At 68.3% G+C, this 42081-nt stretch carries 48 protein-coding genes; 14 read left to right on the top strand and 34 right to left on the bottom strand.

What is annotated here, in order from left to right:
• Positions 1-50 precede the first annotated feature (50 nt).
• The 4 genes from WDU99_RS16535 (at position 51) to WDU99_RS16520 (ending at position 2279) form a co-directional block, all read left to right on the top strand.
• Positions 51-710 (top strand): SIMPL domain-containing protein, encoded by a 660-nt coding sequence (locus tag WDU99_RS16535; protein WP_337333570.1) that lies wholly within the window; start codon positions 51-53, stop codon positions 708-710.
• Between the two features lie 65 nt (positions 711-775).
• Positions 776-1231: an OsmC family protein gene (locus tag WDU99_RS16530; RefSeq protein ID WP_337333569.1), complete on the top strand. Its 456-nt coding sequence runs from the start codon at positions 776-778 to the stop codon at positions 1229-1231.
• Positions 1228-1587, top strand: a complete 360-nt coding sequence (locus WDU99_RS16525; protein WP_337333568.1) for a hypothetical protein — start codon at positions 1228-1230, stop codon at positions 1585-1587. The genes WDU99_RS16530 and WDU99_RS16525 overlap by 4 nt, the downstream gene beginning before the upstream one ends.
• Positions 1584-2279, top strand: coding sequence for an ArsR/SmtB family transcription factor (locus WDU99_RS16520; protein ID WP_337333567.1), 696 nt, complete (start codon positions 1584-1586; stop codon positions 2277-2279). The genes WDU99_RS16525 and WDU99_RS16520 overlap by 4 nt, the downstream gene beginning before the upstream one ends.
• A 14-nt stretch (positions 2280-2293) precedes the next feature.
• On the opposite strand, the gene hflX is transcribed toward WDU99_RS16520, so the two are convergent.
• Positions 2294-3799 (bottom strand): GTPase HflX, encoded by a 1506-nt coding sequence (gene hflX / locus WDU99_RS16515; protein ID WP_337333566.1) that lies wholly within the window; start codon positions 3797-3799, stop codon positions 2294-2296.
• A gap of 71 nt (positions 3800-3870) precedes the next feature.
• Here hflX and WDU99_RS16510 point away from each other — a divergent pair, with 71 nt between their 5' ends.
• Positions 3871-4515 carry a class I SAM-dependent methyltransferase gene (locus WDU99_RS16510; RefSeq protein WP_337333565.1) on the top strand — a complete coding sequence of 215 codons (645 nt, stop codon included), beginning with the start codon at positions 3871-3873 and terminating at the stop codon, positions 4513-4515.
• Between the two features lie 18 nt (positions 4516-4533).
• On the opposite strand, the gene dapF is transcribed toward WDU99_RS16510, so the two are convergent.
• The 17 genes from dapF to WDU99_RS16425 all read right to left on the bottom strand — a co-directional run bounded on the left by dapF (position 4534) and on the right by WDU99_RS16425 (position 20587).
• Complete coding sequence (dapF, locus tag WDU99_RS16505) at positions 4534-5406, bottom strand: diaminopimelate epimerase (protein ID WP_337333564.1); 873 nt, start codon at positions 5404-5406, stop codon at positions 4534-4536.
• Positions 5407-5442: 36 nt separating this feature from the next.
• The gene (locus WDU99_RS16500; protein ID WP_337333563.1) at positions 5443-5886 is read right to left on the bottom strand and encodes a GNAT family acetyltransferase; all 444 of its coding nucleotides are present in this window, start codon (positions 5884-5886) and stop codon (positions 5443-5445) included.
• Complete coding sequence (locus tag WDU99_RS16495; protein WP_337333562.1) at positions 5883-6428, bottom strand: dihydrofolate reductase family protein; 546 nt, start codon at positions 6426-6428, stop codon at positions 5883-5885. Before WDU99_RS16495 ends, WDU99_RS16500 begins: the two co-directional genes overlap by 4 nt.
• Before the next feature lie 54 nt (positions 6429-6482).
• On the bottom strand, positions 6483-7391 hold the full coding sequence (gene miaA / locus WDU99_RS16490; RefSeq protein WP_337333561.1) for a tRNA (adenosine(37)-N6)-dimethylallyltransferase MiaA: 909 nt from the start codon (positions 7389-7391) through the stop codon (positions 6483-6485).
• Between the two features lie 28 nt (positions 7392-7419).
• Positions 7420-8970, bottom strand: coding sequence for a tRNA (N6-isopentenyl adenosine(37)-C2)-methylthiotransferase MiaB (gene miaB, locus WDU99_RS16485; RefSeq protein WP_337333560.1), 1551 nt, complete (start codon positions 8968-8970; stop codon positions 7420-7422).
• A 77-nt stretch (positions 8971-9047) separates the two neighbouring features.
• A complete protein-coding gene (locus WDU99_RS16480; RefSeq protein ID WP_337333559.1) occupies positions 9048-9770 on the bottom strand; it encodes a regulatory protein RecX in 723 nt (240 codons plus the stop codon).
• 81 nt (positions 9771-9851) lie between these two features.
• Positions 9852-10895: a recombinase RecA gene (recA, locus tag WDU99_RS16475; protein WP_337333558.1), complete on the bottom strand. Its 1044-nt coding sequence runs from the start codon at positions 10893-10895 to the stop codon at positions 9852-9854.
• A 262-nt stretch (positions 10896-11157) separates the two neighbouring features.
• Entirely contained in the window at positions 11158-11379 is a 222-nt protein-coding gene (locus WDU99_RS16470; RefSeq protein ID WP_337333557.1) for a DUF3046 domain-containing protein, read from the bottom strand.
• Between the two features lie 21 nt (positions 11380-11400).
• Complete coding sequence (locus WDU99_RS16465; protein WP_337333556.1) at positions 11401-11709, bottom strand: helix-turn-helix domain-containing protein; 309 nt, start codon at positions 11707-11709, stop codon at positions 11401-11403.
• A gap of 177 nt (positions 11710-11886) precedes the next feature.
• On the bottom strand, positions 11887-12369 hold the full coding sequence (locus WDU99_RS16460) for a CinA family protein (RefSeq protein ID WP_420064025.1): 483 nt from the start codon (positions 12367-12369) through the stop codon (positions 11887-11889).
• A gap of 2 nt (positions 12370-12371) precedes the next feature.
• The gene (gene pgsA, locus WDU99_RS16455) at positions 12372-12947 is read right to left on the bottom strand and encodes a CDP-diacylglycerol--glycerol-3-phosphate 3-phosphatidyltransferase (protein ID WP_337333554.1); all 576 of its coding nucleotides are present in this window, start codon (positions 12945-12947) and stop codon (positions 12372-12374) included.
• Positions 12947-15691, bottom strand: a complete 2745-nt coding sequence (locus WDU99_RS16450) for a DNA translocase FtsK (RefSeq protein WP_337333553.1) — start codon at positions 15689-15691, stop codon at positions 12947-12949. Before WDU99_RS16450 ends, pgsA begins: the two co-directional genes overlap by 1 nt.
• A 72-nt stretch (positions 15692-15763) precedes the next feature.
• On the bottom strand, positions 15764-17440 hold the full coding sequence (locus tag WDU99_RS16445; protein WP_337333552.1) for a ribonuclease J: 1677 nt from the start codon (positions 17438-17440) through the stop codon (positions 15764-15766).
• 59 nt (positions 17441-17499) lie between these two features.
• Positions 17500-18477, bottom strand: a complete 978-nt coding sequence (dapA, locus tag WDU99_RS16440) for a 4-hydroxy-tetrahydrodipicolinate synthase (protein WP_337333551.1) — start codon at positions 18475-18477, stop codon at positions 17500-17502.
• A 48-nt stretch (positions 18478-18525) separates the two neighbouring features.
• The gene (locus tag WDU99_RS16435) at positions 18526-19287 is read right to left on the bottom strand and encodes an SDR family NAD(P)-dependent oxidoreductase (protein WP_337333550.1); all 762 of its coding nucleotides are present in this window, start codon (positions 19285-19287) and stop codon (positions 18526-18528) included.
• Positions 19287-19784, bottom strand: coding sequence for a dihydrofolate reductase (locus WDU99_RS16430; protein WP_337333549.1), 498 nt, complete (start codon positions 19782-19784; stop codon positions 19287-19289). The genes WDU99_RS16435 and WDU99_RS16430 overlap by 1 nt, the downstream gene beginning before the upstream one ends.
• Positions 19781-20587 (bottom strand): thymidylate synthase, encoded by an 807-nt coding sequence (locus WDU99_RS16425; protein WP_337333548.1) that lies wholly within the window; start codon positions 20585-20587, stop codon positions 19781-19783. Before WDU99_RS16425 ends, WDU99_RS16430 begins: the two co-directional genes overlap by 4 nt.
• Before the next feature lie 92 nt (positions 20588-20679).
• Between WDU99_RS16425 and WDU99_RS16420 the strand changes: the two genes are divergently transcribed.
• The 3 genes from WDU99_RS16420 to WDU99_RS16410 all read left to right on the top strand — a co-directional run bounded on the left by WDU99_RS16420 (position 20680) and on the right by WDU99_RS16410 (position 22198).
• On the top strand, positions 20680-21105 hold the full coding sequence (locus WDU99_RS16420) for a TlpA family protein disulfide reductase (protein ID WP_337333547.1): 426 nt from the start codon (positions 20680-20682) through the stop codon (positions 21103-21105).
• Complete coding sequence (locus WDU99_RS16415) at positions 21105-21692, top strand: DUF4395 domain-containing protein (RefSeq protein WP_337333546.1); 588 nt, start codon at positions 21105-21107, stop codon at positions 21690-21692. The genes WDU99_RS16420 and WDU99_RS16415 overlap by 1 nt, the downstream gene beginning before the upstream one ends.
• Positions 21693-21772: 80 nt before the next feature.
• Positions 21773-22198 (top strand): OsmC family peroxiredoxin, encoded by a 426-nt coding sequence (locus tag WDU99_RS16410; RefSeq protein WP_337333545.1) that lies wholly within the window; start codon positions 21773-21775, stop codon positions 22196-22198.
• A 16-nt stretch (positions 22199-22214) separates the two neighbouring features.
• Here WDU99_RS16410 and WDU99_RS16405 read toward each other — a convergent pair whose 3' ends face one another.
• From WDU99_RS16405 to WDU99_RS16385, 5 genes are all read right to left on the bottom strand, one after another.
• Positions 22215-22658, bottom strand: a complete 444-nt coding sequence (locus tag WDU99_RS16405) for a tetratricopeptide repeat protein (protein ID WP_337333544.1) — start codon at positions 22656-22658, stop codon at positions 22215-22217.
• On the bottom strand, positions 22655-23401 hold the full coding sequence (gene dapB, locus WDU99_RS16400; RefSeq protein ID WP_337333543.1) for a 4-hydroxy-tetrahydrodipicolinate reductase: 747 nt from the start codon (positions 23399-23401) through the stop codon (positions 22655-22657). The genes WDU99_RS16405 and dapB overlap by 4 nt, the downstream gene beginning before the upstream one ends.
• Before the next feature lie 43 nt (positions 23402-23444).
• On the bottom strand, positions 23445-24047 hold the full coding sequence (locus tag WDU99_RS16395) for a histidine phosphatase family protein (RefSeq protein WP_337333542.1): 603 nt from the start codon (positions 24045-24047) through the stop codon (positions 23445-23447).
• 47 nt (positions 24048-24094) lie between these two features.
• Positions 24095-25120 (bottom strand): aldo/keto reductase, encoded by a 1026-nt coding sequence (locus tag WDU99_RS16390; RefSeq protein WP_337333541.1) that lies wholly within the window; start codon positions 25118-25120, stop codon positions 24095-24097.
• A gap of 222 nt (positions 25121-25342) precedes the next feature.
• The gene (locus tag WDU99_RS16385) at positions 25343-27616 is read right to left on the bottom strand and encodes a polyribonucleotide nucleotidyltransferase (RefSeq protein WP_337333540.1); all 2274 of its coding nucleotides are present in this window, start codon (positions 27614-27616) and stop codon (positions 25343-25345) included.
• 154 nt (positions 27617-27770) lie between these two features.
• Here WDU99_RS16385 and WDU99_RS16380 point away from each other — a divergent pair, with 154 nt between their 5' ends.
• Complete coding sequence (locus tag WDU99_RS16380; RefSeq protein WP_337333539.1) at positions 27771-27944, top strand: DUF5302 domain-containing protein; 174 nt, start codon at positions 27771-27773, stop codon at positions 27942-27944.
• A gap of 83 nt (positions 27945-28027) precedes the next feature.
• On the opposite strand, the gene WDU99_RS16375 is transcribed toward WDU99_RS16380, so the two are convergent.
• Both WDU99_RS16375 and WDU99_RS16370 read right to left on the bottom strand, forming a co-directional pair.
• Positions 28028-28672 (bottom strand): FMN reductase, encoded by a 645-nt coding sequence (locus WDU99_RS16375; protein ID WP_337333571.1) that lies wholly within the window; start codon positions 28670-28672, stop codon positions 28028-28030.
• Positions 28673-28674: 2 nt separating this feature from the next.
• On the bottom strand, positions 28675-29898 hold the full coding sequence (locus WDU99_RS16370; protein WP_337333538.1) for an LLM class flavin-dependent oxidoreductase: 1224 nt from the start codon (positions 29896-29898) through the stop codon (positions 28675-28677).
• A gap of 96 nt (positions 29899-29994) precedes the next feature.
• Here WDU99_RS16370 and WDU99_RS16365 point away from each other — a divergent pair, with 96 nt between their 5' ends.
• A complete protein-coding gene (locus tag WDU99_RS16365; RefSeq protein WP_337333537.1) occupies positions 29995-31125 on the top strand; it encodes an acyltransferase family protein in 1131 nt (376 codons plus the stop codon).
• 74 nt (positions 31126-31199) lie between these two features.
• Positions 31200-32204, top strand: a complete 1005-nt coding sequence (locus WDU99_RS16360; RefSeq protein WP_337333536.1) for an isopenicillin N synthase family dioxygenase — start codon at positions 31200-31202, stop codon at positions 32202-32204.
• 32 nt (positions 32205-32236) lie between these two features.
• On the opposite strand, the gene WDU99_RS16355 is transcribed toward WDU99_RS16360, so the two are convergent.
• The 3 genes from WDU99_RS16355 to rpsO all read right to left on the bottom strand — a co-directional run bounded on the left by WDU99_RS16355 (position 32237) and on the right by rpsO (position 33750).
• Positions 32237-32557, bottom strand: coding sequence for a transcriptional regulator (locus tag WDU99_RS16355; protein WP_337333535.1), 321 nt, complete (start codon positions 32555-32557; stop codon positions 32237-32239).
• On the bottom strand, positions 32550-33353 hold the full coding sequence (locus WDU99_RS16350) for a hypothetical protein (RefSeq protein ID WP_337333534.1): 804 nt from the start codon (positions 33351-33353) through the stop codon (positions 32550-32552). The genes WDU99_RS16355 and WDU99_RS16350 overlap by 8 nt, the downstream gene beginning before the upstream one ends.
• A gap of 127 nt (positions 33354-33480) precedes the next feature.
• Positions 33481-33750 (bottom strand): 30S ribosomal protein S15, encoded by a 270-nt coding sequence (gene rpsO / locus WDU99_RS16345; protein WP_241925812.1) that lies wholly within the window; start codon positions 33748-33750, stop codon positions 33481-33483.
• Between the two features lie 141 nt (positions 33751-33891).
• Between rpsO and WDU99_RS16340 the strand changes: the two genes are divergently transcribed.
• Positions 33892-35184: an MFS transporter gene (locus WDU99_RS16340; RefSeq protein ID WP_337333533.1), complete on the top strand. Its 1293-nt coding sequence runs from the start codon at positions 33892-33894 to the stop codon at positions 35182-35184.
• A 29-nt stretch (positions 35185-35213) separates the two neighbouring features.
• On the opposite strand, the gene WDU99_RS16335 is transcribed toward WDU99_RS16340, so the two are convergent.
• The 6 genes from WDU99_RS16335 to WDU99_RS16310 all read right to left on the bottom strand — a co-directional run bounded on the left by WDU99_RS16335 (position 35214) and on the right by WDU99_RS16310 (position 40369).
• Positions 35214-35762 (bottom strand): YceI family protein, encoded by a 549-nt coding sequence (locus WDU99_RS16335; RefSeq protein ID WP_337333532.1) that lies wholly within the window; start codon positions 35760-35762, stop codon positions 35214-35216.
• Between the two features lie 149 nt (positions 35763-35911).
• The gene (locus tag WDU99_RS16330; RefSeq protein ID WP_337333531.1) at positions 35912-36280 is read right to left on the bottom strand and encodes an FKBP-type peptidyl-prolyl cis-trans isomerase; all 369 of its coding nucleotides are present in this window, start codon (positions 36278-36280) and stop codon (positions 35912-35914) included.
• A 66-nt stretch (positions 36281-36346) separates the two neighbouring features.
• A complete protein-coding gene (locus WDU99_RS16325; RefSeq protein WP_337333530.1) occupies positions 36347-37159 on the bottom strand; it encodes an ABC transporter permease in 813 nt (270 codons plus the stop codon).
• A gap of 6 nt (positions 37160-37165) precedes the next feature.
• On the bottom strand, positions 37166-37993 hold the full coding sequence (locus WDU99_RS16320) for an ABC transporter permease (protein WP_337333529.1): 828 nt from the start codon (positions 37991-37993) through the stop codon (positions 37166-37168).
• 79 nt (positions 37994-38072) lie between these two features.
• Positions 38073-39251, bottom strand: coding sequence for an extracellular solute-binding protein (locus WDU99_RS16315; RefSeq protein ID WP_337333528.1), 1179 nt, complete (start codon positions 39249-39251; stop codon positions 38073-38075).
• A gap of 56 nt (positions 39252-39307) precedes the next feature.
• Positions 39308-40369, bottom strand: coding sequence for an ABC transporter ATP-binding protein (locus WDU99_RS16310; protein WP_420064024.1), 1062 nt, complete (start codon positions 40367-40369; stop codon positions 39308-39310).
• Positions 40370-40485: 116 nt separating this feature from the next.
• Between WDU99_RS16310 and WDU99_RS16305 the strand changes: the two genes are divergently transcribed.
• Both WDU99_RS16305 and WDU99_RS16300 read left to right on the top strand, forming a co-directional pair.
• A complete protein-coding gene (locus WDU99_RS16305) occupies positions 40486-41295 on the top strand; it encodes a FadR/GntR family transcriptional regulator (RefSeq protein WP_337333526.1) in 810 nt (269 codons plus the stop codon).
• A gap of 34 nt (positions 41296-41329) precedes the next feature.
• Positions 41330-42046 (top strand): cache domain-containing protein, encoded by a 717-nt coding sequence (locus WDU99_RS16300; protein WP_337333525.1) that lies wholly within the window; start codon positions 41330-41332, stop codon positions 42044-42046.
• The last annotated feature ends 35 nt before the right edge of the window (positions 42047-42081 follow it).

Here is a 42081-nt window from a genome sequence, read left to right as displayed (position 1 = left end):
TTCCGCGCCGCCGCCGCATGACGTCATCCGGGTGACGTACAGTCACAGCCATGAGCGAAGTCATCATCACCGTCCGAGGCGAACATGAACTGCGGATCGCCCCCGAGCGCGCCACGCTGCATCTGTCGGTCGCGCTCGACGGCCCCGATCGCGCGGACGTGGTCGAGCGCGCCCTCGCCGTCGCCGCGCCCGTGCGCGAGGGCATCACGGCCAGGGAGCAGCAGGGCAGCATCACCGAATGGACCAGCCAGCGACTCAGCGTCTACGCCGACCGTCCCTGGAACACCGAGGGCAAGCGCCTCGCCCCCGTGTACCGCGCGAGCGTCGAGTTCACCGCCACCTTCGCAGACATCTCCGAGATGTCGGTCTGGGTCACCGAGCTGTCGGTCATCGAGGGCGTGACGGTGGGACACGTCGACTGGCACCTGACCCCCGAGACCGAGCGCGAGGTCGAGCGCGAGGTGGCCACGCAGGCCGTCGGGGTCGCTGTCTCGCGAGCGCGCGCGTACGCCGAAGCTCTGGGTCTGACCAACGTGGCGCCCCTGGAGATCGCCGATCGCGGTCTCATCTCGGAAGGAAGTGCGCCGATGCCGAAGGCCGCCGCGATGCGCGGCTCCGCGATGATGATGGAGGCAGCTCCGGCCATGGAGTTCCAGGGCGAGGAGATCACCGTGTCGGCCACGGTCGAGGGGCGCTTCTCGGCGAGCTGATGACGGGATGCCCGATGCCGAACATTTCGTCCGGCATCGAAACGATTCCGCTCCACGATGGATGCATGAGCAGACACACATACAGCACCGACCTCGATTGGTCGGGCAGCACCGGGCAGGGTTACCACCACTATGACCGCACCCACACGGTGGGTCTCGGCGCAGCCGGATCGCTCACCGCCAGCGCCGACCCTGCTTTCCGAGGGCAGCCGGAGCTGCCCAACCCCGAGCAGCTGCTGCTCGCCGCAGCCAGCTCGTGCCAGCTGCTCTCGTTCCTCGCGGTCGCCGCTCTCGCGAAGGTCGACATCGTCGGCTATGCAGACTCCGCCGAGGCGGTGATGCCGGCGGATGCTGATCCGATGCGCCTCACCGAGATCACCCTGCGCGTCGATGTCGTTGCTCGCGGCACCGACGAGTGGACCGTGCGCGAACTGCTGGAGGCGGCGCACGAGCAGTGCTACATCGCCAACACGCTCGCCACCCCCGTGCGGGTCGTCGCCGACGTGGAGATCATGTCATGAACGACATCGCCGTGCCCGTACCCGACGGCGCGAGCTCGCTCGCACGGATCGGTGAGATTCTGGGTGAGGCGAAGATCTCGCTTGAGGGAGGCGGCATGTGGGGCGGCGTGGCACACTACCTCGTGGCCGACGGCAGGGCCGCGATGCGCGCGCTGGTGGCGGCCGGCTTCCACGGCGTCGAGGCACGAGAAGCGGTGGTCGTGCCACTCGACGCCGACGTGCCCGGTGCCCTTGGCCGGATCATGGCCCGCCTCGCCGACGCGGGCATCGGCCTGCTCGCCCAGTACAGCGACCACGACAACCGCAAAGTGCTGGTGGTCGACCGTCCGGCGGCTGCGAGAGAGGCACTGGCATGAGTGATCCGGTTCGCCTGCCGCTGGAGGAACTCGGACCTGTGATCGGCGAGCCGGCACGTCTGCGCATCCTGCATGAACTGTCCGGCGGCACGCCGCTTCCGGCCGGGGCCCTGGCGGCACGACTGCGCCTCGCGCCATCGACCGTCAGCGCCCACCTCGCACGGTTGCACGATGCCGGACTCATCAGCATCGAACAGCGCGGACGCACGCGGCTCGCCACTCTGGCGGATGCGGCGGTGGCCGAGGCAGTCGAGTCGCTGCTGCTGCTCTCCGGCGAGGTCCCGGTGAACTCCCTCACCGGGTTCGACCGGCGGGCCGCCATGCGAGAGGCGCGCTCCTGCTACGACCATCTCGCGGGGCGCGCGGGCGTGTTCATCGCACGACTGGCGCTGGATCGCGGCTGGATCGCCGGTTCAGCGGGTGCCTGGAGGCTGCCACACGACGAGGACATCACGGGCATCAGCGATGGGCTCGGACTCACGCTCACCTGGGGCGACTCGAAACGACCTGCCGTCCGCCCGTGCGCCGACTGGACCGAGCGCGAACCGCACATCGCGTGCCGTCTCGGTCACAGCATCCTGGGCGCCATGATCGATGACGGCTGGCTCCGGCGGCGGCGTGATGACCGCGCCCTCACCATCACCCCGCGTGGCAGAGAGCGGCTCGCCGCGCTCGGTCACAGCGGCCTCTGACGCGCAGGTGCGGCTCAGATCGCGAACGGCGCCAACTCGGCCGCCAGACGCTCCGACACGTGCGCGTGCACGGCGGTGCCGGTCTCCCGGTGCTCGGCCGACAGCAGCACGCCGCTCTCGTGCACGGCCGCGACCAGGTCGCCCCGGTCGTACGGCACCAGTGCGCGCACCTCGACGGCGGGCATCGGCAGCATCCGCTCGATCGTCGCCCTCAGCTCGTCGATCCCCTCGCCGCTGCGCGACGACACGAAGTGCGCGTCGGGCGCGAGCCCGCGCAGTACGAGCCGCTCGTCCTCGCCGATCAGGTCCGACTTGTTGAACACGACGATCTCGGGGATCTCCCGTCCGCCGACATCGCCGATCACATCGCGCACGGTCTGCAGCTGGGCAGACGGGTCGGGGTGCGACCCGTCGACGACGTGCACCAGCAGATCGGCCTGGCCGACCTCTTCCAGAGTGGATCGGAAGGCCTCCACCAGCTGGTGGGGCAGATTGCGCACGAAGCCCACGGTGTCGGTCAGGGTGTAGACGCGGCCATCGGCCGTCTCGGAGCGGCGCACAGTCGCGTCCAGCGTTGCGAACAGCGCGTTCTCGACCAGCACACCGGCACTGGTCAGTGCGTTGAGCAGACTCGACTTGCCGGCATTGGTGTACCCGGCGATCGCCACCGATGGGATGGTGTTGCGCTTGCGTTCGGCGCGTTTCGCGTCGCGCGCCGGGGCGAAATCGCGGATCTGCTTGCGAAGCTGCGCCATGCGGGTGCGGATGCGACGGCGGTCGAGCTCGATCTTGGTCTCACCTGGTCCGCGCGAGCCCATGCCCGCACCGCCGGCGCCGACCTGACCACCGGCCTGACGGCTCATCGAATCACCCCAGCCGCGCAGACGCGGCAGCAGGTACTCGAGCTGCGCGAGTTCGACCTGCGCCTTGCCCTCACGGCTCTTCGCATGCTGGCTGAAGATGTCGAGGATCACTGTGGTGCGGTCGATCACCTTCACCTTGACGACGTCCTCCAGCGCACGGCGCTGGCTGGCGGCGAGCTCGGTGTCGGCGATCACGGTGTCGGCTCCGACGGCGGCGACGATGTCCTTCAGCTCCTGCGCCTTGCCGCGACCGAGATAGGTGGCCGGGTCGGGGTGCGGGCGCCGCTGCAGCAGGCCGTCGAGCACCACTGCGCCCGCGGTCTCGGCCAGCGCGGCGAGCTCACGCAGCGAATTCTCGGCGTCATCCTGCGCGCCCTGCGGGTACACGCCGATGAGCACGACGTTCTCCAGTCGCAGCTCGCGGTACTCGACCTCGGTGACATCCTCGAGTTCGGTGGACAACCCACCCACGCGGCGGAGCGCGTGACGGTCATCGAGATCCCATTGCGCGCCGTCGGCGTCGGTGTGCGTAGCGGTGTTCTCATCCTGCAACGCCTGTGCTGCGCCGAACACCCGTGGCTCCACGCGGGTCTCGGCGCGTGCCAGCACTCGGTCGAGCGCGTTGTTCTCGGTGTTCTCGTCGTTGGTGTTCGTCATTCGGTGCTGAACTCTGCCCTCTCTGAAATGGCGCCTTAACCTTAGCCCGGCCTGTCCGGTACGCTCACTGCATGGCGTCCGACCACTACTTCACTGCTGCCCCGGCGAGCGCCGAGAACCTCCGGACGATCCACGTGAGGCTCGCGGGGCGCGACCTCGAGCTCACCACCGCCGGCGGTGTGTTCAGCCCCGACCGGCTGGATGCCGGCACCGCGGTGCTCTTCGCCAACATGCCGCCCCTCCCCCCGGGCGGGGACTTCCTCGATCTCGGCTGCGGCTGGGGCCCGATCAGTCTCACCATGGCCCTGTCCGCCCCGCACGCGACCGTGTGGGCGGTGGATGTCAACGAGCGTGCGCTCGACCTCACCCGGCGCAACGCGGCCGCGCTCGGCCTCACCAATGTCAACGTCGTGCTGCCCGACGATGTTCCCGAAGACGTGCGGTTCCGCACGATCCGGTCGAACCCGCCCATCCGCGTGGGCAAGAGCGAGCTGCACAGCATGCTGCGGCGCTGGATCCCGCGCCTCGACGAGCGCAGCGACGCCTGGCTGGTCGTGCAGCGCAATCTGGGCTCCGATTCGCTGCAGCGCTGGATGGCGACGTCCTTCGGGGCCGGATACAGCGTGCACAGGGCCGCGACCGGCAAGGGATACCGGGTGCTGAAGGTGCGCAGGCACGGCACTCCCCCGACCGAGCCGATCGACGTCGCCGAGTAGTCCGGCCGCTCACGCCGCTCAGGCGAGGTCGATGTCACCTCGATACACGAGCTGCGCGGGTCCGGAAAGGGCGACGTGCTCACCATCCGCGGCCGGGAACATGTTCACGCCCAGCACACCGCCGGGCACCACGACACGCCACTGGCTCGGTGCGCGCTCCCCCGCCCAGTGCCGCACCGCGAGCGCGGCCGCCGCCGCCCCCGTGCCGCAGCTGAGCGTCTCGCCGACGCCCCGCTCGTGCACGCGCATCCGCACGTGCCCGACGCCGTCGCGCACCAGCGGCTCGCCGGGCACAACGAACTCGACGTTCGCGCCGCCGATGGGCGCGGGCTCGAGCAGCGGAGATGGGTTCAGATCGAGATCGTCGAGCTCATCGTCGGATGCCAGCGCCACGACGACATGCGGATTGCCGACGTCCACGCCGAGCCCCGGACGTGCCACCGACAGACCCGCCGCGCGGGCGAGCGGCTCACCGCCGGCGAGCCGCCAGGGTCCGAGATCCACCTGGTATCCGGTGCCGCTGAGTGTGACGTCGCGCACGCCGGCTCGGGTGCCGATCCGCAGTGTCGATCCGGTCTCGAGCGCCGCGAGCCCCGCACGCAGCAGGTAATGCACGAAGACGCGGACACCGTTGCCGCACATCTGAGCCGGCGAGCCGTCGGCATTGCGATAGTCCATGAACCACTCGGCCGCCGGCTCTTCTGCGAGTGCGGCGGCACCCTCGTCGATCGCCGTCGAGCGCACCACGCGCAGCACACCGTCGGCGCCGACACCGAAGTTGCGGTCGCACAGCGCCTGCACCTGCTTCGAGGTGAGCTCCAGCATGCCGTCGACGTCCTCGATGATCACGAAGTCGTTGCCGGTGCCGTGCCCTTTGGTGAATGCGACCATGCGCCCCAGTCTATTCAGCGGATGCGCGGCGCCGGATCAGGCGACGGATTCGGCAGGAGCGTCGGCGATCAGCCGTTTGCCCGTCATGCCGATGTCGAACCGCTCGTAGCCGACTTGGTCGTAGAACGCGAAGACGATCTCGTTTCCCGGTCGCACCATCAACTGGACCTTCGGGCACCCCAGTGCGATCAGCCGGCGCTCCGCCTCCTCGACGAGCATCCGCCCGATCCCCTCACCGCGGCGACCGGCAGCAGTGGCGAGGTAGTACAGCCAGCCTCGGTGCCCGTCGTACCCGCCCATGACCGATCCGACGATGGTGCCGCCGTCTTCTGCCACGATGAGCAGTCCCGGCCAGACCGCCAGCATCCGCTGGATATCGGCGCGTGCGTCGTTCCATGGCCGGATCAGGCCGGCTTCGTCCCAGAGTGCGACGACGGGTTCTGTATCGGCTGCAGTGAAGGTCCTGATCTGCGTGGTCATGCGGTCCCGTCCTGCGCGCCGTTCAACACGCGGTAGCGCGTGCAGGCGAACGCCCGGTTGCGCGCAACGTCGATGAGTTCGAGATCGAGCCTACGGGGCAGCACGGGCGCGCCCGACCCGAGAATGACCGGAGCGTACTGCACCCATACCTCGTCGAGCAGGCCGGCGTCGGCGAACTGACCCGCCAGGTCTCCCCCGCCGACGATCCAGATGTCTCTGCCGTCGGCCGCCGTCACCATCTCGGCATGCACGTCACGCACATCGGCGCGAGTAACTTGCACCGGTGCGCCCTCGGGCAGTTCGAGATCACGATGCGAGAAGACCCACGTGGGCAGGGTGTAGCTCCATCCGCCGACATCGTTCGCCATCACCCATTCGAAGGTGTGCGAGCCCATCGCCATCGCGCCGAGCCCGGCGGCGAAGCCCGCATACGCCATCGGTCCGTTCTCGTCGATGTCCTGCTTCAGCAGCCAGTCCAGCGAGTGATCGGCGGTGGCGATGAAGCCGTCGAGGCTGGAGGCGGTGTAGTAGTGGGTGGTCATGTCCCCATCCTGCGCCTCACCGCCGACATTCGGACGCGCGGGGCTTCGGGCCGATCAGTGCAGCAGCATCCCGGCGTCCGCCGAGCCCGACTCCAGCCATTCGATGTCGGGGTAGCGCTTGAACCACGACACCTGCCGACGGGCATAGCGGCGCGTCAGCGCCTGCGTCTCGGCGATGGCATCCGACTCTGTCTTCTCACCCCGCAGCTGGGCGAGCGCCTGCGCGTACCCGATCGCGCGGGGGGCGGTGGCCCCGTCCTCGATGCCGCGCTCGCGCAGCGTTGCGACCTCATCGAGCATCCCGTCTCGCCACATCCGCTCGACGCGGCGATCGAGGCGCTCGACGAGGACGTCGCGCGGTGCGCCGAGGCCCACGATGCGGAGGGCTGGATGCCACGGCTCAGGCCGCTCGGGCAGCGCGGCGCCGTGGGTCGCTCCGCCCTGTTCCAGCACCTCGAGCGCGCGGATGATCCGGCGGCCGTTCCTGGGGTCGATGCGCGCGGCGGTGGCCGGATCCTGCTCGGTCAGTCTGGCGAGCAGCGCACCGGCACCGCGCTCGTCGAGTTCGGCTTCCAGACGCGCGCGCACGGTGGGGTCCCTGGGCGGGAACCGGAAGTCGAAGATCACGCTCGAGACGTAGAGTCCCGAGCCGCCGACGAGGATCGCGTCACCGCCGCGCGCATGGATCGCCTCGATCGCCGCGCGGGCCAGCGGCTGATACCACGCGACGGCGGCCTCGTCGGTGACGTCGCGGACGTCGAGGAGATGATGGGGGATGCCACGGCGCTCGCCGACCGGCAGCTTGGCCGTGCCGATGTCCATCCCCCGGTACAGCTGCATCGCGTCGGCGTTGACGATCTCGGCGGGGTTGCCGCGAGCCCGCAGCGCGTCGGCCAGGTCGAGCGACAGCTCGCTCTTGCCCGTGCCCGTCGCACCGACGACGGCCCAGACCCGCCCGGTCATCGCCGCCCGCCCGGCGTGTGCAGCGTCGTCACACCCCGACGCGCAGGGTCGGCAGGCCCAGCGACACCGCGCGCGGAGCGCCGTCAGCCGCCGCCGGTGCGGGTACGCCGCAGGTCTCGGCCTGCGCGCGATCCCAGGCGTCGCCCCCGCGGGTGCGGCGGATGCGCAGAGGCGCACCGGTGGGGTCGTCCGCCAGCAGGTGGAACGGCGCACCGTGCGTGATCTTCACGGTCACGACATCGCCCGGGCGAGGGAGCTCCGAACCCGGGGTGAGCTCGAAGTGCACCAGGCGGTTGTCTTCGGCACGGCCGGTGAGGCGGTGCGTCTCCGCATCCTTCTTGCCCTCGCCGACCGAGACCAGCACCTCGACCTCGCGGCCGACCTGCTTCTGATTCTCCTCCAGCGAGATCCGCTCCTGCAGCGCGATCAGGCGGTTGTAGCGCTCCTGCACGACCTCCTTGGGAACCTGGTTCTCCATGGTGGCCGCCGGCGTGCCCTCGCGGATCGAGTACTGGAAGGTGAATGCCCCCGAGAACCGGGACTGCTCGACGACGCGCATGGTGTCTTCGAAGTCCTCATCGGTCTCACCGGGGAACCCGACGATGATGTCGGTGGTGATCGCCGCGTGCGGGATGCGCTCGCGCACCTTCTCGATGATGCCGAGGTAGCGCGAGCTGCGGTACGAGCGACGCATGGCGCGCAGGATGCTGTCGCTGCCGGACTGCAGCGGCATGTGCAGCTGCGGCATGACGTTCGGCGTCTCGGCCATCGCATCGATGACGTCGTCGGTGAAGGCTGCGGGGTGGGGGCTGGTGAAGCGGATGCGCTCGAGACCCTCGATCTCGCCCGCGGCACGCAGCAGCTTGCTGAACGCCTCACGGTCGCCGAACTCGACGCCGTAGGAGTTCACGTTCTGCCCCAGCAGAGTCACCTCGATCGCGCCGTCCTCGACGAGCAGGCGGATCTCGTTGAGGATGTCGCCAGGACGCCGGTCCTTCTCCTTGCCGCGCAGACTCGGCACGATGCAGAACGTGCAGGTGTTGTTGCAGCCGACCGAGATCGACACCCAGCCGCTGTGCGCGGAGTCCCGCTTGGTGGGCAGAGTCGAGGGGAAGACCTCGAGCGACTCGAGGATCTCGAGCTCAGCCTCGCCGTTGTGACGCGCACGCTCGAGCAGCCCGGGCAGCGAGCCCATGTTGTGGGTGCCGAAGACGACGTCGACCCAGGGCGCCTTGTCGAGCACGGCCTGCTGATCCATCTGCGCGAGGCAGCCGCCGACGGCGATCTGCATGCCCTCGTGCTTGTCCTTGACCGACTTGAGGTGGCCGAGTGTGCCGTACAGCTTGCCTGCGGCGTTGTCGCGCACCGCGCAGGTGTTGATGATGACGATGTCTGCGTTCTCGCCAGCATCCGCCCGCACATACCCCGCGCTCTCCAGCGAGCCGGACAGCCGCTCGGAGTCGTGCACGTTCATCTGGCACCCGAAGGTGCGCACTTCGTACGAGCGGCGACGCCCGTCGGCGTGCGTCGCGGCTGCCGAGGGCGCGATGATCGTGGGTTCACTGCGCGGAGTAGTCATGGTGACAGCTATTCTACGAGCCGTCCGGCCCGGGCGCGCCGCCCGGCCGGAGTACCGACGCACCCACGCGTGGCGCATCAGTCGGAATCGACGAAGCGCACTCCCGATCGACCAGCCGATCCGCCGCCCGCCTCGCGCAGCGCGGTGCGTGCCGCGTTCATCGCGACGCCTCCCCCGTAGCCGCGACGGGCCAGCTGCCCGAGCAGGCGCCGCAGAGCCGTGTCGGGCTCGAGGCCGGTCATGCCGCGGGCCTTGCTGCGAGCGAACTCCAGCGCGCGCTCCGCATCGTCATCGGGCAGTTCGGAGAGGACATCGTCGATGATCTCACGCGGGATGCCCCGCTGCGACAGGGAGCGGGCGATCGCCACACGGCCTTGACCCTTGCGCTCCACACCGGAGGTGACGAGCAGCGTTGCGAGGGTGCGATCGTCGATGTAGCCGCGGGCCAGGAAGTCGTCGATCACGTCTTCGATACCGTCACGGTCCAGGTCGTTCTCGCGCAGCACGCTGCGAGCCTCGGCCACCGAGAGCGCCTTGGCGCGCAGTTTGCGCACGAGAGCCTGCTCGGCGCGCTCCCTGACCTGCTCGAGGTCGGGCGACATGCCCTCGTCTCCGCGCGCTTCGCCCTCGTCACCCGCGCGCTGAGCGTGGGCACGGAGCGCGACGGCCTGCTCGGCGTGTGCGAGAGCCGCCGCCGCCCGCGCCGCCGGATGAGTGGCGCTCGGCTCGCGTTCACTCGACGATCCGAAGAGCGGGATGACGGGGGCGAGGTGCTCGCCCCCGTCATCATCACGGTGCACAGGTCACCCCGGTTGTTGAGCGACGCCGAAACACGGTTGTTGAGCGATGCCGAAACACGGTTGTTGAGCGACGCCGAAACATCAGGCCGGGCGGCGCTCGGCCAGTTCGTCGGCGGGCGTCTCGGCCTTCACGCCGATGCCGAGCTTCTGCTTGATCTGCTCTTCGATGGCCAGCGCGATGTCATCGTTGGTGCGCAGGAAGTTGCGGGCGTTCTCCTTGCCCTGACCGAGCTGGTCACCGTCGTACGTGTACCAGGAGCCCGACTTCTTCACGATGCCGTGCTCGACGCCGAAGTCGATCAGGCTGCCCTCGCGGGAGATGCCGACACCGTAGAGGATGTCGAACTCGGCCTGCTTGAACGGCGGAGCCATCTTGTTCTTGACGACCTTGACCCTGGTACGGTTTCCGACCGCCTCGGTGCCGTCCTTCAGCGTCTCGATGCGACGGATGTCGAGGCGCACGGAGGCGTAGAACTTGAGCGCCTTTCCACCGGCCGTAGTCTCGGGAGACCCGAAGAATACGCCGATCTTCTCACGCAGCTGGTTGATGAAGATCGCCGTGGTCTTGGTCTGGTTCAGTCCACCGGTCAGCTTTCGCAGCGCCTGAGACATGAGGCGAGCCTGCAGACCGACGTGCGAGTCGCCCATCTCGCCCTTGATCTCGGCCTCGGGCACGAGGGCGGCGACGGAGTCGATGACGACCAGATCGATCGCCCCGGAGCGGATCAGCATGTCGGCGATCTCGAGCGCCTGCTCACCCGTGTCGGGCTGAGAGACCAGCAGCTGATCGATGTCGACGCCCAGCTTGCGCGCGTACTCGGGGTCGAGCGCGTGCTCCGCGTCGATGAAGGCGGCGATACCGCCGGCACGCTGCGCGTTGGCGATCGCGTGCAGGGTCAGCGTCGTCTTACCCGACGACTCCGGCCCGTAGATCTCGATGATGCGTCCGCGCGGCAGCCCCCCGATCCCGAGGGCGGAGTCCAGCGCGATGGATCCGGTCGAGATGACCTCGACCGGCGCGCGCTCGTCGCTGCCCAGCCGCATGATCGATCCCTTGCCGAACTGGCGCTCAATGTGTGCGAGGGCGGAATCCAGCGCCTTCTCGCGGTCGTCGGTGGATGGCATGACGTGCTCCTTGGTATCTCGAATGCTGCTGCCTGTAGGCTGTCGCGGCCTCCCCGGTGGGGTGACTCTCCGACAAGGCGCATGGCCCGAAGCCACGTCTCTCACGGTACGAGGGGCCACCGACATCGTGTCGGGAATCCCACGTTCTGTGGAGAGAGATCGCATCGAGACCACTTGTGCAGAACGATACGCGCACATCGAACACATTTTCGACGACACGCCGAATGCGATCGACGCAGATTCGATCAGCTCTCGCGTTCGATCAGCTCTCGCGCGGCTCGAGTCTTCCCACACCGTAGCGACGCTGGGCGGGCACGTCGGTCTCGGCGCACAGCGCCAGCCAGATCTCGCGTGGCGGCACGCCCGCATCGAGGGCGTCGCGCGCCGTCATGCCGAGGCCGCCCAGAACCAGGTCATGGGTGAGCGCATTCGCCCGTGCGCCGAACTCGTCGTCGACGGCGCGCAGGAACTCACTGCGTCGCATCAGATGCCCGGCTCCGTGCGATCAGTGCAGCGAGAGCTCAGGCTCGACCGAGGCCACGAGGTCGTCGGGAACGACATCCGGGAAGGAGCTGAGTCCCTCGAGCACCGAGATCCGGTCGCCGACCTCGCGCATGATCGTCGAGATGGGCACGTCGAGTGCTTCAGCAACCGAAGCGAGGATCTCGCTGGACGCTTCCTTCTGACCGCGCTCGACCTCGCTCAGGTAGCCGAGTGCGACCGAGGCCTTGCCTGCGACCTGGCGCAGCGTTCGTCCCTTCTGCAGGCGGAAGTCCCGCAGCACATCGCCGATCTCCTGTCTGACAAGGATCATCGGAACCTCCCCTCCAACACCTTCCCCGGATTCGCATCCGAGTGGATCGCCAGTCTAACCCCACTGGCTGCTGCTGAATCTACTGTTTCTGTCTGTGCCCACGGTGTGAGCGCTGCGGTTCGAGGAGTTCGCTGTCGTGTCATGCGCACATCCAGGTCAACCGCCGTGGAGCTCCCGCTATTCCCGCACCGCCTCGAGAACCGCCAGGATCGCGGCGTCCCGCGCCTGCTCGCGGATCTCGCCGCGGCTGCCCGGGAAGACGAAAGAGCGCACCGCGTGCGCGGTCGGCGTGACGACGCCGATGTGCACGGTTCCCACGGGCTGACCGTCGGGCGAGTCGGGTCCGGCGATTCCCGTGGTGCCGATGCCGACGTCGGCGGGGCGATCGCCGACGGCGACGGCCCGCCGCACACCATCGGCCATCTGCGCGGCGACATTAGGATGCACGGCGCCGGCTGCCTCGAGAAGCTGCGCGTCCACACCGAGCAGCGTGTGCTTGACCTCGCTCGCGTAGGAGACGATGCCGCCGAGCAGCACCTCTGACGCGCCCGGGACCGAGACGATCTCAGACGCGACGGCGCCCCCGGTCAGTGACTCCGCGACGCCCAGCGTCCACCCGCGAGCGCGCAGCGCGGCCACCAGCTCCGCGGCCACTGTCATCGTCATGCGCGTGACCGTGCGCCGCGCACCTGAGCGACCACGTAGTCGATCCCGCTGGCCACGGTGAGCACGAGCGCGGCGATCATCAGCACCTGGGTGACCACGACCCACGGTGTCAGGCCGATCAGCGTGTGCAGCGGCAGCAGGGCCCAACTCAGGGCGACACCCTGCACCACGGTCTTGACCTTGCCCATCCAGGCAGCGGCGACGACCTGCTCATGCACGATCGTGAACCGGTGGATCGTGATGCCCCACTCGCGGATCAGGATGATGATCACGATCCACCAGCCGACCTCGCCGAGGATCGCCAGGCCGAGAAAGCCCGCGCCGGTGAGCAGCTTGTCGGCGATCGGGTCCCAGAGCTTGCCGAAGTCGCTGACGATGTCGTATCTGCGGGCGAGGTACCCGTCGACCCAGTCGGTGGAGATGGCCACCACGAACAGCGCTCCGGCGATCCAGCGGAGGACGATGTCTCCGGCGCCGTAGGTGCCCGCGAAGAGCAGCATCACGAAGAAGACGATCGCCAGCGGGATGCGCGCGATCGTGATCGCGTTGGGGAGCTGCCGTGGGATCGCCATCAGTCGCGCCCCGTCAGGCCCCAGGCGTCCTCGTCGCCATCGTCGTCGCTCTCCACGACGGGAAGTCCTTCGAACTGCTGCTCGACGGGATCGGCGACGGGCGCCTGCGGTGCGGAGGAGGGCGTGCTGGCGGCGGGCGCATCGTCGCCCCGCAGCTTCGCGATCACGCTGGGCAGCTGCTCGGCAGTGACCAGCACATCGCGCGCCTTCGATCCCTCCGACGGACCGACGATCTCACGTGACTCGAGCAGGTCCATCAGACGCCCGGCCTTCGCGAAGCCCACGCGCAGCTTGCGCTGCAGCATCGAGGTCGAGCCGAACTGCGACGACACGATGAGCTCGGCAGCCGCGAGCAGCAGCTCGAGGTCATCCCCGATGTCCTCATCGACTTCCTTCTTCTTCGCTTCGGCGGACTCCTGCACATCGGGCCGGTACTCCGGACGCGCCTGCTGCGTGACGTGCTTGACGACGGCGGAGATCTCGCTCTCGTCGACCCACGCGCCCTGCAGCCGGAACGGCTTCGACGATCCCATCGGGGAGAACAGCGCGTCACCCTGGCCGATGAGCTTGTCGGCGCCGGGGGAGTCGAGGATCACCCGGCTGTCGGTGACGCTGGTGACCGCGAACGCCAGACGCGAGGGCACGTTTGCCTTGATCAGACCGGTGACGACGTCGACGCTGGGTCGCTGGGTGGCGAGCACGAGGTGGATGCCCGATGCGCGCGCCAGCTGGGTGATGCGCACGATCGAGTCCTCGACGTCGCGCGGAGCGACCATCATCAGATCGGCGAGCTCGTCGACGACGACCAGCAGGTAGGGGTACGGCTTGAGCACGCGCTCACTGCCCACGGGCACCTCGACCTCGCCGGCGCGCACGGCCTTGTTGAAGTCGTCGATGTGACGGAAGCCGAACGACGCGAGGTCGTCGTAACGCATGTCCATCTCCTTCACGACCCACTGCAGCGCCTCGGCCGCCTTCTTGGGGTTCGTGATGATCGGCGTAATCAGGTGCGGCACGCCGGCGTAGCTGGTCAGCTCCACGCGCTTCGGGTCGATCAGCACCATGCGCACATCCGCCGGGCGTGCCCGCATCAGCAGGCTCGTGATCATCGAGTTGACGAAGCTCGACTTACCCGACCCTGTGGAACCGGCGACCAGCAGGTGCGGCATCTTGGCGAGGTTGGCCACGACGATGTTGCCGCCGACGTCCTTGCCGACGCCGATGGTGAGCGGGTGCGTGCTCTTCTGCGCCGCAGCTGAGCGAAGCACGTCACCGAGCGCCACAGTCTCCTTGTCGACGTTGGGGATCTCGATGCCGATGGCGCTCTTGCCGGGGATCGGCGAGAGGATGCGCACGTCGTTGGAGGCCACGGCGTAGGCGAAGTTGTTGCTCAGCTGGGTGATCTTCTCGACCTTGACGCCGTGGCCGACCTCGATCTCGTACTGCGTCACGGTGGGACCGCGCGAGAAGCCCGTGACCTTGGCATCCACCTTGAACTGGGTGAGCACGCTGGTGATCTGCTCGATCGTGCGATCGGTGGCATCCGACCTCACCACCGGCGGCGGTCCCGCCTTCAGCACGGCGGACGAGGGCAGCACGTACGGGGCCGCGGGCGGCTGCGGCGCAGCCGAGCCCGGCCCCGCGGTGCCGAACCCGTCAAGCCCCGGCAGCTCTCCGGTGGAGCCGGTGTCGTCCAGCAGCGCCGTCGTGTTCTGCTCACCGAGTCGGTCGGTCAGCGCGCTGAGGTCGGTGAGCACCTCGGTGGCCGCGTCGTGCGGATCGGGCTCGGGTGCCTCGCCCACGATGACGGCCTGATCGTAGGCCGGCTTGGTGCCGGCGGGCTCGTCGAACAGCGCGGTGATGGCCTGTGAGTCGACACCGTCGTCCGGGTCCTCCTCGCGACCGGTCTTGTTGCGGCGCCACCACGGCAGCGCGTCATCCTTGCCGTCGTCGCCGTCGGCCTGCTCGCCGGCGGCGGAGGCATCGCGAATCGGGCGCTCAGCGCCGAACATCCACGCGTACATGTCGCCGAGTCGCTCGCCGATGCGGTTCGGCGGCGTCTTCGTGAGGATCAGGATGCTGAGCGCCGCCAGCAGCGCCAGAACGATGTAGGCCACGATCGGCGTCAGGAACGCGAGCGGTTCACCCAGCATCCATCCGAACAGGCCGCCGGCCGCGCTCAGCGCGGGCATGCCCTCCCTCGGCTGCGGACGATCCAGCGCGCCGAGGTCGTTCGCCACGCCCGAGGCGACGTGGCAGAACCCGGCCAGCGCCAGCACGAACAGTCCGAAGCCGATGCCGATGCGACCGTTGTCGTGCACCGACGACGGGTGGCGGAAGAGCCAGCCGGCCAACAGCAGGAGCAGAACCGGCAGCACGAACGCGGCCCGGCCGATCATCCCGCCCCAGGTGTACGCGCTGATCGTCTGCGCGATCTCGTTGCCGATGAAGAACCACTCGACGACCGCGCCGGCACAGGCAAGCAGGACCAGCAGGAACGGGAAGCCGTCGCGACGCTGATCCTTCTCGAGGTTCTCGGGACCGAAGGCGCGGAACAGTCCGCCGACGCCATGGGCGATGCCGAGCCACATGCGCACCCCGACCGGGGCCTTCTCAGCCTCGTCGACGTACTTCTTGGGTGCGGGCGCCGACTTCGCGCTCGACCGCGGAGACGCTTGCCGCTTCTGGCGCGACGACGAGGCGCTCTCGGAAGCGCGCTCGGACTTCGTGGTACTCCTGGCCATGGCATCCAGGCTACGGCCGAGGGCCGACATCGCGCCGCAGTGACGCGGCTTTCCGCGGATTTCGCGCGGTCGTCAGGCCTCGATCACCAGCGGCACGATCATGGGCCGGCGACGCAGCTTCTGGTTCACCCAGCGTCCGATCGTGCGACGGATGATCTGCGAGAGAGCGTGGTTGTCGCGCACGCCGTTGCCGGCGGCTTCTTTCAGCGCCGCGACGATCTTCGGCGTGATGTCATCGAACACCGCGTCGTCCTCGGCCACGCCGCGAGCGTGGATCTCCGGGCCCGAGATGATGGAACCGGTCGAAGAGTCGACCACGACGATCACCGACACGAAGCCCTCTTCGCCCAGGATGCGCCGGTCCTTGAGATCCGCATCAGTGATGCCGCCGACGGTCGAGCCGTCGACGTACACGAAGCCGATGTCGAGCTGACCGGCAACCCTGGCCTCTCCGTCGCGGAGGTCGATGATCGTGCCGTTGCCGCCGACGAAGGTGCGCTCCTCGGGAATCCCGGTGTCCTGCGCGAGCTTGGCGTTGGCGATCAGATGACGGTACTCACCGTGCACCGGGAGCACGTTCTTGGGGCGCAGGATGTTGTAGCAGTAGATGAGCTCACCCGCCGCGGCGTGCCCCGAGACGTGCACCTTCGCGTTGGCCTTGTGCACGACGTTCGCGCCCAGCTTGGTGAGCCCGTCGATCACGCGGTAGACGGCGTTCTCGTTGCCGGGGATCAGGCTCGAGGCGAGAATGACCGTGTCGCCCTCGCCCGGCTCGATGGCGTGGTCGAGGTTCGCCATGCGACTGAGCACCGCCATCGGCTCACCCTGCGAGCCGGTCGACATGTAGACGATCTTGTCGTCGGGCAGGTCGCGGGCCTTCTTGTAGTCGATGAGCACGCCGTCGGGCACGTGCAGATAGCCCAGCTGCTCGGCGATGGTCATGTTGCGCACCATGCTGCGGCCGAGGAAGGCCACCCGACGACCGTGCGCGTGCGCGGCGTCGATCACCTGCTGCACCCGGTGCACATGGCTCGAGAAGCTGGCGACGATCACACGCCGTGGCGCCTTGCCGATCACCTGGTCGAGCACGGGCCCGATGGAGCGCTCGGTGGGTGTGAAGCCCGGCACGTCGGCGTTGGTCGAGTCGACGAGGAACAGGTCCACGCCCTCTTCGCCGAGGCGCGCGAACGCCCGGAGGTCGGTGATGCGCCCGTCCAGCGGCAGCTGGTCCATCTTGAAGTCGCCGGTGGCGAGCACCATGCCGGCTGGTGTGCGGATCGCGACGGCGAGGGCATCCGGGATCGAGTGGTTGACCGCGACGAACTCGAGGTCGAACGGGCCGACCTTCTCCTGCTGCCCCTCCGTGACGGTGAGCGTGAAGGGCTTGATGCGGTGTTCCTTGAGCTTCGCCTCGACCAGCGCGAGCGTGAGGCCCGATCCGATCAGCGGGATGTCGTTCTTCAGACGAAGCAGGTACGGCACCGCGCCGATGTGGTCTTCGTGTCCGTGCGTGAGCACCACCCCGACGATGTCATCGAGGCGGTCCTTGATGGGCTCGAAGTCGGGCAGGATCAGGTCGACACCGGGCTGGTGCTCTTCGGGGAAGAGCACGCCGCAGTCGACGATCAGGATCTTGCCGCCGAACTCGAACGTGGTCATGTTGCGGCCGACCTCGCCGAGGCCGCCCAGCGGGGTCACGCGCAACGTGCCCTGAGCGAGCGGTTCGGGGGCGGCGAGGGGAATGGACATGGATGTCTCCTCCGTCGGACACCTGGTGTCCGGTCTTGACTTTCAGCGCATCGGAGCGCTCATCGTGTGGTGCCGTGCACCTTGGGCAGGGCGCCGCCGGCCGCGGCGTTGCGGTCGGGACGGAAATCAGAGAAGTCGGCACCGGCGACGTCGGTGACCAGAGCGAGCTCGTCTTCGATGATGGCGGCCTCCCACTCTTCGGGGCCCACCAGCGGCAGGCGCACGCGCGGGCTGCCGATGCGGCCGAGGCCGTGCAGGATGTACTTCGCCGACACCGTGCCCGGCACGTGCGTCATGGTCGCGCGCACCAGGGGCTCGAGCCGGCGGTGCGCGTCCGTGGCCGTGGCCAGATCGCCGCGGTTCACCGCGTCGACGATGGTGCGGTACGGAGCCGACGTGATGTTGGCGGTGACGCCGATCATGCCGGTCGCGCCGATCGCCAGGTGCGGCAGCACGTTGGCGTCGTCGCCGGAGAAGTACATCAGGTCGGTCTGATTCAGCACCCGGCTGACCTCGGAGAAGTCGCCCTTGGCGTCTTTCACGGCGAGGATGTTCGGGTGCTTGGCAAGGCGCAGGATCGTCTCGTACTTGATCGGCACGCCGGTGCGACCGGGGATGTCGTAGAGGATGACGGGCAGGTCGGTGGCATCCGCCACCAGCCGGAAGTGCGTGAGGATGCCCGCCTGGGTCGGCTTGTTGTAGTAGGGGGTGACGATCATGATGCCGTCGGCGCCGGCCTTCTCGCTGGCCTTGTACAGCTCGATGGCGTGGGCGGTCTCGTTCGACCCGCCACCGGTGATGATCTTCGCGCGTCCGGCCGAGACGTCCTTGCCGACCTCGACCAGTCGGATCTTCTCCGGGTCGGTCAGCGTGGAGGTCTCACCGGTCGTGCCGGTGACGACGATGCCGTCGGCACCGTCGGAGATCACCCGGTCCATGTGCTTCTCGACGGCGGGCCAGTCGACCTCACCGTCGGCGGTCATGGGGGTGACCAGCGCGACAAGAACCTGTCCGAAGGGATTGTCCGTGTGCGTCATCCTCTCAGCGTAGCGTTTCGCGCATCGTCGAACGCACGCGGACCCGTGTCACACCCGGCCGCGACGCGCGACGCCCGAGGTCAGTGACGCGGGCAGCACCCGGGTGAGCGCGACGATGATCTTGTAGCGCAGCGAGGGGATCGAGACGGCCCGGCCGCGGGCCGCGTCGCGCAGCCCCTCGCGCACGACGTCATCGGCGTTCAGCCACATCAGCGTCGGGATGCCCTCGTGACCGGGCGCGAGACCCATCCGCTCATGGAAGGTGGTGTGCGTGAAACCGGGGCACACGGCCGTCACCGTCACGCCGTCGCGGATGTATTCGGCGTTCGCCCAGCGGCTGAACCCGATGAGCCAGGACTTGCACGCCGAGTACGTGGAGCGCGAGATGAACCCGGCGACCGATGCCACGTTGATGATCCGCCCGCCTCTGCCGCGCATGGCCCGGATGCCTGCGTGCATCAGCCGCATCGACGCCTCGACGTGCACCCGCAGGTGACGCACCTCATCGTCGATGTCGTTGTCGGCGAACTGCAGCGGCAGCCCGAAGCCGGCATTGTTGATCAGCAGGTCGATCGGGTCTTCAGCATCCGAGATCCGCGCGGCGACGCGCGCGACGTCCGCCTCGACGGCGAGGTCGGCGACGATCACCTCGGCGGCGACACCGTACTCGGCGCGCAGCCGCGTCGCCAGCTGCTCGAGGTCGTCGGCGCTGCGTGCGACCAGCACGAGGTCGGCGCGCTTGGCGGCGAGCTGGCGGGCGAACTCGGCGCCCAGGCCGGCGCTGGCGCCGGTGATCAGTGCGACCGGCATCAGCGCTCGTATCCGAGGAAGCGGTAGCGGATGCCCGTGCGGGAGGTCTGCCACTCCCCCTCGTCGACCAGCCGCCAGCCGGTCCTGGGCGGGGCGTAGGCATCGCCGTCCACCTCGAGGTCGAGCTCGGTGACCTCGAGCCGGTCGGCATCGGCGATGACCTGAGCGAAGATCTCGGCCCCGCCGATGACCCATACCCGATCGAGTCCGCGGACGGCCGCCTGCACGCTGCCGGCGCGACGGGCGCCCTCGGCCGTCCAGTCCTGCTGCCTGGTGATGACGATGTTCTCCCGGCCGGGCAGCGGACGGAACCGCTCCGGCAGGGAATCCCACGTTCTGCGGCCCATGATCACCGGCGCACCGAGGGTGACCTCCTTGAAATGGGCCAGGTCCTCGGGCACATGCCAGGGCATCCCGCCGGCTGCGCCGATCACGCCGCCGCGTGCCTCGGCCCAGATCAGCCCGACCATCATCGGCTGGACGGATACGGTGCTCATACCGCCACCGCCGCCCGGATCGCCGGGTGGTGCTGGTAGCCCTCCACCGTGAAGTCGTCGTACTCGTAGTCGAGGATCGACTCCGGGCGGCGCGCGAAGCGCAGCGTCGGGTAGGGGTACGGGTCGCGGGAGAGCTGCTCGCGCACCTGATCGACGTGGTTGTCGTAGATGTGGCAGTCGCCGCCCGTCCAGACGAAGTCACCGGGCTCGAGACCGGTCTGCTGGGCGACCATGAGGGTCAGCAGGGCGTAGGACGCGATGTTGAAGGGCACACCCAGGAAGAGGTCGGCGCTGCGCTGATAGAGCTGGCACGACAGCCGTCCGTCGGCGACGTAGAACTGGAACAGCGCGTGGCAGGGCGCCAGGGCCATGTCGGGGATGTCTGCGGGGTTCCAGGCCGAGACGATGAGCCGGCGCGAGTCGGGTGTGGCCCTGATCTGCTCGATCACCTGCGAGAGCTGGTCGATGCTGTCACCGTCTGGCGTCGGCCACGATCGCCACTGCACGCCGTACACCGGGCCGAGGTCGCCGTCGGCATCCGCCCATTCATCCCAGATGGTGACGCCGTTCTGCTGCAGCCAGCGCACGTTCGAGTCGCCGCGCAGGAACCACAGCAGCTCGTAGGCGATCGACTTGAAGTGCACGCGCTTGGTCGTGACCAGCGGGAATCCCTTCGAGAGGTCGAAGCGGATCTGCCGGCCGAACACGCTCGTCGTTCCAGTGCCGGTGCGGTCGTCCTTGTGCGTACCATTCTCGAGCACGTCGCGGAGCAGATCTTCGTAGGGCGTGGGAACGGCGCTCATGCCAGCAACGATACCCGCGCGGGTCCGGATCGGGGTCGTCATCGTGCGTCATATCCCGACTGCCGCGTATCCCACCGCCGTAGGCTCTCTTCATGACCCCGCCCGCCGCACTCGCCGTCGTCGCTGCGCTCGTCGCCGTCGCAGTCCTCGTCGGCATCGTGTGGCGTGTGCGCGACGGGCGCCGTCGCGACGGCAACGGCGAGACAGTGGATGCCGCGGATGCCGGCGAATGGGGCGCTCGGGCGACCCTGGTGCAGTTCAGCACCGAGATGTGCGCCCGCTGCCCGCAGGTGCGCCGGCTCCTCGGGCAGGTCGCGGATGCACATGCGGGCGTTGTGCACACCGACATCGACCTGACCCGCCGCGCCGACCTGGCCTCGAAGTACCGGGTGCTGCAGACTCCGACCACCCTTCTGGTGGACGGCCGCGGCGCCGTGCGCGCCCGGTTCAACGGCGTCCCGAGCCGTGCCGATGTCGAAGGCGCACTCGCGACCCTTCCCGTGCTGCAGGAGGCATGATGAGTACACCGGCCGGCATCGATCCCCGTGGACCGCGGTTCGCGGCATCCATCACCTCCGTCCTGCTGCTGATCGCGGTGCTGCTCGGGCTGACGGGGCTCTCGACGGCGCAGTTCACCGGCTCGTTCGGCTGGTTCGCCTACCAGCCGATCGCAGACACGTCCTTCGGCTTCGTCGCAGGCACGAACGCCTGGGTGATCTCGGGGGTCAGTGTTGCTCAGCGCGTCCTCGACCCCGCCTTCCTCGTGCTGCTCGCCATCGCGCTGCTCTTCCTCTGGGGTGTCGTCTCGCCGCGCACCCATCCCTGGAGTCTGCTGTTCCGCGCCCTCGTGCGCCCGCGGCTCGCGCCGCCCGCCGAGCTCGAGGACCCACGCCCACCGCGCTTCGCGCAGGGTGTCGGCCTGTTCGTCGTCGGCGTCGGGCTGCTGCTGCATCTACTGGGAGTGCCGTGGGTGCTCCCCGTCGCGGCCGCCGCGGCCTTCATCGCCGCGTTCCTGAACGCCGCGTTCGGGTTCTGCCTCGGATGCCAGATGTATCTGCTGCTGCAGCGCGCCGGCATGGTCGGCCGCTCCCGCACGACGGGCTGATTCCGTATCGCGGCCGAGCGCGCTTGGGTAGGCTGACGGGACGACGCCGGCGTGCGGCGGATGCGACCCCTGGAGGACCCATGCCCATCACCAGTGAAGCCAATACGACCTGGACCGGATCCCTCACGGAGGGCTCCGGCACCGTGGCGTTCTCGACCTCGAACCTCGGCACGTTCCCCATCGACTGGAAGGCGCGCTCCGAGGGGTCGGAGACCATGACCACGCCCGAGGAGCTCATCGCCGCTGCGCATGCCTCGTGCTTCAGCATGGCGTTCTCGCACGCGCTGGCCGGCAACGGCACCCCACCCGAGCGGGTGAACACCTCGGCCTCGGTGACCTTCAAGCCCGGCACCGGCATCACCGGCAGCCATCTGAACGTCAACGCCAGCGTGCCCGGCATCACGCCGGAGCGCTTCCAGGAGCTCGCCGAGGAGGCCAAGGCGGGATGCCCCGTGTCGCAGGCCCTCGCCGGCGTCGAGATCACCCTCGAGGCGAGTCTGGCCTGACCTCAGGGACCCGACGTCAGGGGCGGCTGCGTGCGAGGCGGATGGCCTGGCGGATGCTGCCCCTGGCATCCTTGCGCCGTCCGGCGGCGTCCTGGACGACGCCGAGGCGGTAGTGCGCGCGCCAATCGTCGGGTGACGCGGCCACGCCAGCGGCGTACTGCGCGATCATCGGCTCTGCATCATCGGCTCGCAGGCGTCCGCTGGGGGTGAGCTCTTCTGGTGCCTCCGGCATCGTGCCCTCCGCGTCGAGCGTGCGGCCGAGCCGGTCAGCGCCGAAGCCGAAGGCGAGCTCGCGGATCAGCGCCCATCCCCCGACCGGCGCCAGCACCACCAGGGCGATGCCCATGGCGATGCCGGCCGGGTTTCCGACGCTGAAGAACATCACTCCGAGCCAGACGGTGATGACGATGTACAGCAGCAGTGCTGCGCCCATCAGCGCGACGCCGATGCGCGAGATCACGCGCGCGCCCCGATGCCGATGTCGATGATGTTCTCGAGCCCCACCACGATCCCCCGCACGTCGCGCGCGAAGGGCAGTGCGAGTCGGATGCCCGGAGCGTAGGCGGCGGCCGAGTCGATCGTGTCGTGCACGATGGAAAGCGATTCGCCGGCGCCCGAGAGGATGACCTCCTGCTTGGCGATCACACCCGGTCGGCGCAGGGAGTGCACCGGAAGGCCCGCCACCTGCTGCCCGCGCGCCCTCTGGTCGGCATGCGGAGCCTGGAAGGGCCCCTGCTCGTCACGCGCCTGCACCATCAGTTCGGCGGTGCGCACCGCCGTGCCGCTGGGCGAGTCGATCTTGCCGTCGTGGTGCGCCTCGATGATCTCCGCCGAGGGGAAGAACGGCGCGGCCGCCGCAGCCAGCGCGGAGCCGAGCGCGGATCCGAGGGAGAAGTTCGGGATGAACAGGATGCCCGTGTCGGACGCGGCGATCAGCGGGCGGACCAGCGCGATGCGCTCCTGTGACCATCCCGAGGTCGCCACGAGCGCGTTCAGGCCGCGGTCGACGGCCGCGCGCACCACGTCGATGCTGACGGCGGGAGTCGAGGCGTCCACGACGAGGTCGGCGCCGTCGAGCTCACTCCACTCGCTCGACGAGCCGAGCACCGTGCGCACCTCGAAGCCGTCGAGGGCCTCGATCACCCCATGGATGATTCGTCCGAGCCTGCCTGTACCGCCGACGAGGGCAACCTGAGTGGTCATGCGTCCAGTCTAGATTCGCCGCGATACCGCGGCCGTCCGCATGTCAGACCAGTGGCTCTTCGGGCAGGCCCGTGCGCAGCTCCATGGGCAGATGACCGAGGTCGTTGTGGCTGAGCAGGGTCCACGGGCGTCCCTGCTTCTGCGCGATCACCGTGAGCCCGCAGTGCGCCTGATTGAGGGTCATCCAGCGCCAATCGGGCGCGCCGAGCACCTCGCGGACGAACCACGCGATCACGAAGTTGTGCGTGATGAGCACCTCGTGCACCTCGCCGTTGCGGCGGCGGAGGAACTCGCCGACAGCATCCGCCATCTGTGCGGAGCCGGCGTCGATCTCGGCATCGGTCACGGAGCCGAAGAACGACTCGTACGCCGCCGGAGCGTCATCGGTCATCCCGCTCGGCACGCAGTCGAACAGCAGCGCCGACGGCTGCGGATCGACCGAGGGCAGGCGTGCCGCCACCGTGCGGGCCGTCTCGGCCGCCCGGAGCAGCGGCGAATGCCAGACGGCGTCGAGCGGCAGACCCGACAGGCGGTCCGCGATCAGCTCGGCCTGTCGCTGTCCCCGCGGCGAGAGGGGACCGTCGTCGACGCCGTGCTCGGCGTCCTGATGCTCACCGTGTCGGACCAGATATATGTAATGCGTCACTGCCTGCTCACTCCATCCCACCGTCTCAGGCGGAATCTCCAGCCTAGTCAGTCGCCGGCGCGGGTGAGTTCTGAAACGTGCGATCGGAGCAATGAGATGCCGGCTCCCTGCATGAGCTCCTCGACATGCTGTGGAGCGAAGGTGTTGACGATCGGAGCGACGACGGTGCGCTGGGCGAGCAGCCACGCGATCGACACGGCCGCGACCGACACCGACAGCTCTGCGGCGATGCCGTCGAGGATGCGCAGCACGCGGATGCCCTTGCGGTTCAGGTGCGCCCGCATCTGTTGACCGCGCACGCCCGAGACGTGGGCACGGCTGCGGTGCCTGCCGGAGAGGAAGCCGTGCTCGAGCGCGTGCGACGGCGTCACCGCAAGACCCTGGGCGGCGGCGACCAGGCGCAGGTCGCCCTCGAACACGCCGCGACGCACGAGGTTGTACGGCTCGTCCAGCACCTCGATGCGGGGGTAGCCCGCGGAGGCGAGGATGCGGGCCTCGACGAGACGCTCCGGCGCGAAGCCGAATGCGCCGACAGCCGCGATCTTGCCGGCGTCGCGCAACCACTCGACCGTGGCCAGCGTGTCCTCGAGATGGGTCGTGGTGTCGAGCGAGGCGTCCAGGTACAGCACGTCGATGCGCTCGGTGCCGAGACGCGTGAGCGAGGCCTCCACGGCCCTGACCAGGTTCACCGAGCCGAGCCCCGGGTTGTCGGGATGCGATCCGATGCGCGCGGCCACCACGAGGCCATCGCGTCGACCGCGGGATCGCAGCCACTGGCCGACGATGTGCTCACTGCGGCCGGCGGAGAAGCCATCGGCCGTGTGGATGACGTTGCCACCGAACTCGATGTAGCGGTCGAGGATGCCATGACTGGTCTCGAGATCGACGTTCCATCCGAACTCGGCCGCACCGAGCATGAGAGGGAAGATCGAGAGTCCCGTCTCGCCGAGAGGAACGCGGATCCCCTCGCCCACGCCGGGGCCGACGACGGGGATCGGAGCCGACGGGTGCGGACTCGGCGGTGTGACCGCGCGCGACTGCGGATCGACGGTACTTGTGCCGAACAGCCTCATGGTCTCACCCCCGCGGATCGATGATCCGTCCCCCACACCCCCCGGTGCGTACTTCGAGGGTAAGCGAGGCCTCGACGGGTGAAGTGCAGGATGACGGACCGGTTCGAGAACTTTCCATAACGATCTGGTCACATCGGATACGACGAGACCCGGAGCCCCATGATGACTCATGGTGCCCCGGGTCCCGATCCGCGGATGCCGGGTCAGCGGCATCCGCTCAGATCACGCCTCGGCGGGTGCCTCTGCAGCCTCGCCCTCGGCAGCGGCCTCCTCGAGCACGGGCTCGAGCGACAGCTTGCCGCGGTCGTCGATCTTGGTGATGCGCACCAGCAGCTTCTGACCGACCGAGAGCACGTCGTCGACGTTCTCGACCCGCTTACCACCGGCGAGCTTGCGCACCTCGGTGACGTGCAGCAGGCCGTCCTTGCCGGGCAGCAGCGAGATGAAGGCGCCGAAGCTGGCGATCTTCACGACGGTGCCGAGGAACTGCTCGCCGACCTCGGGGTTGGTCGGGTTGGCGATCGCGTTGACCTGGGCACGGGCGGCCTCGGCCGACGGGCCGTCGGTCGCGCCGATGTAGACGGTGCCGTCCTCCTCGATGGAGATCTGCGCGCCGGTCTCGTCCTGGATCGCGTTGATCGTCTTGCCCTTGGGGCCGATCAGCTCACCGATCTTGTCGACCGGGATCTGCACGCTGATGACGCGCGGCGCGGTCGGCGCCATCTCGTCAGGAGCGTCGATCGCGGCGTTCAGCACGTTCAGGATCGTCAGGCGTGCCTCGCGCGCCTGAGTGAGCGCACCGGCCAGCACCGACGACGGAATGCCGTCGAGCTTGGTGTCGAGCTGGATCGCGGTGATGAACTCGCTGGTGCCGGCGACCTTGAAGTCCATGTCGCCCAGCGCGTCCTCGGCACCCAGGATGTCGGTCAGCGCCGCGTAGCGGGTCTCGCCGTCGACCTCGTCGGTGACCAGGCCCATCGCGATGCCGGCCACAGGCGCGCGCAGCGGCACACCGGCGTTCAGCAGCGACAGGGTCGATGCGCAGACCGAGCCCATCGACGTCGACCCGTTCGAGCCGAGTGCCTCGGACACCTGGCGGATCGCGTAGGGGAACTCCTCGCGGCTGGGCAGCACCGGCACGAGCGCGCGCTCGGCCAGGAAGCCGTGCCCGATCTCGCGACGCTTCGGCGACCCGACGCGGCCGGTCTCACCGGTCGAGTAGGGCGGGAAGTTGTAGTGGTGCATGTAGCGCTTGCTCGTGGTGGGCGAGAGCGAGTCGATCTGCTGCTCCATCTTGAGCATGTTCAGCGTGGTGACGCCCATGATCTGGGTCTCACCGCGCTGGAAGATCGCCGATCCGTGCACGCGCGGGATGACCTGCACCTCGGCGTCGAGCGGACGGATGTCGGCGAGGCCGCGACCGTCCATGCGGACGTTCTCGGAGAGGATGCGGCCGCGCACGATCTTCTTGGTGACCGACTTGTACGCCGCCGAGAACTCCAGCGGGGCGCCGGCGTGCAGTTCGCCCGCCTCGACGGCGGCGATCAGCTCGGCCTTGACGCGGTCCTTGACCGCGTCGTCGGCGCTCTGACGCTCGAGCTTGTCAGCGATCTGGTAGACATCGGCGAGGTCGCTGTGCGCGCGGCTCGAGACGAACTCGAGCACCTCGTCGCTGTACGCGGGGAAGACCGGGTAGACACCGGGCTCCTTCGATGACGTCGCCGCCATCTGCTCCTGCGCCTTGACCAGCTGGGTGAGGAACGGCTTGGCGGCCTCGAGCCCCTGCGCGACGATGTCCTCGCTGGGCTTGGTGGCGCCGGCCTTGATGAGGTTCCAGCTGTTCTCGGTGGCCTCGGCCTCGACCATCATGATCGCGACGTCCTCGGTGCCGTCGGCCTTGGTGATGACGCGGCCGGCGACCATGAGGTCGAAGACGGCCTCTTCGACCTGTGCCTGGTTCGGGAACGCGACCCACTGGTCGGCGTGCTCGCCCTGGCCGGGGATGAACGCCAGGCGCACGCCGGCGATCGGACCCGAGAACGGCAGACCGGAGATCTGCGTCGACGCGGAAGCGGCGTTGATCGCCAGTGCGTCGTAGTACTCGCCGGGGGCGATCGAGAGCACGGTGATGACGATCTGCACCTCGTTGCGCAGACCGTCGACGAACGACGGGCGCAGCGGGCGGTCGATGAGGCGGCAGACGAGGATCGCCTCGGTTGAGGGGCGTCCCTCGCGGCGGAAGAACGAGCCGGGGATCTTTCCGGCGGCGTACGAGCGCTCCTCGACGTCGACCGTCAGCGGGAAGAAGTCGAAGCCCTCGCGCGGGTGCTTGCCCGCGCTGGTGGCCGACAGGAGCATGGTCTCGTCGTCGAGGTAGGCCGCGACCGAACCCTGCGCCTGCTGAGCGAGGCGGCCGGTTTCGAAGCGGACGGTGCGAGTGCCGAAGCGGCCGTTGTCGAGAACGGCTTCAGCAGCGGTGATTTCAGGACCTTCCAAGAGGTCTCTCCTTCTTTGTTTAGGCTCGTGCGCCCGTGTGGCGCACGAGTTTTCATGCATCGGATGCCATAGGCAAACCCCACCAAGCTTAGCAGTCGGCCCCGCACGCACTCGGCACTCCCGCCGCGCGGACCAGCGCACTAGGCTGACGGGCATGAGCGAAGACAAGGCAGCCTCCTCCGAGGAGATGAAGCGCAAGTTCAAGGAAGCGCTCGATAAGAAGAACGCGCGGCACCGCGACGGCGAGGCGCACCTGGACGGCGACTCCGCCGTGCACGCGACCAACGCCCCGCAGATGAAGCGCGAGTTCCGCCGCAAGAGCGGCTGAGCGCTCGACGCGGGCGCAGGCGGATGCTCCGTCTGCATGCGAGAAGCCGGGTGCCCCGGGGTGGGCACCCGGCTTCTCTGTTCTCACTCGCCGGCGAGACCGCCCAGCAGATGTCCGAACGAACGTCCCTCGCCGAGATAGCTCGCAGGATCGAACGGGTCGTGCTCGACCGCCGGCTCGCGCCGCGCGATCGCATCGGCGAGCTCGCGCGCCCCGCGCTCCACGCGGGCTCCCAGCGGCGCCACCTGGTCGGCCGAGGCGCCCCAGTCACTCGAGGCGGCGAACACGCCGGTGCTGACCGGTTCGGCGTGCAGGTAGGTGAACAGCGGGCGGATGGCGTAGTCGATGGCGAGTGAGTGCCGCGCCGTGCCGGCGTTCGCGCCGATCAGCACCGGCTTGCCCGTGAGCGCGTCCGGGTCGAGCACGTCGATGAACGACTTGAACAGCCCGGAGTAGCTGGTGGATAAGATCGGCGTGACCACGATCAGCGCGTCGGCGGAGACCACTCGGTTGATGGCCTCCTCCAGCGGCGCCGGCGCGAACCCGGTCAGCAGGTTGTTCGTGATGTCGTGCGCGAGGTCGCGCAGTTCGATCACGTCGGTGCTGGCCTCGATCTCGCGCTCGGCGAGCGCCGCGAGGGTGCTGGACGCCAGGCGGTCGGCGAGCATGCGGGTCGATGACGGGTTGGACAGTCCTGCCGAGACGACGGCGATGCGGCGGGCGCTCATGGTCATGCTCCCTTCCGGGTGGCGGCACTGCCGAAGGCGGAGCCGGTGGCGACGGGCGTGTCCTGGTACGGACCGCCCGCGGTGAGGTTGTCTCCGCGGTTCACACCGGGGCGCGCTTCGCGGGCGGGACCGTCACCGTACACGGCCTTGACGCGTGCGGCATGGGTGGGCGCGTCCGGGACTCCGACGGGACGGTTCACGGCCAGCTCACGGCGCAGCACCGGAACGACCTCGCCACCGAGGATGTCGAGTTGCTCGAGCACGGTCTTCAGCGGCAGACCCGCGTGGTCCATGAGGAAGAGCTGGCGCTGGAAGTCGCCGAACGTGTCGCGCATCGCGGCGTACCGGTCGATGACCTGCTGCGGAGAGCCGACCGTCAGCGGGGTCATCTCGGTGAAGTCCTCCATCGACGGGCCGTGCCCGTAGACGGGAGCATTGTCGAAGTAGGGCCGGAACTGCGTGACGGCGTCCTGCGACTTCGCCGCCATGAACGCCTGCCCGCCGATGCCGACGATCGCCTGCTCGGGGGTGCCGTGACCGTAGTGCGCGTAGCGCTGGCGGTACAGCTCGATCAGGCGCTGGTAGTGCTCCTTGGGCCAGAAGATGTTGTTCGCGAAGAAGCCGTCGCCGTAGTACGCGGCCTGCTCGGCGATCTCCGGTGTGCGGATCGACCCGTGCCAGACGAACGGCGCGACGCCGTCCAGCGGGCGGGGTGTCGCGGTGAAGCCCTGCAGCGGAGTGCGGAACTTGCCCTCCCAGTCGACCACATCCTTGTCCCACAGCTCGCGAAGCAGCGCATAGTTCTCGATGGCCAGCGGGAGACCCTGCCGGATGTCCTGCCCGAACCACGGGTAGACCGGGCCGGTGTTGCCGCGCCCCATCATGACGTCCATGCGCCCGCCCGAAAGGTGCTGCAGCATCGCGTAGTCCTCGGCGATCTTGACCGGGTCGTTGGTCGTGATCAGCGTGGTCGAGGTCGACAGGATGAGTCGCTCGGTCTGCGCCGCGACGTAGGCGAGGAAGGTCGTCGGGCTCGACGACCAGAACGGTGGGTTGTGGTGCTCGCCGATGGCGAAGACGTCGAGGCCGACCTCTTCGGCGTGCTTGGCGATCGTCACGGTCGCCTGGATGCGCTCACGCTCACTCGGGGTGATCCCCGTCGTCGGGTCCTGCGTGATGTCGCTGACCGACATGATGCCGAACTGCATCTGGCCCTGCTCGTTCATTTCTCTCCGCTCAGGATGCTCTTCATCCGATATATGCAAGTGAATGTAATTGATCCAACACAGGGTGTGCAACATTATTCCCGGTAGCCTCAGGTGATGAGCAGTGCCGAACAGCGCCCGCCCGACACCTCGACGGGCGCCATTCCCCGCCCTCGTCGACGGGTGCCGTTCTGGGACAACGCGCGGTTCGCCTGCGTCATCCTGGTCGTGCTCGGCCACGGCATCCAGCGCCTCACCTACGACTCGGCGATCTCGGAGTCGCTGTACCTGGTGATCTACGCCTTCCACATGCCGGCGTTCGCCATGATCTCGGGTTACTTCTCGAAGTCCGCGAGCCCCAATCGTCGCCAGATGGCGCGCGTGATCACCGACATCCTGGTCCCGTACGTCATCTTCGAAGCACTGTGGATGCTGACGAAGTGGCTCGTGGAGGGACGGGCCGACCCGAACCTCACACAGCCGTCGTGGACACTGTGGTTCCTGCTCGCCCTCGGCATCTTCCGCCTGGTGCTGCCGTACCTGGCACTGCTGCGCTGGCCGCTCGCCTGGGCGCTGATCATCTCGATCGGCGTGGGCTACATGAGCAACGTGAACAGCACGTTCTCGCTGTCGCGCACTCTCGGCCTGCTGTTCTTCTTCACCCTCGGCTGGTGGCTGAGCGAGCACGACATCGTGCGGCGGATGCGACTGATCGACTACCGCCCGTGGTGGGTGCGCGCGGCCGCCCTGGCCGTGCTCGCCGTATGGTCGTTCGTCGTGTGGCGGTGGATCGACGTGTGGCGAGAGATCGACCTGCGGCAGTGGTTCTTCTACGACGACTCGTACGCCGACCTCACCGGCGAGCTGCTGTGGTGGGCCGGCGCGGTGCGCCTCGCGGTGATGGCACTGGCGATCGTGCTCAGCGCAGCCTTCTTCGCCCTCATCCCCCGCCGCGCGCAGTGGTGGACCACGCTCGGCCAGTACACGATGTACGTCTACCTGCTGCACTCCTTCGTGCTGTATCCGTTCCGCGAGTCGGGCGTGCTGCGGGGCCTCGATCCGACGTGGTTCTGGCTGCCTGCAGTGACGGCGCTCTCGGTCGCCACCGCGTTCCTGCTCGCCTCGAAGCCGGTGCGACGCCTCTTCCGCCCGCTCATCGAGCCCCGCCCCCGGTGGATGTTCGCCGATCCCGGCATCGTCGCCACCGGCCATCGCAGCGACCCGACCGGATCACGACGCACTCGCTGAGGCCCGACCGGCGATCACCGGTAAGACAGCGCAACATTCGTGCGTCGGGACCGGGCACGTTCTAGCGTCGACGCATGACCGAGCTGAACCTGCCCGTGCTTGACCTCGCACAACTCGACGCCGGCGATGCCGAGGCCGCCGTCTTCCGCGACACCCTGCGTTCCGCCGCGCACGAAGTCGGGTTCTTCTACCTGACGGGCACCGGGGTGTCGGCGAACCTCGAGCAGCGCCTGCACCGCGCTGCGCGGGAGTTCTTCGCACTCCCCCTGGCCGACAAGCTCGAGATCGAGAACATCAAGAGCCCGCACTTCCGCGGCTACACCCGAATCGGCGGCGAGCGCACCCGGGGCGAGGTCGACTGGCGCGAGCAGATCGACATCGGCCCGGAGCGCGAGGCGGTCGACGGCGGCCCCGGCTACCGCCGACTGATCGGCCCGAACCTGTGGCCGTCGGCGCAGCCGCAGCTGCGAGCGGTGGTCGAAGAGTGGCACACGACGCTGTGCGCCGTGTCACGTCGGCTGCTGCGGGCGTGGGCACAGTCTCTGGGGGCGGATGCCGGGTACTTCGATGACCACTTCGGTGAGCCGTCGACGCTGATCAAGATCGTCCGCTATCCGGGATCCGAGGCCCCCGAACCGCAGCAGGGCGTCGGTGCGCACAAGGATTCCGGCGTGCTCACGCTGCTGTGGGTGGAGCCGGGAAAGGGCGGACTGCAGGTGGAGCGCGACGGGGTGTGGGTGGACGCTCCCCCGGTGCCCGGCGCCTTCGTCGTGAACATCGGCGAACTGCTCGAGTACGCCACGGGTGGCTACCTGAAGGCGACCAACCACCGGGTGGTCTCGCCGCCCGCGCCGCACGACCGGATCTCGATCCCGTTCTTCTTCAATCCGGCACTGGACCGCACGCTTCCGCTGATCGATCTGCCCGCCGGACTCGCGGAGGACGCGCGAGGTGTGACCGATGACCCGACCAATCCGATCCACAGCCTGTACGGCGAGAACGCTCTCAAGTCACGCCTGCGTGCTCATCCCGATGTCGCGGCGATCCACCACGCCGACCTCGTCGGCGCGCGCGTCTGACAGCATCGCTCCACCCGAACGCCCTCTACTCGTCACCCGCGCCGTAGTCGACGATCGCCTGCAAGGCGCGCACGTGCGAGACGAACGCCCCGGTGGCCGGTCGTGGTGCCGCGTACCCAGGTGCGGGGGCGAGTGCCGATCTGCCCCTTGCGCACCGAGACGTAACCTACGCCCTCGAGCGCGGAGATCGACTTGCTCAGTACCGAGTCGGACACCTGCAGGATGCTGCCGAGTGTGGCGAAATCGAGCTCCAAGTCGCCACCCAGCGCCGCCATCAGGGAGAAGCGGATCGGGCTGGCGAAACTGTCGTCCAGCCGGAGTCGCGGATGCCGCGGCGCTGAGCCGTCAGACATCTTCCGCCTCCCTCAGCGCACCCACGACCAGCGCACCCACGACGAACGCGATCGCGATCAGAGCGCCCAGCACGTAGCCGACCGCGGTCAGCGGCAGCGTCGAGTACTGCATGAGCAGCAGCAGAACGGCGACCACCGCACCCGCCGCGGCGAAGCAGATCCAGTGGAAGACTCCCCACGCGGTGGCGGCCGTGGAGCCGCCCGTGAGCGCAGTAGTGAGCAGCCAGGCCGCCAGGGCGATCATCACCGCCGCAGTGGCGATCGCGGCGATCAGCGCAGGCGACGCGGCGCTGGCGATGATGACACCGAGAACTACCCCGATGCCGATCGTCTGGACGCGGACGGCACGCGTGAACGGCGTGCGTCCTCGACGGATCGCCTCCACGCTCGCACGGCGGTACTCGTCCCAGGCGAGGACGGCGTAGAGCACGAAGGACAGCACCCCGGGAAGCGGCCTGGCCCAGGACGGGAGGTCGATGTCGAGGAACACCGTGAGCAGCGCACCGCACACCATCAGGAGGACGATGATCACCACGGTCGAGCGCAGTCGCTGCTCGCGCCCCCTGGGCTGATAGCCGTACTCATCGCGCAGCGTGGTCGCGAGCTGGGTCCAGATCAGGAACGGGGCGATGAGCACAGCGACGTTCATGCCGGTGCCGGGTGGGAAGATGAGCATCAGGATGACGAGATAGGCACCGAACGCAGCCCCTTCGATGAGCAGCAGTCGCGCCGCCGCGCGTCGGTCGATGTGCTGCTCGCGGCGCTGCGTCACGCGCGACGGAGTCGTGCCGGGCACGACGAAGGCCTCCCCATCCCCACGCCTCTCATTACATCGCTTCGCGATGCAATGAGCCTCTGGCGTGTGGGCCCGGTGGGGAGGCCTTCTCAAGAATGTTCTGCGCGATTGAACGCTGGTCTATGCCTTAGCGACGGAGACCGAGACGCTCGATGAGCGAGCGGTAGCGGTTGATGTCGACATCCTGCAGGTAGCCCAGCAGGCGGCGGCGCTGACCGACGAGCAGGAACAGACCACGGCGCGAGTGGTGGTCGTGCTTGTGGTCCTTCAGGTGCTCGGTGAGGTCCTTGATGCGCTGCGTCAGCATTGCGACCTGCACCTCGGGGGATCCGGTGTCACCGGGGTGCGTCGCGTACTCTTCGATGATCGCCTTCTTGACGTCTGCTTCCAGTGCCATAGATTCGATCCCCTCTCTGCTTGTTGCGCGGTGCAGGGCGCCGAATGCGCCTGCTCTCTTTATCCGCGGCCGATCGAACGGCAACTGCTACAGCTTACCAGCATCCGAGCCGCGCGACCGCCGCGCCGGTAGCCTCGATGGGTGTCGTTCTCCCGTGGTCATCTGATCGACCTGAGCCCCCTCAGGAGCAGTCCCGCATTCGCCCGGATGTGGATCGGCTCGGCGCTGGCCGGCATCGGCGGCCAGCTGACCATCGTCACCGTCATGCTGCACGTGTTCGAACTCACCCACAGCACCTTCGCGGTCTCGATGATCGCGGTGGCCGGACTCGTGCCGATGATCCTCGCCGGGCTCTACGGAGGCATGCTCGCCGATGCGTTCGACAGGCGCCGCGTCGCCCTGATCGCGGCGACGGTGGCGTTCGCCGCGACGGTCCTGCTGGCCACCCTCACCTGGACGCGCACCGAGACGATCTGGTGGCTCTACGCGCTGAGCATGATCATCGCGGCGGCGAACTCGGTCGGAATGGCCACGCGCACGGCGATCGTGCCACGCCTCATCCCCCGAGACGAGCTCGCGGCCGCATCGGCGCTGAACGGCATCGCGTTCGGGCTGACGGTCATGGTGGGCCCTGCCGTCGGCGGGATGCTGGTGGCGCTGACCGGCTTCGGCTGGACGTACACGATCGACGTCGTGCTGATGCTGTCGATGTTCCTCGGCCTCTGGACTCTGCCGCAGCTGCGTCCGGAAGGGAGCATCGTCCGCCCCGGGCTCGCCTCGCTCGTCGACGGATGGCGCTTCCTGCGCCGCGCGGGCAACATCCGCATGCAGTACCTGCTCGACATCACGGCGATGACGTTCGGACAGCCGCTCGCGCTGTTCCCGGCGCTGGGCACCGTTCTGCTCGGCGGCGGCGCGATCACCACGGGCATCCTCACAGCCGCTGTGGCCGTCGGCACTTTCGTCTCGAGCCTGTTCTCTGGACGCGTGGTGCACTATCGCTGGCACGGGCGCGGCATCGCGCGGGCCGTGCAGGCGTACGGCGCGGCCATCGCGCTGTTCGGCGGGGTGCTGCTGGTCGGGGTGTTCCTGCCACCGGCATCCGAGCACACGCCGCACATCGCCCTCATCGCGCTCGCCTGCCTCGCACTCGCGCTCTCCGGCGCAGCCGACAACGTCAGCTCGATCTACCGCAACACGATGATGCAGGCGGCCGTGCCCGATGCGATGCGCGGGCGCCTTCAGGGCGTGTTCATCATCGTCGTAGCCGGCGGGCCTCGGGTGGGCGCGCTGTACGCGGGCACGCTCGCGACACTGACGAGCCTGTGGTTCCCGCCACTGCTGGGCGGGTTCCTGGTGATCGGCCTGGCGGCGATGCTCGCGCGGCTCAGCCCGCGCTTCCGCGCCTATGACGCACTGAACCCCGAGCCCTGAGGGGCCCGGGGTCCGGTGTGCGATGCGGCTCAGGCCTGCAGGGCACCCTGCAGGTCGAGACCGATCGTGATCTCCTTGCCGACCAGAACTCCGCCGGTCTCCAGAGCGGCGTTCCAGGTGAGGCCGAAGTCCTCGCGGTTGATGACCGTCTTCGCCGATGCGCCGGCCTTGTAGTTGCCGTACGGGTCCTGGCCGAAGCCGCCGAACTCGAACTCGAAGCTGACCGGCTTGGTGATGCCACGGATGGTCAGGTCGCCGTCGACGATGAAGTCGCCGTTCTCGACGCGCGTGCCGGTGGAGACGAACTCCATGCTGGGGTGGTTCTCGACGTCGAAGAAGTCCGCCGAGCGCAGGTGCGCGTCGCGGCCCTCATCCTGGGTGTTGATCGAGGTGACGTCGACGTTCGCCTCGACCTTCGCGTCCAGGGGGTTCTCGGGTGCGACCAGCGTGGCGCTCTTGACGCCGAAGGTGCCGCGCACCTTCGAGATCATCATGTGACGGACGCTGAAGGTGACCTCGCTGTGCGCGGGGTCCAGGACCCAGGTGCCGGGGCGGTAGCCGGGGATCTCGATCGTCATAGGTTGCTTCTCCTCAGGTGGGGTCGGGGCGCGGGAGCGCTTCACAGGACGATAACTTACATGCGTTTGCATGTATTCCGTCACTCGGCATTCTCACAGGAAGAGCTCCCCGCGCGATCAGCGCGGAGAGCTCTTCGGGGTGGTCAGCGTCAGCCGACGGCGATCAGATCGATGATGAAGATGAGCGACTTGCCCGACAGGAAGTGACCGGCTCCGGCAGGACCGTAGGCGAGGTGCGGCGGGATGACCAGCTCGCGCCGTCCGCCGACCTTCATCCCCGGGATGCCGTCCTGCCAGCCCTGGATCAGGCCGCGCAGCGGGAACTGGATGGTCTCGCCGCGACCCCACGACGAGTCGAACTCCTCACCGGAGTCGTACTCGACACCCGCGTAGTGGACGGTGACGGTGTCACCGGGCTTGGCCTGTGCGCCATCGCCCTCGATCAGGTCACGGATGACGAGCTCGGTGGGGGCGGGTCCGGTGGGGGCGTCGAACTCGGGCTTTGTGCGATCAGTCATGACTCCATCCAACCCGAGCGGCCGAGCGTGGTCAACGTGACAGCGAACCCCGGTCGATCGCGCGGCTCAATCACGCTCGCTCACATCTCGGGAGAGTCGCTGCGACACCCACACCGGGATGAACGAGAGCAGGATCACGACCGTCGCCACCACATTGACGACGTTGGCCTCGTTGGGTCGTGCCATCTGGTTCATGATCCACAGCGGCAGCGTGTCGACCCCGGGCGGCGCGGTGAAGATCGTGACATAGACCTCATCGAAGCTCAGCGCGAACGCCAGGATCGCGCCGGCGATCAAGGCACTGCGGAACTGCGGGAAAGTCACCATGCGGAACGTCTGCCACGGAGTCGCGCCGAGATCTTTCGACGCCTCTTCGAGGCTGGGGTTCATCCTTCGCAGCCGTGCGAGCACATTGTTGAACACCATGACGATGCAGAACGTGCCGTGCGCGATGATCATCCCCCAGAACCCGACCTGGATGCCGATGGGCTCGAGCAGCTGATTGTAGGTGTTGTTCAGCGCGACACCCGTGACGATTCCCGGCAGGGCGATCGGCAGCACGACGAGCAGGTTGACCGCCCGCTGACCGAAGAACCTGTAGCGCTGCAGCGCGAACGAGACCAGGGTGCCGAGGATCAGCGCGATCACGGTCGCACCGGTGGCGACGAGCAGCGAGTTCAGCAGCGCGTCGCGCACGGGCTGACTGGTGAACGCCTTCCCCCACCACTCCAGCGAGAACCCGGACACGGGCCAGCTGGCGATCCGGGCGGAGTTGAACGAGTTCAGCACCACGAGCATCAGCGGGATGTAGAGGAACGCGAGGATGATCGCGACGACGATCCCCAGCACGATCTTGGACGGGCGGGAGAGCCTCAGCATCTCGGCTCACATCCTTTCCAGTGCCCCGGTGCGCTGCACGCTCACCAGGTAGATGACCACGAACGCGATCGGCACGAGCGAGAACGCCGCCGCCAGCGGCGGATTCAGGTTGATGTTGCTCGCGATGACGCTGCCGATCATCTGGGTGTCGCCGCCCACGAACTTGGCGACGAGATAGTCGCCCAGGCTGAGCGAGAACGTGAAGACGGATCCGGCGATGATGGCCGGCTTGATCAGCGGCAGCACCACGGTGCGGATCGTGCGCCAGGCCCCGGCTCCGAGATCGGCGGAGGCGTCGAAGAGGTTCGGCGGCAGCTGGCGGATGGCCGTATACACCGGCACCGCCATGTACGGCAGCCACAGATAGGTCAGCGTCAGCACGACCGTGAACGTGGTGAAGCCGGGCCCCTCGATGCCGAACGGGCCGAGCATCCAGTTCAGGAAGCCCTCCTGGGTGAACGTGATGCGCATGGCGATCACCTTCACCAGATACCCGGCCCACAGGGGCAGGGTGATCGAGACGGCCAGCACGGCTCGCAGCCAGGGCGAGGCGACCTTCGCCATGAAGATGCCGAGGGGCACCGAGATGAGGATGGCGAGCACCGTGACGCCGAGGGCGATGGCCAGCGTGCGCACCGCCGTGGAGGAGTACGCCGGGTTGGTGATCAGCTGCTCGAAGTTGCGCAGCGTGAAGCCGGGCTTCACCTTGGAGGTGAACGGGTCCGTCACCCAGAAGGCGGTGACCAGCAGCATCACGAGCGAGAAGATGTAGATGCCGATGAGCCAGGTCATCGGGAGGGCCAGCAGGCCCGCTATCCGTGCGCGGCGCTTCATGTCGATCCTGTCTTCGTCGAGAGGGGGCGGGGTCCGAGAGTGGGAGCCGTCCCCGCCCCCTGTCAGTGAGTCGGCCCGGTCAGCCCTTGACCGTCATCCAGGCGTCGGTCCACTGCTGGAAGTTGGTGCACGTGACGTCGGTGCGCCCGTCGATGCACTGCTCGATCGGAGTCGTCCAGAACCACACCTTCTTGAAGTACTCCTCGTCGGTGGCGTTGTAGTAGTCGCAGTGCGCGGCGGCCTCTTCGCCGGTTTCGCAGAACGCCGCGTTGGCGGGCGCCATGCCGAAGTTCATCGCGATGGCACCGTTGACCTCGGGAGAGGAGGCGTAGTCCATCCACGCGTACGCGCAGTTCGGGTTCTTCGACTCGGATGCCAGCATCCAGGCATCCGACCACCCGGTCGATCCCTCCTCGGGCAGCACGCTCTTGAACTTCTCATCCTCCGAGAGCTTGCGCAGCACCTCCCAGGAGGTGCCGGCCACGGTGGTCCCTCCCGCGAACGACGTGATCTGCGCCGCCGGGTCGGACCAGTACTCGGAGACGATCTCGTTCTGCTGCTTGAGCAGGTCGATCGCCGCTGCCAGCTGCTCCTCGTCGAGAGCATAGGGATTGGTGATGCCGAGATCGGGCTCGTGCGCCATCAGGTAGACGGCCGCATCGGCGATGTAGATCGGCGCGTCGTAGGCGATGATCTTGCCCGCGTACGGGCTGTCCTTCTCCCAGGCGATGTCCCAGCTGGTGGGCTCGTCGGTGACGACCTCGCTGTTGTACTGCAGGATGTTCGCCCCGCGCCCGATCGGGATGCCGTAGGACTGGCCGTTGATGGTGTCGTAGATCTGCCCCTTCATGCCCTCGACGATGTCGTCGCCGAAGTTGGGGATCAGGTCGAGGTTGAGCGGCTGCACGTCTCCGCCGGCGATGAGGCGAAGACTGGCGTCGCCGGATGCCGAGACGAGGTCGTAATCACCGGTGCGCATCAGCTGCACCATCTCGTCGCTCGTGCCGGCGATGCGACGATTGACCGTGCAGCCGGTCTGCTCGGTGAACGTGTCTGACCACTCAGGCTCGACGAAGCCCGACCAGGCGACGATGTTCACCTCGCTCTCGGTGTCACCGAGCTCCTCCATCATCGGCACGTCGGGAACCTCGATCGCGAGGCCTCCCTCCGCAGCCGGATCAGAGGTTCCGGAGCATCCGGCGAGCGCCATCGCCGCCGCCGCTGTGATGGCCGAGACGGCCAGGATCTTCTTTCGCATGTGATCTCTCCTTTGTGATCGGTGGTGCTGATTCGTCGGTGTCCGAGTGTCGGACGTCAGGGCAGGCTGGCCGCGTTGGACGGGTCCCAGGAAACGCGCACGCGGTCGCCGCGGCGGGGTGCCGTGCCGCCGGGGCGGTGGCTGTTCGGCTGCTCGGCGATCACGTCGACACCGGCATCTGACGCGACCAGGAAGCGGGTCGCGGGACCGGTGTAGACGATCTCGGAGATCGTGCCGAGCAGTCCGACCTCGCCGTCACCGAGAGGCGCATCCGAGGCCTGCATGCGCACGCGCTCGGGGCGGATGCTCATCGTGCGCGCCTCGCCGGTGAGCTCCGCGGCGAGATCGCCTGCGATGAGGTTCGACAGGCCGAGGAAGCGCGCGACGAACTCGGTCTGCGGGTTCTCGTACACCTCGCGTGCGCTGCCGATCTGCTCGATCCGCCCGTTGTTGAACACCGCGACGCGGTCGCTGAGCGTCAGGGCCTCCTCCTGGTCGTGCGTGACGAAGATGAAGGTGATGCCCACCTCCCGCTGGATCTGCTTGAGTTCGATCTGCATCTGCTCGCGCAGCTGCTTGTCGAGCGCGCCGAGCGGTTCGTCGAGCAGCAGCACCTGCGGGCGCAGGATCAGTGCGCGCGCCAGCGCGATGCGCTGACGCTGTCCGCCCGAGAGCTGGTGCGGGAGCCGGTCGGCGACGTGGTCCAGGCGCACCCGGCCCAGCGCCTCGGTGACCTGTGCGGCGCGCTCGGCCTTGCCCGCGCCCTTCACGCGCAGGCCGTAGCCGACGTTGTCGGCGATGCTCATGTGCGGAAACAGGGCATAGTCCTGGAAGACCGTGTTGACGTCACGGGCGTGTGGCGGGGTGCGTGTGACGTCCTTTCCGGAGAGCAGCACGCGGCCCGCGGTCGCCTCTTCGAATCCGGCGATGATGCGAAGCACTGTCGTCTTGCCCGATCCTGAAGGGCCGAGCATCGAGAGGAACTCCCCCGGGGCCACGTGCAGATCGAGATCCCGCACGGCGGTGAACTCGCCGAAGGACTTCGTCAGACCCTGCAGCGAGACGCTGCCCGTTACGCCCGTTTCGCGATCGGCCGTCTGCGGCGATGATGCGGCCATGCTCATGTCGTGCTCCTCGATCTTCGTCGAACGTGGGAAGATTTCGTTAAACATATAAAACCGTAGGACATATTTCAACTCTTCCGCGAACAACGTCGAGATGCGAGAATCGAGCCATGGAATCACTGACGACACCCACCGGAGCCATTCCGGCTGCGCTGTCGTCCACAGACAGTACGGGGCCCGGCGCCCGCCAGCCGCACCGTCTGCACGGCGCGCTGTTCCAGTCGATCGGCGACGAGGGGCGGGCTGAACTGGTCGAACGGCGCCTCGTCGAGGCCATCCACCGCGGCCATCTGCACGCCGGCGAGCGCCTCCCCTCGGAGTCGGAGCTCGCCCGCAGCTTCGGCGTCGCCCCCGTCACCGTGCGCGAGGCGCTGCTCACGCTCCGCAGCCGCGGACTCATCGTGACCCGACGCGGACGCAACGGCGGAAGTTTCGTCGTCGAGGACGCCGACCCGCTGGTGTTCGCCCGTCAGGCACTCGCCGAGAACTCCAGGCTCGCACTGCGGGACATGGCCGCCCACTATGCGGCGATCACAACGGCGGCCGTGCGCCTGGCCGCACGGCGCGCCGACCCCACCGAGACCCAGCGTGTCCTGGCCCGGATGGAGAGGCTCGACGAGCTCGACCCCGACCAGCAGCGACGCCTGCTCGATGACGTGCAGGTGGAACTCGCCTCGCTCAGTCAGTCGGCCCGGCTCACCCGCGAGCAGATGAGGCTGCAGGCGGAGTTCTCACCGTATCTCCGGCTCGCCGCGGCCGACGCCGCCGCCCTGCGACGCCAGGCCGAGGCCCTCACCGACATCATCGGCGCCGTCGAAGCCGGTGACCCCGACGATGCCGGACGCCGCACCGAAGAGCTGATACACGACGTGATCGACACCCTCATCCAACTGCAGAGCTCCCCCGAGAGCTCTCGCTGAACACGACATCCATCGACGTGCACTGGAGGACGCGATGAACACCCCCACCCTCACCGCCACCGCGGCCGCACCGGCCGCCGCCCGCATCGTCGAGGACTACTTCGGCGCGCCGATCCGCACTCTGCTCAGCTGGGTCGACCCGTGCGCCCGTGAACTCGCCGATGTGCTGCGCAGCGACCCCCTCACCCGAGCGAAGCTCGACGCGGTCGTCGCACCTTACGCCTCCCGAACGCTCGGCGATGCGGATGCCCCGGTCTACGGGGCCGGATTCATCGCGGCGATCGATCTGCTCGCCGACGCCCGGGGACACCTCGCCTGGTGGCAGGGCGCGGAACGCCGCAAGCTCGTCCTCGCGTCGCAGACCGTCAACAAGGAGCACATCGACTACAGCGAGCTGGAGTGGTACCGCATGCCCATGAGCACGCTGCAGCCGCACGTGGCGGGACCGTACGTCGACTACCTGTGCAGCGACGAGTACACCATCACGATCGCCGTGCCCGCCGTCGCCGACGGTCGCGCGCTCGGAGTCGCGGGCCTGGATCTGCTCGTCGCCGAGGTCGAGCGCGAGCTCACACCGCGCTTCGCCGCCCTCGGAGCCCAGGTGACGCTCACCAACGGCGTCGGCCGGGTAGTCGTCTCCACCGACCCGCGCTGCGCCACCGGCGACTCTGTGCGCGGCAGTCGGCTCGCCGATCTTCCGCGCGTCTCCTGCGAGGGGGTCGCGCTCGACGTGATCGTCGAGCACCTCTGACACCCGGCTGCGCCGAGCCATCCCGCACGTAACCC

Origin of the sequence: Microbacterium bandirmense (assembly GCF_037204185.1) — a bacterium.
Classification (GTDB): domain Bacteria; phylum Actinomycetota; class Actinomycetes; order Actinomycetales; family Microbacteriaceae; genus Microbacterium; species Microbacterium bandirmense.
The sequence above is the reverse complement of the archived record's forward strand: the minus strand, read 5'-3'. Positions and strand labels throughout refer to the sequence as shown.

Excerpts from the sequence above, each read along its gene's own strand:
- WDU99_RS16535 (WP_337333570.1), top strand. The coding sequence starts at position 51 with ATGAGCGAAGTCATCATCACCGTCCGAGGCGAACATGAACTGCGGATC.
- WDU99_RS16530 (WP_337333569.1), top strand. The coding sequence starts at position 776 with ATGAGCAGACACACATACAGCACCGACCTCGATTGGTCGGGCAGCACC.
- WDU99_RS16525 (WP_337333568.1), top strand. The coding sequence starts at position 1,228 with ATGAACGACATCGCCGTGCCCGTACCCGACGGCGCGAGCTCGCTCGCA.
- WDU99_RS16520 (WP_337333567.1), top strand. The coding sequence starts at position 1,584 with ATGAGTGATCCGGTTCGCCTGCCGCTGGAGGAACTCGGACCTGTGATC.
- hflX (WP_337333566.1), bottom strand. The coding sequence starts at position 3,799 with ATGACGAACACCAACGACGAGAACACCGAGAACAACGCGCTCGACCGA.
- WDU99_RS16510 (WP_337333565.1), top strand. The coding sequence starts at position 3,871 with ATGGCGTCCGACCACTACTTCACTGCTGCCCCGGCGAGCGCCGAGAAC.
- dapF (WP_337333564.1), bottom strand. The coding sequence starts at position 5,406 with ATGGTCGCATTCACCAAAGGGCACGGCACCGGCAACGACTTCGTGATC.
- WDU99_RS16500 (WP_337333563.1), bottom strand. The coding sequence starts at position 5,886 with ATGACCACGCAGATCAGGACCTTCACTGCAGCCGATACAGAACCCGTC.
- WDU99_RS16495 (WP_337333562.1), bottom strand. The coding sequence starts at position 6,428 with ATGACCACCCACTACTACACCGCCTCCAGCCTCGACGGCTTCATCGCC.
- miaA (WP_337333561.1), bottom strand. The coding sequence starts at position 7,391 with ATGACCGGGCGGGTCTGGGCCGTCGTCGGTGCGACGGGCACGGGCAAG.
- miaB (WP_337333560.1), bottom strand. The coding sequence starts at position 8,970 with ATGACTACTCCGCGCAGTGAACCCACGATCATCGCGCCCTCGGCAGCC.
- recA (WP_337333558.1), bottom strand. The coding sequence starts at position 10,895 with ATGCCATCCACCGACGACCGCGAGAAGGCGCTGGATTCCGCCCTCGCA.
- WDU99_RS16470 (WP_337333557.1), bottom strand. The coding sequence starts at position 11,379 with ATGCGACGCAGTGAGTTCCTGCGCGCCGTCGACGACGAGTTCGGCGCA.
- WDU99_RS16465 (WP_337333556.1), bottom strand. The coding sequence starts at position 11,709 with ATGATCCTTGTCAGACAGGAGATCGGCGATGTGCTGCGGGACTTCCGC.
- WDU99_RS16460 (WP_420064025.1), bottom strand. The coding sequence starts at position 12,369 with ATGACAGTGGCCGCGGAGCTGGTGGCCGCGCTGCGCGCTCGCGGGTGG.
- pgsA (WP_337333554.1), bottom strand. The coding sequence starts at position 12,947 with ATGGCGATCCCACGGCAGCTCCCCAACGCGATCACGATCGCGCGCATC.
- WDU99_RS16450 (WP_337333553.1), bottom strand. The coding sequence starts at position 15,691 with ATGGCCAGGAGTACCACGAAGTCCGAGCGCGCTTCCGAGAGCGCCTCG.
- WDU99_RS16445 (WP_337333552.1), bottom strand. The coding sequence starts at position 17,440 with ATGTCCATTCCCCTCGCCGCCCCCGAACCGCTCGCTCAGGGCACGTTG.
- dapA (WP_337333551.1), bottom strand. The coding sequence starts at position 18,477 with ATGACGCACACGGACAATCCCTTCGGACAGGTTCTTGTCGCGCTGGTC.
- WDU99_RS16435 (WP_337333550.1), bottom strand. The coding sequence starts at position 19,287 with ATGCCGGTCGCACTGATCACCGGCGCCAGCGCCGGCCTGGGCGCCGAG.
- WDU99_RS16430 (WP_337333549.1), bottom strand. The coding sequence starts at position 19,784 with ATGAGCACCGTATCCGTCCAGCCGATGATGGTCGGGCTGATCTGGGCC.
- WDU99_RS16425 (WP_337333548.1), bottom strand. The coding sequence starts at position 20,587 with ATGAGCGCCGTTCCCACGCCCTACGAAGATCTGCTCCGCGACGTGCTC.
- WDU99_RS16420 (WP_337333547.1), top strand. The coding sequence starts at position 20,680 with ATGACCCCGCCCGCCGCACTCGCCGTCGTCGCTGCGCTCGTCGCCGTC.
- WDU99_RS16415 (WP_337333546.1), top strand. The coding sequence starts at position 21,105 with ATGAGTACACCGGCCGGCATCGATCCCCGTGGACCGCGGTTCGCGGCA.
- WDU99_RS16410 (WP_337333545.1), top strand. The coding sequence starts at position 21,773 with ATGCCCATCACCAGTGAAGCCAATACGACCTGGACCGGATCCCTCACG.
- dapB (WP_337333543.1), bottom strand. The coding sequence starts at position 23,401 with ATGACCACTCAGGTTGCCCTCGTCGGCGGTACAGGCAGGCTCGGACGA.
- WDU99_RS16390 (WP_337333541.1), bottom strand. The coding sequence starts at position 25,120 with ATGAGGCTGTTCGGCACAAGTACCGTCGATCCGCAGTCGCGCGCGGTC.
- WDU99_RS16380 (WP_337333539.1), top strand. The coding sequence starts at position 27,771 with ATGAGCGAAGACAAGGCAGCCTCCTCCGAGGAGATGAAGCGCAAGTTC.
- WDU99_RS16375 (WP_337333571.1), bottom strand. The coding sequence starts at position 28,672 with ATGAGCGCCCGCCGCATCGCCGTCGTCTCGGCAGGACTGTCCAACCCG.
- WDU99_RS16370 (WP_337333538.1), bottom strand. The coding sequence starts at position 29,898 with ATGAACGAGCAGGGCCAGATGCAGTTCGGCATCATGTCGGTCAGCGAC.
- WDU99_RS16365 (WP_337333537.1), top strand. The coding sequence starts at position 29,995 with ATGAGCAGTGCCGAACAGCGCCCGCCCGACACCTCGACGGGCGCCATT.
- WDU99_RS16360 (WP_337333536.1), top strand. The coding sequence starts at position 31,200 with ATGACCGAGCTGAACCTGCCCGTGCTTGACCTCGCACAACTCGACGCC.
- WDU99_RS16355 (WP_337333535.1), bottom strand. The coding sequence starts at position 32,557 with ATGTCTGACGGCTCAGCGCCGCGGCATCCGCGACTCCGGCTGGACGAC.
- rpsO (WP_241925812.1), bottom strand. The coding sequence starts at position 33,750 with ATGGCACTGGAAGCAGACGTCAAGAAGGCGATCATCGAAGAGTACGCG.
- WDU99_RS16335 (WP_337333532.1), bottom strand. The coding sequence starts at position 35,762 with ATGACGATCGAGATCCCCGGCTACCGCCCCGGCACCTGGGTCCTGGAC.
- WDU99_RS16330 (WP_337333531.1), bottom strand. The coding sequence starts at position 36,280 with ATGACTGATCGCACAAAGCCCGAGTTCGACGCCCCCACCGGACCCGCC.
- WDU99_RS16325 (WP_337333530.1), bottom strand. The coding sequence starts at position 37,159 with ATGCTGAGGCTCTCCCGCCCGTCCAAGATCGTGCTGGGGATCGTCGTC.
- WDU99_RS16320 (WP_337333529.1), bottom strand. The coding sequence starts at position 37,993 with ATGAAGCGCCGCGCACGGATAGCGGGCCTGCTGGCCCTCCCGATGACC.
- WDU99_RS16315 (WP_337333528.1), bottom strand. The coding sequence starts at position 39,251 with ATGCGAAAGAAGATCCTGGCCGTCTCGGCCATCACAGCGGCGGCGGCG.
- WDU99_RS16310 (WP_420064024.1), bottom strand. The coding sequence starts at position 40,369 with ATGGCCGCATCATCGCCGCAGACGGCCGATCGCGAAACGGGCGTAACG.
- WDU99_RS16305 (WP_337333526.1), top strand. The coding sequence starts at position 40,486 with ATGGAATCACTGACGACACCCACCGGAGCCATTCCGGCTGCGCTGTCG.
- WDU99_RS16300 (WP_337333525.1), top strand. The coding sequence starts at position 41,330 with ATGAACACCCCCACCCTCACCGCCACCGCGGCCGCACCGGCCGCCGCC.